Here is a 57,265-nt window from a genome sequence, read left to right as displayed (position 1 = left end):
TTCGCTGGCTTTAGCGGCCGCCGCGGCGGCTGAAAAACTCCCGGCACACGTCGTGAGTATTGATCACGGTTTGCAGGACGGCTCCCGCGCGGTCAGCGAAGGCGCCATTGGCCAGGTTGGTCAGTGGGGTCTGAGCGGGCAAGTGGTTTCTGTGCGCGTGGTCGGCGAACCGTTGGAAGCCGCCGCACGTCATGCTCGCTATCAGGCTTTGGGCGATCTCGCAGGCGACCGCCCAATTTTGCTGGCGCATACTGGCGATGACCAAGCAGAAACATTGCTGCTCGGCTTGCTGCGTGGCAAGGCTAGCGCAATGGGGGAGGTGTCTGATTATCAAGGGCACACGTTGCTGCGCCCGCTGCTGGGGATCCGCCGTGTCCACACGGTTGGTGCGTGCCGGGAACTCGGGGTTGCTGCGTGGAATGATCCGCACAACACTGACGAGGCTTTTCGTCGCGTCGCTATTCGTCGGCAAGTGCTTCCGTTGTTGGATCAGATTATCGGCGGCGATGCCACGGCTCCGTTGGTGCGCGCAGCCGAGTTGTTGCGGGAAGATGACGACTACTTGCACACACTTACGCCGAAGCTCGAACGTGCAACGGCTGCCACAGAGCAATGCACTGAGCCAGCTACGCAACCAGCTGAGCCCTCCACGCAGCCGGCCACTAAGCCCTCCACGGAGCCAGCCACGCAGCAACCGCCGGCTCTGGAAATCGCCGAGCTAGGCCCTCCACCACTGGCGCGCCGGGCTATCGCGAAGTTTTTGCAGCGGCATGGGGCGCGAGTCAGCGCGAGCACATTAGAGGCTAGTATTGCGTTCATCCATGACTGGCATGGGCAAGGTGCTGTTTCTGTTGGCAACGGGTTGGAACTGGCACGCCAAGCTGGCAAACTGGTGCTATTACACAGCTCGCTTGGCGACGACAGCCAGCCGTCGACAAGCAGTACGTGATACAACAACTTCATGAAAGCCGCAGCGCTTCCCGCGCTAGGCGCTTAACACGCTCAACCGCACAGCCTCACCGAAAGGCCAACCATGGCAGATCACACTCACACCACGGTGGAAAAATCCGTCGACGATAAATTCTACGACGTCCCGGAAAATCGCTACGGCCGCGATGTTGAATCGGTGCTGATCAGCGAAGAAGAAATCAAACAACGCATCAAGGCACTGGCGGACAAGGTGTCCAAAGACTACGCGGGCAACGATTTGCTGCTGGTGTGCGTGTTGAAGGGTGCAGCGGTGTTTTTGACCGATTTCGCCCGTGAGCTTTCCATCCCGAGTGAGATGGAATTTATGGCAGTGTCCTCCTACGGCAACTCGACGACGTCGTCTGGCGTGGTGCGGATCTTGAAAGATCTGGATCGCGACATTGAAGGCAAGGACGTGTTGATCGTCGAGGACATCATCGATTCTGGCTTGACGCTGTCCTGGCTGGTGCGCAACCTGCGTAACCGGAACCCGAAGTCGCTGAACGTGATCACTCTGTTGCGCAAGCCGGAGGTCGTCACCGCGAAGTTGGATCTGTACGACGTGGGTTTCGACATCCCGAACGAATTTGTCATCGGTTACGGACTGGATTACGCGGAAAGCTACCGCGACTTGCCTTATGTTGGCACGCTGCACCCGGACGTTTATTCGTCGTAATCGCACCTGGCACACCATTGTCATTGTGTACTGCTCGTAAATAGGATTCATGAAAAACAAACGCATTATTCAAATCGGAGCCGGCGCGGCCGTGCTTTTGATGCTGTTGTTCACCGTTACTCGGCTGAGCGACGATACCCGTCACTTCCTCGATGTGGAGACTTCGCTTGCGCTGGAGCAGCTGCAGGACGAAAACGTCGAGAAGGCACAGATCGACGACCGTGAGCAAACGCTGCGCCTGGAGCTGCGCGAGCCGATCACTGTGGACGAGCAAGAAGGTGTCGATTCCGTCATTGCCCAGTACCCAGCACGTTCGGCCCCTGAGGTTTTTGGCGCGGTGCAAGACGGCAAAGTCGACGAATACGACACGAACGTCACCAGCGACAGCTTCTTGATGAGCATGCTTTCGTTCATGCTGCCGATGCTGCTGCTGTTTGGTCTGCTGTTTTTCTTCCTCACACGCATGCAAAAAGGCAGCATGTTGGGCATTGGCGGCAACAAGGCCAAAGAGCTCACCAAAGATATGCCCACCAACACTTTCCAGGATGTGGCGGGTGCCGACGAAGCCGTCGACGAGTTGCACGAGATCAAGGATTTCTTGGAAGACCCCACCCGCTACCACGAACTGGGGGCGAAGATCCCGCGCGGCGTGCTGCTGTATGGCCCGCCGGGCACCGGTAAAACCTTGCTGGCACGGGCTGTTGCCGGTGAGGCCGGGGTGCCGTTTTATACGATTTCGGGTTCGGATTTCGTGGAAATGTTCGTCGGCGTGGGTGCTTCCCGCGTGCGCGATTTGTTCAAAACTGCGAAAGAAAATTCGCCGTGCATCATCTTTATTGACGAGATTGACGCAGTGGGACGCCAGCGTGGTTCTGGCACCGGCGGCGGGCACGATGAGCGTGAGCAAACGTTGAACCAGATGTTGGTGGAGATGGATGGTTTCGGCGACCGCGAAGGCGTGATTTTGATCGCTGCGACTAACCGTCCGGATATTCTGGACCCGGCCTTGTTGCGCCCGGGCCGTTTCGACCGGCAGATTCCGGTAACCCCGCCGGATTTGAAGGGACGCGAGGCGATCCTGCGTGTGCACTCTGAAGGCAAACCGTTGGCTAAGCACGTCGACGTGACGCAGTTGGCCAAGCGTACCGCGGGCATGTCTGGTGCAGATTTGGCGAACGTGCTTAACGAGGCAGCGCTGCTGACCGCGCGTATCGGCGGCAACGTGATTACTGCCGATGCTTTGGAAGAAGCCACCGATCGCGTGGTGGGTGGGCCGCGTCGTTCCTCCAAGGTTATTTCCGAACATGAAAAGAAGGTCACTGCTTACCACGAAGGTGGTCATACCTTGGCTGCTTGGGCGTTGCGCGATATTGAGCGCGTGTACAAGGTGACCATCTTGGCACGTGGGCGCACTGGTGGGCACGCGATGACCGCGCAAGAAGACGACAAGGGCATGTACAACCGCGAAGAAATGTTCGCGCGCTTGGTTTTCGCCATGGGCGGACGCGCAGCGGAAGAGCTGGTGTTCGGCACCCCGACGACGGGCGCATCCAGCGATATTGAACAAGCAACCAAGATCGCCCGCGCCATGATCACCGAATATGGTTTCTCGCCGGCGCTGGGCACAGTGAAATATGGCGAAGAACAAGGCGATCCGTTTTCGGGGCGTGGTGGCGGTGGCACCTCGGGCTATTCCGAGCAGGTCGCGCAGACCATCGACCAGGAGCTGCAATTCCTGCTGGATAACGCGCACCGTAAGGCTTATTCGATTTTGTCTGAGCACCGCGGCTACCTGGATAAGCTCGCGTTGCAACTGCTGGAAAAAGAAACTTTGCGTCGGCCGGACCTGGAAGCCATTTTCGACGGCATCGACCCGCAGCGGGTCGACATCTTCGATACCGACGTGCGCTTCCCGCAGCAGGCTGGTTTCGAGCCGGTGAAAACCCCAGCGGAATTAGCAAAAGAGCGTGGCGAGGAACCGCCGAAGCGCTTGTCTTTGTTGGAGGCTTCGCTGCTGGCTCGTCAGCGTCGACAGCAAGCACAAGCGCAAGCGCAAAAAGGTGGCAACGCCACCGGTGCAGGCGCGGGGGCTGGTGAGCATTCTGTTGAAGAAGGCGAAATCGGTTTGATCTTTGGCGAAAACAACGCCGTGGGTGTGACCGGCTTGCCGAAGCTGGAAGAACTCCAGGCGCTCGAGGAGCTAGAAGCTGCAGCGGATAAGCAAACCGAAAAGCAGGCGGAAGCGCCGGAGCAGAAGGCAGAGTCCAACACGGAGTCAGAGGATTCCGAGCAGAGCGGAAAGCACCGGAAAGCCGAACAGAGCGAGACCTCACGCGGCACCGAGGCGCGTAAGGAAAATCAACACAACGGGGACCACTACGATGACTAACGCTGAAACCACCGGCGCCTCCGGCAATTTTGATCAAGAACGCGCAGAAGCCGCCGTGCGCGAGTTGTTAATTGCAGTTGGTGAAGATCCCGACCGCGAAGGCTTGCGCGATACTCCGGCTCGTGTCGCCCGCGCTTATAAGGAATCCTTCGCTGGCCTGCACGAAGACCCAACTTCTGTGTTGGAACGGACGTTCTCGGAGGATCACCAAGAACTAGTGTTGGTGCGCGATATTCCGATCTATTCCACCTGCGAACACCATCTTGTGCCGTTTTTCGGCACCGTGCACATTGGCTATATCCCTGGGCGTAACGGTGATGTCACCGGCTTGTCCAAGCTTGCGCGCCTGGCGGATTTATATGCGAAGCGCCCGCAGGTACAAGAACGCTTGACCAGCCAAATCGCTGATGCGTTGATGGAAAAACTGCAGGCGCAATCTGTCATTGTCGTCATTGAATGTGAACACCTCTGCATGGCGATGCGCGGGATTCGTAAGCCCGGTGCAGTGACCACAACTTCGGCGGTACGCGGCGGCTTCCGTGTGAACGCATCGTCGCGCGCAGAAGTGATGAGTCTTATTAGGAGTTAAACGGCGAATATGAATACCCCGGAGACCCCGCAACATCTGGCCCAGCCTTCGCCGATCCGCCCGCCGGCGTTGGTGCTGCCGAATAATCAAGAAGTTGGTCGCCGGGCTCGCTGCCAAATCATGGGCATTGTGAATGTCACTGATGATTCCTTTTCTGATGGCGGGCAGTACAACACTGTCGACCGCGCCGTCGAACATGCTCACCGGCTGATTCACCAGGGCGCTGACATTATTGATGTGGGGGGAGAATCCACGCGCCCAGGGGCCACGCGGGTAGATCCGGAGCAAGAAAGACAACGCATTACCCCGGTGATTCGGGAACTGGCTGCCGCGGGTATTGTGACCTCGATCGATACCATGCGCGCAGTCACCGCAGAAGCGGCCGTGGAGGCAGGCGTATCCATGATCAACGATGTTTCCGGTGGCATGGCGGACCCGCACATGTACCGCGTTATGGCGGAATCTGGGTTGCCGGTGTGCCTGATGCATTGGCAAACACTGCAATTTGGTGATGCCAGTGGCGAGCACGACGGTGACGTGGTCGCGGACGTGCACTCGAGCCTGGATCAGCTTGTCGACAATGCCCTGGAAGCCGGGGTAGCGGAGCACAATATTGCGCTGGACCCAGGGTTGGGGTTCGCGAAATCCGCCGAAGACAACTGGGCGCTGCTGCACTCGCTGCGCAGTTTTACCGACGGGCGGTTCCCCATTCTGGTGGGGGCTTCGCGTAAGCGCTTCCTCGCTGCTATTCGTGGGGCGCGCGGGCTGGAATCTGGTCCGCAGCTGGCGGATCCAGCCACAGCCGCTGTGACTGCACTTTCGGCGCAGGCCGGGGCATGGGCTGTGCGTGTGCACGAGGTTGCGGTATCGCGGGATTCCGTCGACGTGGCCTATGCCTGGCAGACTGGTGGCCAGAAAAACCTAGATAAGCAGAACTGCCAAAAGTAAAAACCGCCAAAGAGCAAAACACCGAAAAGTAAAACCGCCAGAAAAGTAAACGACCAGCGAGCAGCAAAACGGGAAGGTAGCACTGGGATGGACCGGATCGAACTGAAAGGCGTGGAATGCTACGGCTACCACGGCGTGCTGGAAGAAGAGCGTCGGCACGGGCAAACTTTTTTTGTGGATTTGACGTGCTGGTTGGATTTTTCCCAGGCCACGCAGCTGGACGATACCGTCAATTACGCAGACTTGGCGCAGCTGGCACACGATATTGTTACCGGGGAGCCGGAAGACTTGATCGAAACAGTTGCTTATCGCATCGCGAACCAGGCATTAGCTGATTATGAACAGCTCGCAGCCATCGAGGTTACCGTGCACAAGCCGGATGCCCCGATTCCGCTGCCGTTCCGGGATGTTGCCGTAGTAGCAAGGAAGCGCCGATGAGCATTACCGCAGTATTATCTATTGGTTCCAACATGGCGGATTCTCGCGAGCTGTTGGATTCTGTCTACCGTGACTTCGCTGAGCAAGGGCAGTTACTCGCGGCCTCGTCGATTTATCGCACCCCGGCTTGGGGAGTAACAGACCAGCCGGATTTCCTGAATGCCATTTTGTTGGTCCAGGTCGACCAAACGCCGCTGGAGTTATTGCACTGCGGCCAGAAATTGGAAAATGCGGGCGGTCGAGTGCGGGTGCAAAAGTGGGGGCCGCGCACCCTGGACGTCGATATTATTGCCGCGTGGGAAGGTGCTGCGTCGGCTGCCACAGAAACCACGCACATCACCAGCGATACCGAGGAATTGCGCTTGCCGCACCCGTACGCTCATCAGCGTGCCTTTGTGCTGCAACCCTGGCTCGAGATTGATCCGGACGCTGTGCTGGGAGGTCGTCGGGTAGCGGAACTGGTGGAGCAGCTTGCCGACGAAGACAAAGCCGGCATTACCCGTGGCGAGGCATTCCGGTGATCGGGCTATGAAAACCACCTCGATTCCATGGCTAGTAGCGAGCGGGGGATTCGCGGCTGCCTGTACCGCGATTGTCGCCTGGCAACTGTATGGTCGCCTGCCCGCGGTGCCACTGTTAGTTGCGGTGTCGTTGTGGGCGATGGTTTTGGTGTGCGTGATGCTGGGCCGTCGGGTGTCGAAATCCCGGGACGACCACGGCATTGGCCTGGACCGCAGCCAACTTGATCCGCTCACTGCCGCGCGTTACTTAGTTTTCGGGCAGGCTTCGGCCTGGACCGGCGCGATTCTGGGTGGGGGCTATGCCGGAATTGCGAGTTATGTGATCCCAAAATCTGGGGAATTGCTCGCCGCAAGTGAGGATTTACCGGTGGTGGTTGCCGCGGCCTTGGGCGGTCTGGCGTTAGCTGCAGCCGGGGCCTATCTGGAGCGTGCCTGCCAAACCCCGATGCCACCGAAAGCAAGTTTTTAGCTAAAGTGAACCCCATGGAGCAGGAGAACTCGTCGAACACCGCTCATAGTGGACCTAGTCAGGTTGATCGTGGCCAAGCGGGCGTGATCGTGCTGATTGTGCTGGCGGTCATCGCGACCGTCGTTATGCTGCTGTCGAATTCCGAGGTGGCGCTGCGTCTGGCGCTGTTGGCGTCGTTGTGGTCTGCAGTCATTGGGTTTTTCCTGGTTACGCGTTACCGTCGGCAGGCGCAATCTGCTGAGCAGCGCGTGGCAGATCATGAGCGCTTTATGCGCCAACAGCAGGAATCGGCAGAAGGCGCAGTTTCTGGTCTTCCGGCGCAGCAAACGCGTGCCGACGGCAGCACCGGGGTTGATGCTGAGCGTTTTGAGGAAATGTGGGCGTCTATCCGCGCCGAGCTGACGGTGATTCGCACGCACCTGGAAGAGCTGCAGGAGCGCGAGTTCGGTTATGAGCCCGCTGCACTGCAGGCAGAGGCGCGCCGGATCCGGGAGTTGGAACAGCAGACTGACCGGGCTGGCTCTGAATTTGCTGGTTCTGAGTTTGCTAGTTCTGCGTTTTCCTACCAGCAGCCTGGTGGCCAATACAACGGTGGGGTTGGCTTCGCATCTGGTTCTGGTGTTCCGAGCCAGGACGCTATTGCCGGAAAGCTGGGGAGCCAGCCGAGCCAGCCGCAGCCGAACCCGTTGTCTGCTCTGATTAGTGAGCGGGAGCAGGAAAAACGCCAGCAGCAGGCCCGCCAGAAGACTGCGAAGCAAGCATCTAAACCGGCACATAATCCGGCGGACCAGCAGACAGAAAAACACAAGCCAGCTGCGAAGCCGCAAGCAAGTGCAGGGAAAGCTGCGAGTGTAGCGGCGGAGCCGAAGCGCAGTGCAGCCAAGCAGCACGACGCTGCGCGTACCTCAGATCCGGTTTTCGATACCTCTCGCTTCCACGCGGTGCGCTGGGATTCGGTCGGGGAAGAACGCAAGGAGAGCGCAAGTCAGAGCACCAGTCAGAGAACGTCGGCAGCGAAATCCGAGCGGGAGCAGTCCGCGGCTACTAGCGCGCGTACTACCACTGCATTGACTAACACCGCGCGAACTACCACTGTGCGGGACGATTCCAACAAACAAGGCGCCGGTTCACACGCCGCACCACAGCAGCCCCAGGTGGCGGCTAACGAGCAGCGCAACGATGACGAATCGCGCACGCGCCGTCGCCGCCGGGACGAAAACACCGGAGGTATTTCTGTGGCTGAATTGCTCAAGCGCTCTACGAAATAGGCCGGATAAGAAATAGCCTGGGCAAGAAGAGGCCGGGTAAGAACTAGCCTTGGCGAAAAATTAATCTCGGCAAGGAACAAACGACAGGTAGATCAGTTATGAGTTTTGCTTTCGGGCAAGCTACGCACTTTCACCTCGCGGATATCGCGAGGTTTTCGCGTGTCATGCAGAAAACTGGGAAATCTCTCCACCTGGTGGTGTTGGGCCAAGACATTCACGCGGGACACCGGATGTTGTTGCGTACCGCGCAGCAACTGGGTGTTGTGGTGGCGGCAGTTGAGCTGCCTCATGGTGCCGCTGGCGACACTGCCGAGACGGTTGACGTTGCCCCTGGTGCTGTTGAAACGACCACTGGTGCTGTTGACGCTGCCCCCGACGCGCAGGCGCACGCAACAAACCAAGGAGCGCCATCCCAGCAGCTGAACCCTGAGCTCATGGATGTTTTGCGCGAAGCTGGCGTTGACGCCGTCGTCCCGTACACCCGGGAGCCTGGTGAAAAAAATAGTCTTTGGCCGCAGGGGCTGCGCACACAGATCACTCCGCCGGAAGGGCTCGAAGATAGCGCCGCATTGGCCGAGGCCTTGACTGTGCATTTGAGCTTGCTGCATGCCGTAGCCCCAGACAGCATCATTGCGGGGGAAAAAGATTATGAATTTTTGTTGCGTCTGCAGCAGGCAATAACTGACCTGCACCTGGCAGTAAAAGTGCAGGGTGTGCCGACGGTGCGCATGCCGGACGGCTTGGCGATGAGCTTGCGTAATACCGAAATTCCTGTGGAGCACAGAGAAAAAGCTGTGGCGCTATCGGCGGCGCTGACTGCCGGGGCGCATGTGGCGGAACGGGGAGCACAAGTCGTGCTCGAAACCGCGCAGGATGTGTTGGATGCCGCTGGGGTGCAGCCGGATTATCTGGAACTGCGTGCCCGCGATTTTGGCCCGGCACCACAGGAAGGCGATGCGCGCTTGCTGGTGGCAGCAACTTTTGGTGGGGTGCGGCTGATCGACAACGTTGGCGTGCCTGTCGGGATTGGCTTCCGTAACTTGGATGGGGATAATTAGCCAACTAGCTGCGTCCCAGGTGCGCAGCAATTTCTGCCAAGGCAGCCGGGGTACCGACCTCTGAATCTAGCAGTGGCACTTCCGTCACACTCACCTGCGGCAACCGGCGGTGCAGATCGTCTAGTGCGGCATCTTCCAGGCGACGTCGGTTCGCCAAAAATTCGCCTTGATCCGCCGGTGAGCGCCGGTTTACCACCGCGCCACCAACGCGAATCCCAGTTTTCGCCAGCTCTGCATACAGTTCCGCGGTTTCCAAAACCGGCACCTTCTCTGCTGTGAGCACCAAATAAAACACTGATTGTTGCTGCAGAGAATCCCGCAGACGGGCAAACCTTTGCTGGCGTTTGTGCAAGATGGAGCGCAGCTCCTGGTTGCGGCGGTCCACTGCGTCGGTGGCAGTGTGTTTTGGGTCCATCCCACGGATCAGCTCCGAAAACCGTTCTGATTTCTCCCGCCGGTTCATCAGCCCCTGTGTCCAGGCGTTCATCAATTCCGGCACCGCTAATAGCCGTGAAGTGTGCCCAGACGGTGCGGTATCGAAAATCAGGAAATCATGGTCGGAATCTTCCACTACCTGCGCGATCGCCTCCACCATTGCGGCTTCGTGCGTGCCCGGCGAATTACGCGCCAGGTCCAAGTGTTTGGCCACTTCGCCGTGTAGGCGCTCTGGCATCATCCGTCGCATGGTGGCTTCCACCTGCGCGATGTGCGCTTTGGTGGTGGCTGTTGGATCCAGTTCCAGCAGGTGCAGGTTTGCACTTGCTTGTGCAGTTACACCGCGCGCGCCGACGGCTTGCTCCCACATATGCCCCAGGTTGTGCGCTGGGTCGGTGGAGACCAATTGCACGGAATAGCCATCTTCTGCCAACCCGAGGGCTACTGCGGAAGCAATCGTGGACTTGCCGACGCCACCTTTGCCGCCGAAAAACACGATCAGGGGCGCATCTGGGTTAGCGTCCGCCGGGCTGTCGTCAGCAAGCGCTTTGATTTGCTCTAACAACACTGGATCTCCTCCAAAGGCGAGCGCAGCATCCCCATCCGGCGGTGCCAGGCATGGAAATCTTCGTAGATGATGGGCAATAATTCCAGCGTATAAAAGCTGGCCGGGTTGGGAATGCCCAGGGCTTCGGACATCACCAGCAGCTGGAACAGGTCATCTTCTTCCTGCCGTGCGCGCGCAAACGTGGCCCGGTACGGCGCGGAATAATATTCGTTTAATCCCTGCCCGAAGGCTTTTAGCTTGTCGACGATAGACATGACGCGTAGCTTCCGGCCCGTGTTATTTCCCGCGTTTGATGGCTTGCACTTGAGGTAGTGGAGCATCGGTGTCTTCGTCGGTCCAGACCACCTTCGGGGTGTTTTGCGCGCGCCGGTAGGCGGCGGTGGCTTCGATGACCACCCAGATTGCGCATACCAGGATGACGACGTCGATCAACACGAGCAGCCAGTTGCCATCGGAAATGAATGTGCCCAGTTGCGAGATAGCAGCCCACAGGGAAGCGACCATGACGAAGATAGCCGGCACAACCACCAGCCAGGACGGGCGGCGAAGGTGCGCCAGGATGATGGCGATGATCGACAGCGACAACGCCGCCATGATCTGGTTGGTGGTGCCGAACAGCGGCCACAGTGTCATTCCGCCGGAGCCGTCGGCACCTGCGGAGAAGGTCAGGACTAGTGCGATGCCCACGGCAATGATCGTCGCGGAGAACGCTTTCAGGCGAATGCCCGCAACCTCAGCGATTTCCTGCACCACCAGGCGCTGCAGGCGCACGCCGGTGTCCATGGTGGTTGCGGCAAACAGCACGGCCATCGTCGCCAAGATCGTCGTGGAGATGCCTACCGGGATGCCTAAGCCAGCGTTAACGATGTTGGTGCCGCCGTCGACGAAAGCGCTGATGCCGCCTTCGTTGAACGCGTTGTAGATTTCTTCCCATTCAGCCAGGCTCTGGAAACCAGCAGAAACTGCGATGATGGTGCCCAACGCCAACAGGCCTTCGCCGGCGGCTCCGAAGTAGCCCACGAAGCGGGAATCGGTTTCTTTTTCCAGCTGCTTGGACGAGGTGCCGGAGGAGACCATGCCGTGGAATCCGGAAATGGCGCCACAGGCGATGGTCACAAACAGCAGTGGCCACATCGATGGGGTGCCTTCCGGCACGTTGCTGTTCAGCTGCGGTGCGACGATGGACGGTGCGGAGAGCAGCATGGAGCCGTAGAGAATACCCAGGGCGATAAACAGTTGCAGGCCGTTGATGTAGTCGCGTGGTTGTAGCAAGATCCACACCGGCAGCAGTGAGGCGATGGCGGCGTAGATGAACAACAGGATGATCCACACGCCGTTGGCTGGGATGCCCCAGACGGTTTCTGGGAGCGCGATAGGGAAGCGCTCACCGAGCAGCACCAGCGCGTAGAGCGCGATGACACCGAGGATGGATACCACCGGCAGGTTCCATTGCATGCGGTAGACGGCTTGGCCGATGAGCAGGGCGACGACGATGGCGCCCCAGGTTGGGATCACTGCAGAGGGGTTTGCGATGAGCAGGTTGGAGATCACCACGGCGAAGGCGGCCACGACCATCAGCAACAGCAGGAAGATGACGACGAGGAACAGGTTGCGCCCGCGTTTGCCGATATAACGGCCGGACAGCGTGCCGATGGATTGGCCGCGGTGGCGCTGGGAAGCCCACAAAATGCCCATATCGTGCATGCCTGCTATGAAAATCGTGCCCAGGGTGACCCAGAAGAATGCCGGTAGCCACCCCCAAATGATCGCCACGGCCGGGCCGACAATGGGGGCAGCGCCAGCGACGGAGGTGAAGTGGTGGCCCCACAGCACGAATTTGTTCGTTGGCACGTAGTCCACGCCGTCGTTCATGGCATGTGCGGGGGTTTTATAGCGATCGGAAAGTTGGAAGATTTTCTTCCCGAGGAATTTTGCATAGATGAGGTATCCACCGATGATCATCGCGAGGCCGATGACAACTAAGTACAGTGAGTTCATCGTTGTAGTCTCCGTAGTCTCCTACTGGGCAGTCTCCTGCTTGGCTGAAAGTGTGGCGTATCACAGTAATTTTTGCATGAGAACACAGAAACGTTGTCATTGGGCTGCCTGGCTTATCGTTTGTGGTGTTTTTCGACTACCCTGGGCCGGGTGAGTCAGCAGAAAAATTCCCCCGATGCCCCTGATAGCCTGCCGGAACAGTTGCGTATCCGGCGGGAAAAGCGCCAACGCTTACTCGACCGTGGTGACCAGGCCTACCCGGTTGCGGTTAAGCGCACTATGAGCCTTGCCGAATTGCGCAGGGCTTATGTTGTGGTGAAACCGGAGGACACCGATACCGACGCTGCACCGGCTGCGCCAGAACAGCTAGTCACCCGCGAGAATGGCGTGACCTATATTCAGCCGGGTGGCGATTCTGGCGATGAAGTTGCCATCGCTGGTCGCCTGCTGTTCAAGCGCGATACTGGCAAGTTGTGCTTCGCCACCCTGCAAGATGGTGATGGCACCCAGGTGCAGGCGATGTTGTCTTTGGCAGAAGTTGGCAAGGAAGCGCTGGATCAGTGGAAAGCCGACGTCGATATGGGCGATTTCGTCGCGGTGCAGGGCAAGGTCATTTCTTCCCGGCGTGGCGAGCTGTCCGTGTTTGTAAATTCCTGGCAGATGGCGTCGAAGTCGATTCGTCCGCTGCCGGTGTCGTTTGCAGAGATGGCGGAAGATACTCGGGTGCGTCAGCGCTATAACGACCTGATTGTGCGCAAGGAAGCCCGCGAGAATGCGATGACCCGCATCAAGGTGATTCGTGCGCTGCGCAATTACTTGGAAGGCGAAGATTTCGTTGAGATCGAAACCCCAATGCTGCAGACCATCCATGGTGGTGCTGCTGCGCGTCCGTTCGTGACGCACTCTAATGCGTTGGATTTGGACTTGTACCTGCGTATCGCGCCGGAGTTGTTCTTGAAGCGCGCCGTCGTTGGCGGCATCGATCGCGTTTTTGAGATCAACCGTAACTTCCGCAATGAGGGCATTGACCGCTCGCACTCACCGGAATTCGCGATGTTGGAGACCTACCAAGCTTGGGGCGACTACAACACTGGTGCGACGATGATTCGCGAGGCTGTCCAGCACATTGCCCAGGAAGTTTTCGGTTCGCAGGTAGTTACGCTTGCCGACGGCACCGAGTACGATCTGTCCGGCGAGTGGCCAGAAATCGAAATGTACCCGTCTTTGAACGAGGCCTTGGCCCGCAAATTCCCGGGCCAGCCAGAGGTCACGGTGGATTCCACCGTCGACGAGCTGCTGGCAATTGCCGACGTCATTGGCTTGAAGGTTCCGAAGGATGGCGGTTGGCAGCACGGCAAACTGGTGGAAGAAATCTGGGAGTTGTTGTGTGAGGATCAGCTGCATGGGCCGATCTTTGTCAAGGACTTCCCGGTAGAAACCTCGCCGTTGACTCGTGATCACCGTTCGAAGCCGAAGGTCACGGAAAAGTGGGACCTGTATGTGCGTGGATTCGAGCTGGCAACTGGCTATTCTGAGTTGATTGACCCGGTGATCCAGCGCGAGCGTTTCGAAGACCAAGCGCGTTTGGCTGCCGGTGGTGATGAGGAAGCCATGGTGCTGGATGAGGAATTCCTGGCGGCCATGGAACAAGGTATGCCGCCGACAGCTGGTACCGGCATGGGTATCGACCGTTTGTTGATGGCGCTGACTGGCTTGGGCATTCGTGAAACCGTCCTGTTCCCGATTGTGAAACCGGAACAAAGCTAAGCGAAAAATAATACTGGTTCGGAGGGATCGAGGTCCGCAACGATATGAGTGAAAACCGAGTTAATGCACAACCGGAAAAGATCCCGCCGGACGTCGTCGCCGTGTTGGCGGTGCTAGTGGCCGCAGCAACCGTCATGATCTTGAATGAGACCTCGTTGTCGGTTGCACTGCCTGCGGTTATGCAAGATTTTGCTATTAATGCCGCCAGCGCACAGTGGTTGATCACGGTGTTCATGCTAACCATGGCCGTGGTCATTCCGACCACTGGTTTTTTGATTCAGCGGTTTAGCACCCGGCAAGTTTTCTTTGCCTCGGTGGGGCTGTTTATTCTGGGCACGATCATGGGCGCGGTAGCGCCGGTATTTGCGGTGTTGTTGCTGGCCCGCATTGTGCAAGCCGCCGGTACCGCTTTGATTGTGCCACTGTTGATGACGGTGATGCTGCAGCTGGTGCCGCTAGAGCGTCGGGGCACCGTTATGGGTTTTATTGGTGTGGTGATTGCGGTGGCACCGGCGACTGGCCCGACCGTCGGCGGCGTGATCTTAGAGGCTTTTACCTGGCACGCTATTTTTCTGTGCATGCTGCCGCTGCTGGTAGGCGTGCTGTTGCTGGGGGCGAAGCTGTTGACGAACGTCGGGGAGAACACCGGGCAACCGATTGATCTGCTTTCTGTTGCGTTATCGGTGGTGGCGTTCGGGGGCATTGTCTATTCGCTGTCTTCTTTAGAAACTGCGCTGGATACCGGCGAAAACGTTGGTCTGCTCGTCGGGCTATTGGTGGTCGCGGTTATTGCACTGCTGGTTTTCGGCGTGCGGCAGGTGCGTTTGGGCGCGAAGGGCCGGGCTTTGTTGGATCTGCGGCCGTTTCGGATCCGTAATTTCACTCTGTCAGTGTTTATCGCGTTGTTTTCTTTTGCGGTGCTGATCGGCACCGTCACCATGCTGCCGATTTTCGTGCAAAACGGTTTGGGCGATGGTGCGCGTACTGCCGGTTTGATCGTGTTGCCGGGCGGGGTGTTGCAGGCAGTGATGTCGCCGATTATTGGGCGTATTTATGATTCGGTGGGACCAAAGCCGATCATGATTCCCGGAGCTTTCTTGATGGCAGCCGGTACGTGGTTGTTCAGCACCATCGGCACTGATTCTCAGAGCTGGCAGTTGGTCATTTTCCATGTGGTTTTCGCTTTTGGTTTTGGCCTGTTGATGACGCCGATGATGACCACCGCGCTGAGTTCATTGACGGGGGAGCTTTACAGCCACGGTTCGGCCATCTTGACGACACTGCAGCAATTGGCTGCTGCCGCCGGTACCGCGTTGTTGATGGTGGTGTTGACTCGGGGTACCGAGTCTGGCTTGGGTGCTGGGCTGGCGGAAGCGGCTGCGACGGCCGAGGGTGTGCGGGCAGCATTTGTGGTGGCTGCGGTGATGGTCACGGCGATGGTTCCGATGACATTTTTTATCCGCAGCCCACGCACAGCGGTTGCGTAATGTGAGCTAAACTGCACAACCCCGCGTAGAGTGTGAGTATGAGCTTCGATTACGCACCGTATACTGAATTGATCAATAACTTGCCTACCAAAATTTGGTTGGGCAGCGAGCAAGTTGCCGGGGTCGGCGGCGCTTATTCTGAGGTGGAAGATCCGGCCACGGGCCAGGTGTTAGCGCAGGTCTCTGATGCTGATTCCACGCAGTGGATGAAGGCTTTAGATCTTGCCGACGCCGTCCAGGACACCTGGGCGAAGGATTTCACTGCTCGTCAGCGTGCGGACGTGCTGATGGATATTTATGCCGCTGTGCAGGACCGTGCCGAGGATTTTGCCACGGTGATGACCTTGGAAATGGGCAAGACTTTCGCCGAAGCGAAAGGTGAGGTCGGTTATGGTTCGGAGTACTTGCGTTGGTTTGCGGAAGAAGCCGTGCGTATCGACGGCCACTATGGCAAGTCCCCGTCTGGTGCTGGCACTATCCGCGTTACCCATACACCGGTAGGCCCTTGCTTGGCGGTGACCCCGTGGAATTTCCCATTCGCTATGGCCACGCGCAAGATTGCTCCGGCACTGGCTGCGGGCTGCACCATGATCGTGAAACCGGCCAAGGAAACCCCGTTGACGATGCTGTTGCTCGGTGAGGTCATCGCCGAGGTTTTCGCTAAGCACAACGTTCCGAGCGGTGTGCTCTCTATTGTGCCGACGACGAAGTCTTCCGCTATGTCGCGTGAGTTGATGGCGGATGCTCGTCTGCGCAAGGTCACCTTCACTGGTTCCACTGGCGTCGGCAAGATTTTGGTGGAGCAATCGGCGAAGAACCTGCAGCGCACTTCGATGGAGCTGGGCGGTAACGCGCCGTTTGTTATCCACAAGGATGCGGATTTGGACAGCGTGCTGGAATGCGCGTATGCAGCGAAGATGCGTAACGGTGGGCAGGCGTGCGTGTCGGCCAACCGTTTTATTGTGCACGAGGATGTGGCTGCGGAATTCACTCGTCGTATCACGCAGAAGCTGGCGCAAGTAAGCACTGGCCATGGCTTGGATGAGGGCGTCGGTCTGGGCCCAATGATTACTGCGGCGCAGCGCGATGGCATCGCTAAGCTGGTCGACGATGCCCGCAAGGCTGGTGCCACCGTGCACACTGGTGGGGAAGTGCCGGAAGGCGAGGGCTACTTCTACCCGGCAACCGTGTTGTCAGATATTCCTACGGACGCGGATATTTTGCGCGAGGAGATCTTTGGCCCGGTGGTGGCGATTACTACTTATTCCGATCTGGACGACGCCATCACTGCTGCTAATGACACTTCTGTGGGCTTGGCTGCGTACGGCTATAGCGAGAATGTGCATACGGCGGAGCGTTTGGCGCATGAGTTGAATGCGGGCATGGTGGCTATCAACCGCGGGGGTGTTTCTGATGTTGCCGCGCCGTTTGGTGGCATCAAGGAGTCTGGTTTTGGTCGCGAGGGCGGTGCTGAAGGCATCAACGAGTATTTGGATACTCGTTATATCGCGACTCCCTAAATTCTCCGATACTATAGTGTTGCACATCACAGAATAGGAAAATTTACGTGGTGTGCTATAAGATGCTAACGCATTTGCTAGGGAAAATAAACTAATTGTGGATTTTAAAACTTCGCTCTTGTAAGCAATTATGTTTTGTTTTCCAAGCAAGTGTGAAGCTGGTGCATAACGCAGCACGTGGATGCCACGAGCGGCGACACAGCGCCGGCAGGACCTATTAACTCTCACAGACAGATAGTGGAGGTGTCTTCTTGTGAGTACTGCTGATCACGTTGCAGGGGAGAAAAACCTGTGGCACAGGATGCTCGACTGGCGTCCGAAATCAACCATCACGCGCATCCTGGTGGTGCTCACGCTCGTCCTGCCACTGGTTGGTGCAGCGACTTTCATGTGGGCGATGTGGGACCCATCAAAGTACCTGCGGAATGTTTCGCTCGCGGTTGTGAATGAAGACGCAGGTGTCGACCGCGACGGCAAATACATCAACTACGGTGACCAGGTCGTAGAAGGCCTGCTGGAAACGGACTATCTGAATTTCGCAGAAGTTGATAGAGAGCAAGGCGAAAAAGGCCTGACCCGCGGCGATTACCTTTTTGTGGTCACGATTCCGAAAGAATTCTCAGATGATGCCGTGACCATCATTAGCGACAACCCGCGCCAGCCTAATATCCACTTCGCTGAAAATGACTTTTATGGCACCAACGGTGCGGTGATTACCAATAGTTTGATCCCGCAGGTGCAAAACAAGGTCGCCGATGCGATCTCCAAAAAATACGCCACGCAGGTTATTGATGGCCTGGGGCGCATGAGCGAGGGAATAACCAAGGCTGCCGACGGCGCCGGGCGTTTGGATGCCGGCGCTACCCAGCTGAAAGACGGTGGTGCGCGGGCGGTTGACGGTATCTCGCGTTTGGACAAAGGAGCTTCTGACCTGCAGGATGGTGCCGGGCGTTTGCATCAGGGAACCACGGATTTGAAAGCTGGCACCACGCGACTGACTACCGGAGTGGGCGAACTGAGTAATGGTGCTGCCCGCCTGCAGGATGGCTCTTCCCAGTTGGCCAACGGCATGGATCAGTTGCTGGCTGGCACTGATCAGCTTGCCGACGGCGCAGGACAGATTGATGCCGGTGTGAACCAGTTGACCGGTATGTTGTTGCCGCTACTGGAGCAGGTGCAAGGTGCGCTGCCGGATATGCAGCCAATTATTGATGTGCTGCATACCTTCGGTGCTCACGCGGAAGCTGAGAAACTGGCGGGGATTGTCAGCCGCTTGGATCCTGCTAATCAACAGAACATGGTTAACCAGCTCAACCGCCTGCGGGAGGGCACCGGCCAGCTGCACTACAACCTGGCGGACCCGAATGCGCGCTACCGGGCTGGTGTGTTGCGCCTGCACGATGGTGCCCACCGTTTGGACGATGGCATCACGCAGCTCAACGGGGGTGTGGGCCGCTTGGCCGACGGTGCTAGTCAATTGGATAACGGGGCAACCCGCCTGAACGAGGGCACGGGTTCGCTGACCGACGGAGTCGGTCGCCTGAAAGACGGCACCACCAAACTAAACGATGGTGGCGGCCAGTTGCTGGACGGCATGACTCGTTTGCAAGACGGTACGAATGAACTGTCCACCAAGCTGGCGGAAGGTGCTGCGAAGGCACCGAAGATCAGCAAGCCAGAAGCTTCGGCTGCCAATATTGCGGTGCCGATCAACTTCACCGCGTCGAATGTGCACCCAGTGCAAACCGTGGCTGATGAGTCCGACCCAACCGTCAAGAACATCACTGCTGGTGCCGCGATCTTGGTCATCGTCGTCTTTGGTTACCTAGCCATGGCGTTGTTGTCGACGCTTCTGCCACATGTCGTCGGCAAGCGGGCAAACAGCTACACCGTGCTGGGGCCTGTGTTGCGGGCGCTGGGGTTGATTTCGCTGGTCAACTTCGCGGTGATCGGCTTTTTCGCTGGCTTCTCCATTGTTCTGGGCTGGTCGCCGGATAATTGGGTAGCCGCTATCGGGGTGCTGGCGCTCACGGCCGTTACTGGTTCGGCGGTGTTCCAGTTCCTGCGCATCTTGTTCGGCCGTATGTACGGCGGGGTGTTCTCGTTGGGTCTCTTTGCGCTGGGGTTGTTCGTGTTCGGTGGTATCTGGCCGCTGGATACCACGCCGGCTCCGCTGCGGTTGCTGCACAACTTCCACCCAATGAGCTACACGCGCGATGCCTTTATGCGCGTGACGGATGGCCTGTACGACGCTACCTTCTGGGGCGGTCTCGGTGGTCTGCTGGTCTTCGCGCTCTTGTCGACGGGATTGTCGCTGGTAATTTACGCTTCTCGCCGTCGGGGTGCGGCTAATGAGCTGGATGAAGAGATCGAGTACGTAAAGAAGGCGCGTTTGGGCGAAGAGCCCGCTGCTTTGGCGAACTAAAACCTGTTCCTGTTTGCCGCCTGGAACACGAGCGACGCCCGGATTACCTCCACTCCGGGCGTCGCTTTTTGCTGTGCAAAACCTCCGTAAACAGGGTGTTCGCTACAGGCGAACAGGCCCTTAGCCTGCGGATATACCGAAATTCGGTGAATCGATTCGCAAAACGGGAAGGGTCGGTGATAGTTGCGCGTTATGGTGGGTGGAACATATCGCAAATCGGTTAGGGAGAACTCAGAGCACATGTTTGAACGGTTTACGGACCGAGCTCGACGCGTCATTGTTTTGGCGCAAGAAGAAGCTCGCATGCTTAACCACAATTACATCGGTACCGAGCACATTCTGCTTGGTCTGATCCACGAAGGTGAAGGGGTCGCTGCTAAGGCCCTGGAATCGATGGATATCTCCTTAGACGATGTCCGCAATGAGGTCGAAGAGATCATCGGACAGGGATCCCAACCGCACAGCGGACATATCCCATTTACTCCACGAGCAAAGAAGGTCTTGGAGCTTTCCTTGCGTGAAGGCCTGCAAATGGGCCACAAATATATCGGCACTGAATTCCTGCTGCTTGGCCTGATCCGTGAGGGCGAAGGCGTTGCCGCGCAGGTATTAACCAAGTTGGGCGCTGATCTGCCGCGCGTTCGTCAGCAGGTTATTCAGTTGCTGTCCGGTTATGAAGGCGGTAACCAGGATGGTTCCGGTAGCGGTTCTTCTTCCGCACCTGGCGGTGGTGGCCTGGCAGGTGCCGGTGCTGGCCCGTCCATGAGTGGCGGTTCCAGTAGCGGTGGTAAGGGCGACCGCTCTAATTCGCTGGTGCTGGATCAGTTCGGCCGTAACCTTACGCAGGCTGCGAAGGAAGGCAAACTGGACCCGGTTGTGGGCCGTGATTCTGAGGTCGAGCGCATCATGCAGGTGCTTTCGCGCCGTACCAAGAACAACCCGGTGCTGATTGGTGAGCCTGGTGTTGGTAAGACTGCCGTCGTAGAGGGCCTGGCCCTGGATATCGTTAACGGCAAGGTGCCAGAAACCCTGAAGGATAAGCAGCTGTACTCGCTGGATCTGGGTTCGCTGATTGCTGGTTCGCGTTACCGTGGTGACTTCGAAGAGCGCCTGAAGAAGGTGCTGAAGGAAATCAACCAGCGTGGCGACATCATCTTGTTCATCGACGAGATCCACAACCTGGTTGGTGCCGGTGCTGCCGAAGGCGCCATCGATGCTGCGTCACTGCTGAAGCCGAAACTGGCGCGCGGTGAGCTACAAACCATTGGTGCCACCACCTTGGAGGAATACCGCAAGCACATTGAAAAAGACGCTGCTCTGGAGCGTCGCTTCCAGCCGGTGAAGGTTGAAGAGCCATCACTGGAAGACACTGTGCTGATTCTCAAGGGGCTGCGCGACAAATACGAGGCACACCACCGTGTCTCCTATACCGATGATGCCCTGGAGGCTGCGGCGAAGCTCGCACACCGTTATATCAATGACCGCTTCTTGCCAGACAAAGCCGTCGACTTGCTCGACGAGGCCGGTGCGCGCATGCGCATCAAGCGGCTGATCGCTCCAGAAAGCCTGCGTGAGGTTGATGAGCGCATCGCAGAGGTTCGTCGTAACAAGGAAGCCGCTATCGACGGCCAAGACTTTGAAAAGGCGGCGCGCCTGCGCGATAGCGAACGTAAGTTGAACGAAGAGCGCGCGGAGAAGGAAAAGGCGTGGCGTGAAAACGACCTGGAAGACATCGCCGAGGTAGGCGAGGACCAGATCGCAGAAGTGCTTGCGCACTGGACCGGCATTCCGGCGCTGCGCATGACCGAAACAGAGTCCAGCCGTTTGCTTAACATGGAGCAAGAACTACACAAGCGCATCATCGGCCAGGACGAAGCCGTCAAGGCTGTTTCCCGTGCGATTCGCCGCACCCGCGCAGGGCTGAAGGATCCAAACCGTCCATCCGGTTCCTTCATCTTCGCCGGTCCATCCGGTGTCGGTAAAACAGAGTTGTCGAAGTCGCTGGCGAACTACCTGTTCGGTAACGACGACGATCTGATCCAGATCGACATGTCGGAGTTCCACGACCGCTTCACGGCCTCCCGTTTGTTCGGTGCCCCTCCGGGATACGTGGGCCACGAAGAAGGCGGCCAGTTGACCGAGAAGGTTCGTCGTAAGCCGTTCTCCGTGGTGCTTTTCGACGAGATCGAAAAGGCGCACAAGGAGATCTACAACACCTTGCTGCAGGTATTGGAAGAAGGTCGCTTGACCGATGGCCAGGGCCGTGAGGTGGACTTCAAGAACACCGTGCTGATCTTCACTTCTAACCTGGGTACCTCCGATATTTCCAAGGCTGTTGGCCTCGGCTTTTCTTCGGAGTCGGAATTCGACCCGGATTCCCAGTACGACCGGATGAAGAACAAGGTTGACGAAGAGCTGAAGAAGCACTTCCGCCCAGAGTTCTTGAACCGTATCGACGAGACCGTCGTCTTCCACCAGTTGAACCAAAAACAGATCGTCGAAATGGTGGACCTGCTCATCGGCCGCGTCGCCAAGCAGTTGCATGACCGCGACATGGACATCGAGCTGTCCGAGAACGCGAAGAAGCTGCTGGCTCGCCGTGGCTTCGATCCCGTACTGGGTGCTCGTCCGCTGCGTCGTACCATCCAGCGGGAGATCGAAGACCCAATGTCGGAGAAGATTTTGTTCGGCGAGTTGGGTGCCGGCGAAATCATCTCTGTCGACGTGGAAGGCTTCGACGAAGACAACAAGAAGAAGGGCGAGTTCACCTTCAGTCCGCGTCCAAAGCCACTGCCGGAAGAAGAATTCGGTGAGTTGGACGAGGATGACGTTCGTGAAGTAGAGAACCCAACCGAGTCGGACGATGCTGCTGTTTCCGACGACCAGGACGGTAACGACGGCAAGGGTGGTTCTGGTTCCGATGGGGATGACCCAGATGATCAGCCGGGCACCGTTGGTGATCCGAATGGTCAGCCAGATACGTTGAGCCCAGATACGCCAAACAACGGTGGTTCCGGCGCTTTGCTGGAACGTCCAGAAGACGAGCGTGGTTCGGACGACTCTGATGATTCGGATGGTCCGGCTGGTCCACAGCCGCAGCGCGACTAAAAGCATGGCAGCACGGCGTTGGCCCGCCAGCTTGGGTTTTTTACTCGGCACACGGCGTTTGCTCCTGCTAGCACGGCGTTTGCTCGCCGTAGCCCGAACAGCTCCCTAACGACGTCCTAACGGCGAAACAGCTGGCCTGCCCCTCGAGAAGAGGTGGTAGGCCAGCTGTTTTGTTTTGGCAAAACTTGAACTTGCCGCAATAAGCCCGCAATAACGCCGTAATAACTAAAACGTGCCGCAATCATTGCGCGGTGCGATGCCATGAAAACGATCAATCAAATACTGCAAACCTTGGGGCATATCCGTGAATAACGGCAGGGCGTGGTTAATGCCTGCCTTGAGCTCCGGCAACACAGGCGGGACATCTGTATGCAAAAACTGCACTTGGCCACCTTGTGCACAATATTGGCGTGCCATTGTGGTGGCTTGGACCAAGGGGATCAGATCATCGTCGCCAGAATTAGAAACCATGATGGGCCCGGATACCGGCTGGGTGCCCAGCCTTTGCGCTTCCACTAAATTGCTGAGTTCCGGGTGGCGGTTGATCACCTCTGAGAAGGAGTCGCCGCTTTTGGTCAGCGTGCGGGTATCCGTAAAACCCCAGTTGATGGTGGCATCGCCAATGCAGCTGATTTCTGCATCGTGCAAAAAGCGTTTGCCTTCCTCGTTGAATTCTTCGTCGATGATCCGTTGCAGCGCGGGGTGGCGGTCTACAAATCCATTGAGCGTGTAACCCAAGGCGGCCACGATGGACGAATTGTCGACGGCTTCCAACACGTGGCGCAGATCCGCGGGCGGGGCGCCTGCGAAAGTGCCCACAAGGTTGAGCTCTGGCGCGTAGCTGGCTTTGTGTTCTGCGGCTGCTGCAGCCGCGCCTCCGCCTTGGGAATAACCGGCGAAGCCGACCGGAGAATCCGCTGGGGCCCCGGCTGCTTGCAATCCAGCCCGGGCCGCATCCAGGACGGCGTGGGCTTCTTCGACTGAGTTCACGTAAGTGTGGTGGTCTGGAGTTCCCATGCCCATGTAATCGGTGCTGATAATGCGAATCCCCGCGAGATTGGCTAGATACTGCAAGGGCAATTCATAGTTTGCATTCACGCTGAGATAAGGCAGCCCGTCGGCATTAGTGTGGATCTCGAGCGCCGATATCAGGTCGGGTGCAGCGGATGGTGCGCATAGATCACCCGCTCCACGGGTTCCGGGTGCCATGACGATAGTGGGGGTGGGGCCGTTACCTTGCCAGGGGGTAATGGGGTCGATGATGTAGCCGGTGACCTCTACGGGCTCGCCGTTGGAATTGATTGAGGCGTAGCGGATACGCTGCGCGGAACCGGGAAGATGTTCGCCACCGGGATTCAGCAGGTGCGGAGCCGCGGTTGCTTCTAGCAGCGCACCGGCTGCTGCGCCAGGTGGCGGTGGTGCGGGAATGTAGGCGGAGGGACTAGGAGCACCTGCTTCATTGGCGTGTGCCGTGGAAGTGCTCACGCTGGCTAAAAGACCAGTAGTCAGGAAACTGGCGGCCATCAGGCACAGCTCTTTGCGGATGCTGCTGCTAAAACCCGTGTGAGTGGGGGTGGTGGGGCTGTCAGAAATACTACTCTTTTGCTTAGAAAACTGTGACGTGAAATACATGCAAGACAGCTTAGAGCATGAACGTCACTGAGTCACGTATCACATTTACTTCTGGGTCTATTAACTGCTCAAGGCCTAAGAATTCCTATGATCAATAGGATGCTTGACCAGCAAGAAGGGTATTTCATCAGCGGTGTATTCCAGCTGCCCTTTTACTTCAAATACCGTGCTTAACATTTCAGTAGTCAGCACTTCTTCGGGGGGACCATCCGCCCGGAGCTTCTGATTGTGTAGCAGTAGGAGCCGGTCGCAATATCGTGCTGCTAGCGCTAGATCGTGGATTGCTAGAACAACGGCAATGTCGTGTTCCTTCGCAAGATGGAATAGAAGATCCATTAATTTGTGCTGGTGGTACAGGTCAAGGTGATTGGTCGGTTCATCGAGAAGCATTATGTTTGCTTGCTGTGCCATTGCCCGTGCAACCATGACGCGTTGAATCTGCCCGCCAGAAAGCTCATGCAGCCGCAGATCAGAAATGTCTTCCAAGCTGCAATGAAATAACGCACGATCTACAATTTCTGCGTCGTCAGGCTGTGGCGCTGAAAAAGGCATGCGGCCTGCATCGCGGCCTAGCTGCACGACCTCGCGGACGGTGAGTGTAACCCGTTGGCCTGATTTCTGGGCCACATAGGACAAGGCATGAACACGTTGGGACAGCGGATAGGATTTTAACGGTTTTCCTGCGAAGTGAATGGTTCCGTCAAAGGGCTGCACCCCAGCAATGGACTTGAGAAGCGTCGACTTGCCACACCCATTGGGGCCGATGAGGCCTACCAGGCCAGGTTTTTTGATCTCGAAAGACACGTCGTCGATTACGGGTTTATTCGGAAAGCCCGTTTTGAGGTTCTCTACCTTGAGCATTAGTGCTTTCTCCGCAAGATTAGGAAAAACATCGGTACGCCAATGAGGGCAGTAATTACGCCCACTGGCAGTTCTTGGGGTGCAAAAATGGATCGCGCAAAGGCATCCGCGATAACTAGGGTGACAGCGCCAATGAGTGCGGACAGCGGTATGAGGCTGGCATGTTTTGGTACGTTCAGCATTCTTACGGCGTGGGGGATAATTAGCCCCACGAAACCTATCGCGCCGACGGAAGCCACAGTCGTGGCGGTCATCAGCGAAACACAAATCAGAACAATGTAGCGCAGTGCGACTACAGGAACGCCCATTGTTGAGGCGGTATCCCCACCCAAAGAGAGCGCATCTAGGTGGCGGGAAAGCGCCCAAAGCATCAGCATTCCTATGGAGCCAACAATTATCACCGCAAATAGCGTAGGCCAGCGTGCTGCCCCTAGAACTCCGAGTAGCCAGAACATGATGCTGCGAGTAGATTCCGCGTCGCCCGAGGCTGTCACGACTAGAGAAGTCAGAGATTGGAAAAGAAAGCCAATGAGGACGCCGGTGAGCACTACCTTTGTTGCGTCCCCTCCGGTATTGCGGAGTAAAAGCATCAGCAGAGCAAAAGAGGCGAGAGAACCAACGGTTGCGCCGAAAATGATTCCGTATTGCCAAGTAGAAAACAGGATCGCAATGACGGCGCCTGTCGACGCTCCAGAGGATACACCGAGTAAGTATGGCTCTGCGAGATCATTATGTGTAACAGCCTGCATTGCAACACCGCATACTGCCAAGATTGCTCCGACGAAGGCTGCCATAAGGATCCGCGGGATACGAAGCTCCGTCAGGATCGATGTGCGCAGTGCGGAAGGGCTTGGTTGCGAAGGAACAACCAGCCCAATGAGTTCGCTGAAGGACATGGAGCTTGAGCCCACGGTGAGCGAGCCAACTAATGCTACGAGGAGGGTCGCAGCACTAATTCCAGCGATAGTCCAGGTTTTACGCAATATTACTCGCTCTTATTTGCAAATAGGTCGTCCTTGATAGCTTTGGAAACTTCTTCGACGAGTTCATAGGAGCGTCCCGATGCGGATGTGGCAACGCCTGGGACAACGACATAGGTGCCGTTCTTTACAGCTTTCATTTCTTTGGTGCCTGGGGTGGACTCAAGGTCGCTGACCTTTTCTTCCCACTTATCGCCTGGTTTTCCACGTCCGGGAAGATTCGCGAGCAAAATGACGTCTGGGTCTGCCTCGGCAACGGCTTCCCAGGAGATTTGTGGCCATTCCTCATCGAGATCACCGAAGACATTTTTCATTCCGGTTGCTTTTCCTACTTCGGTGACGATGGAAGGGCCGCCTGCTACGTAGGGGGCACCGCCGATGGAAGAATAAAGCAGCATGAAAGTGGTTCCCTCTGGGGCCTGGGCGGCATTTTCGAGGGTTTGGTTTTGTTTTTCAATTAGAGACTTGGCCTCTTCTTCGCGGTCGAAGAGGGTACCGAGCTCCGTGATGTCTTTGGCTACGAGGTCGAAGGTTGATTTTTCGGCGTTGTCAGCATGGTCCGGACATTGGACATTTGATTGGTAGGTTGCCACGCCGAGGTTTTCCCATTCTTCGCGAGTTCCGGCATTGTCTGCGGTCCAGTTGAGTGCGAACGGAGAGTAGATGAAGTCCGTGTCTGCATCTCGTAGCTGCTCAGAGTTTGGAGCACTAGGGCTAATTTCTTTTATGCCCTCGAGATCGTAACCTTCAGGAGGCGCGTCTTTTTGGTGACCGTAGCCCACCATTTGGTCTTTGGCACCGAGCAGAAGGAGAGTGTCAGTGGCGCCTTGTTCAAGGGTGGTGGCCCGTTCCACTGGGGTATGAGCGGTTAGCTCGAAGCCACAGTTATCGAGGGTGATAGCGGAGCTATCATTCTCCGAGTTGGCAGCGGTGTCTTCAGCGTCCCCAGTGCTGCAGGAGGACAGGATGAGTCCAGTGGTGAGGATGAGGGCGGGTGGAAGTAAACGGCGCATGATAAACCCCTATTCAAATAATCAATTAGATATTTGAAGATTATCAGTTTGGGGCTGGTTTTGATAATCAAAAAGAGGTGGTCTGGGGCACTTTAGGTGCTCCGAGCAACCCGCCGGCTGACCAGCCGGCTAAGGCAGTGGCGAAGTTATTTTGCCGTGAGGCTATTTTGTTACGAAGTTATTTTGCTGGGTCATTCCGGCAGCGTGAATTCGCCACCACGGGCAACCTCACGCACCAAACCGTCGGCAAGCAAAGAACGCAGGGCTCGCTCGCGCTGATCATCTTTCGGCCACACGAGATCAATTTCCGGCTTCGGCACCGGCGCAGAAGCCTCCCGCAACACGGCCATAATCTTACCGCGCACCTGCCGGTCAGTGCCAGCGAACTTCTGCACCCGCTTTTTCTGCGCCGCCATCTCTGATTCACTCGGCGCCGGCGAGCCAGCACGCACCCACGCACAACCGGCACGAAGCGGGCATACCGAACACTGCGGCGAGCGCGCCGTGCACACCAAAGCGCCCAACTCCATCAAAGCCACCGACGTTTGTGGGCCGCGGCCGTCGGCAAGCAACTCACCCACCTGAGCCAACTGTCTTTTCGCTGGCTGCGGTGCCAAGAACTGTCCAGACCACGCACGCGCATACACCCGGCGCACGTTCGTATCCACCACCGGAACGTTCACACCAAAAGCAAAACACGCCACCGCCCGCGCGGTGTAATCGCCAATGCTGGGAAGCGCCAACAGCTCATCCACATCGCGCGGAACCACACCGTTATGTCGCTCGACAATTGCCTGCGCACATTCCCACAGCCGCAACGCCCGCCGCGGATACCCCAACCGGCCCCACGCGCGCAGCACATCTGCCTGGCTGGCCGCGGCAAAATCCTGCGGGGTAGGCCACCGCTCTAGCCACTCCAACCACTGCGGTGCAACGCGTGCCACGGGGGTTTGTTGGCTCATGACCTCGGAAACCAAAACACCCCATGCGGTGGTTTCTGGTGCACGCCAGGGCAAATCACGGCCGTGCTCGGCGAACCAGTTGCGCAGTTCGGGCAACAAGGTAGTTGCGTCTGGGGCGGCAGCACAAGCATGTGTGGCAAAGATCGGTTCCGAATGATTCGTCATCGCGCATAGTTTAGGACAAAATAGAAGCTGTGAGTATGCAGAATGTGGCCAAGACTCCGCAGGCAGTGTGGGAGGCCCTTCGGGAGGGCAATGAGCGGTTTATCGCCAATCGCTCTGAGCGGCCAAATCAGGACCCGGAATACCGTTCGTTGTTGAGTGTTGGCCAGTCGCCGCGCGTGGTCATCTTCTCGTGCTCTGACTCGCGAGTTCCCGTCGAAATGGTTTTTGACCTGGGGCTTGGCGACGCCTTTGTGATCCGAACCGCCGGGCAAATCATTGATAGCTCGATCATTGCTTCGGTGGAATACGCCATCGAGAAATTCGACGTCAACCTGCTGGTAGTCATGGGGCACGAATCCTGCGGTGCGGTGCGCGCGACCATGGAATTTGCCGAAGGAGGTTCCGCGCCGAACGGCTTCCAGCGCACCATCGTCGAACGCGTACTGATGTCCGTGACGGAAGCCAACAAGCGCGGGATGGTTACCCGCGAAGACGTGGAGCGCCAGCACATCACCGAAACCGTGTACCAGTTGATGGCGCGCGCTCCGGGGCTGGGCCAAGGGTTGATTCGCCAGTCTATGGGCATCGTTGGTCTGCGCTACAACCTGAGCGAGGGCCGGGTGGAGCCGGTCGTGCTCAACGGCGTGCACTAACAGGGGGGGCGTGCACTAGCAGGCGCTTGTCGACGTTTGGCTAGCTGCATGTCGCGGCAGCTGTAGGTACCCGCCGGATGACGTAGGACACGCGCGGTAGTTGCCCCAGCCCAGGGGTGTTTCGTTATAAATTAGGAACTGTGACTTCCCCAAGACAACCCCGCCTCCCAGAAGAAATTTACCGACGCCGCCGCATGGCAGGCCTGGCGGTTCTTCTCTTGCTTGTGCTTTTGTTGGTCTGGATCTTCAGCGCCATTTTCGGTGGTGGCAGCGAAGAGAACCCGCAATCTGCTGCGGATTCGGCGGCTAACCAAACCGCCACGGCCACCGCAGCGCGGGAGGAAAAAGACGGCAAAGCCGATAAGGCCGCAGACAAGGACGCCGACGAGGCAGCCAACGACAGTGCGGCGAAAGAAGCCGATGACATCGATGCTGCTGACGATTCGCAGGAATCGGACCGCCCGAAGAAGGGCAGGGAAGGCGCGAAGTCTGCCGACGAGCGCCCATCGCCGTACCCAGAAGCTGACGAGGCCACGTCGGCTGCTGGCGCCTGCGACCTACACAATTTGCGGGTCACCGCGCACAGCGATAAAGCCTATTACGCCGGTGGTGACCAACCGACGTTCTACATGTCTATCGAAAACCCCACCGACCACGACTGCGCGGTCAATCTTGACGAGAACCCGCTGCGCTTCGAGGTTTATGATCTCAACACGAACCACCGCATGTGGGCAGATACCGACTGCTACCCAGCCGTGATTACTGGTAATCAGGAATTCAAGGCTGGCCAGACCCGCCACTTCGAGGCTGTATGGTCGAAGACGAACTCCGCGCCGGGCGAGTGCAACCACCGCCCAGCTACCCCGGAAGGCAATTACTTCCTGCACGCAGTGGTGGGCGATAACGCCTCCGACGCACTGACCTTCGCGCTGCGGGCGTAATTTAACTGCGGGGCCCGGGGGGGGGGGGGATAGCGGCACACCTATTGAGGTGTATAGATGCGTATGTTTTTCCAATTCTCTTCCTTATAAAACGAAGACGTAATTATAATGGAAGCGAAAGAGAAAAGCCCCTGACCTTGGAAGGCAGGAATCTATGTCAAAGAAAAACCTTTTTTCTGATGTCGTTATGGCAACGGCGCCGATTTCAGCAAGGGAGGTTAAGGCTAATCCGAATGACAGTGGTCTTGCCTTTAGGGGATGTACTTCTAATAAGTGGGTGCAGTGGGGGCTTCGAGCGGCATGTCATGGAATTGGCTCTGGTCTAGTTACTGCTGCGAGGTGCTAGATGGAAAAGAATCATGATCGAGAGCTGTATGCCCGTAAGGGAATGGGGTGGGCACTTGCTCTAGTCATCGCTGGCATCTTCACTATTGACTTTTCCTTATTTAGTGAAGATCACGTTCCTTACTGGGCTTACGTGCTTAAGTTTTTCGCCCTTTTCTTTACTTTGTTCACGGTAAGCCGTTTTTTCTCTGGTTCTACCAATGCAAAAAAGATGATTTCACTATCTGTTGTCTCGGCAATTTTTATAGCAGCATGTGTTGCCGTGTTCATTTTGATGTGAAATAAACATTTCATTTATCTATATTGGTCTACCGGCTCCTGGTTCTTCTTCCAGGCGTACCGGTGGCATGTTCAGCATCACCGTGTTGACCGCCTAACTTATCTGCGTGACGAAGTGAGGACCATGGCCGGCCCGCCTTCCCGGGGCGGTTAACCGCGCAGTTCACGAACCACGGCTAGTGCCTGGCGCAGGGTGCTGACGCTGCGCAAATCCAGCCCATCGGCGGCGAGTTCTTTCGCGAGCGCGCGGTCTTCTGCGTCGTTGCGGCTTGGGGCAACCGCGCAGCGATAACCGATACGCGCGGCTTCTTGTAAACGCCGCCGCAAATTCGGCACCGTGCGCATCTCGCCGGCCAGACCAATTTCTCCAATGAAGACGGTTTTGGCCGGCAGTGGTGTTTCATGCAGCGACGACCACGTCGCCAAGGCCACCGCCAGATCCGTGGCGGTTTCGGTGATGCGCACCCCGCCGACCGTCGCCACGTAGGCGTCTTTTTCATTGGTGCGCTCACCGGCGCGTGCTTGTAACACGGCGAGCACCAGTGGGATGCGGTTTTGATCCAATCCGGTGACCACCCGGCGGGGATTCTTGGCGACGGGATCGACCGTCAAAGACTGCACCTCGGCCACGATTGGGCGCACCCCGTCCATGGCGACGGTGACCGCGGAACCGTTGGGTGTGGCGCCGTGGTGGGACAGGAACAGCCCGGATGGGTCGGCGACTTCCCGGATGCCGTCGGCAGTTTGCTCAAAACAGCCGACCTCGTCGGTAGCACCAAAACGGTTTTTAATTCCGCGCAGCATCCGCAAACTGGATTGCCGCTCGCCCTCAAAATTCAGCACCACATCAACCAGGTGCTCCAGCACGCGTGGACCGGCAACGTTGCCGTCTTTGGTGACGTGGCCGACCAGCAGAATCGGAATACCGGTGGTTTTCGCCAGCGTGGTCAACGCGGCCGTAACCGCGCGGGATTGCGCTACGCCACCCGCAACCCCCTCCACGCCGGTGGCCTGCATGGTTTGCACAGAATCGACGATGATTAGCGATGGGCGTAGCGCCTCGACTTGCTGGAATACGACATCCAGGTCTGATTCCGCCGCCAGGTATAGCGTGGGGGACAACCCGCCGGTACGCTTCGCCCGGGAGTAGACCTGTGCTGCGGATTCTTCTGCCGTCACATACAACGCCGTGCGGGTGGCAGGTTGTGATTGCTGGTCTGCAGCGCTTTCGGTAGCGGCAGCGGAGCTTTCTCCGCTATCTGCCTGGGGTTCCGGGACCTGACTCCAGCGTGCGGCTACCTCTAACAGCAGGGTGGACTTGCCGACGCCCGGCTCGCCAGCCATTAACACCACGGAACCGGCGACGATGCCGTCGCCCAGCACACGATCCAATTCCCCGATACCCGTGTGCATGCTTTGCGCAGATTGCGCGGAGATCTGGGTAATCGGCACCGCGGCACTGCTGGGCGCCAGCCCTCCGCGACGCCCACTGCTAGAAGCCCGCGTACCCGCACCCAAACCACCGGCACCCCCGCGCGTAGCAGAAGCTTTCGCGCCGGAACCCAAACCGGCTGCGAGGCCAGCGGAAAAGATCGGGGCAGCTTCTTCCAGGGTGCCCCACGAGCCACACTCCGGGCAGCGCCCCAACCACTTTGGGGAGGAGTAGCCGCATTCGGAACAGGTGTGGATCGCCCGCTGTTTTTTCGCCATGGCACTCATCCTAAGGCAGGTGCCGCACACCCCGCCCAATCCAAAAACAAAATTCGACAATATATTCGATCCAGCGAGCACAAAAAATCCACCCCGCCGGTAGCAGAGCGATCAGCTAACGTGTGCTGTGCAGTGCTGCCGTGCAGGGTGGTGGATCAGCGGGGGAGCTGCAGGAGGCTGCTGCCTTTAGTGGTGGCCGCCCTCGCTGTGGCCGCCGCCGTGGCTGTGATCATGTCCGTGTCCGTGATCGCCACTGATGGAACCGTCACCGCGTGGTGCGTAGCCTTCTTCCCAGTCGCGGTCGTGCTCGCCGGTAGTCAACGGTGCAGCTGCAATAGCGGCGTCGACGGTGATGGTGACCGAATCGAAGACGAATTCCACTGGACGGTGGCCGCCCGGTGCGTAGTCGTCATTGTCTAGGGTGGTTTCGACGTACTGGATGCAGGCTTTTTCTGCCTGTGGGGTGTCCTTCAATTCCAATGCGCTGTCGCCAAAGACTGAGCATCCTGGCTCGATGGGGTCCAGGGTGCCCAAGGAAACCTGGTTGCCGTCGACTGAAATGGATTCCAGGGTGTGGGCCTTCATCGAAGGATCCTGGTTGGTGGCGGTGAATTTCAACGCCGCGGCGTTATCTTCCACGGTGATGGTGACATCGCGGACCGAAAGCTCGCCGTTTTCGCTGTTCGCGCTCTGCCCATCGACGGTCGCGACCTGCGAAGAAGTCTGGGTAATGTGTCCTGCCGAGCAGGCAGCCAGGGTAAGGCTGGCCAGGGCAGCAGCGGAAATGGTGCCGCCGCGACGAACAAACGATTTCAGGGACGTCACTGTGGGGTCCTCCAACAACTCATCGAGCACAAAGATTTTTCAGACTTTACCTTAGCTGTTTACCCCCGGCGGTACACAGTTTCCGGTTTGTACCATCGCTCATGCGGGGCATTCGGGGGCAAACTTTTTATGGGTGTGGTGCGGTAGGTGCCGTGGAGTGCTTGCCGACGCCCACCTGAGCCGCTCCCGGGCGTCGGCAAGCACTTGCTGCGTGTTAAACTGGTGGCTTGAAGTCTGCCTGTTAAGCCTGTTAAGCGAGGAGTGGGAATGGAAATCAAGGTCGGCGAGGTTGTTGTCTACCCGCACCACGGCGCGGCGAAGGTCGAGGCCATTGAAACGCGCGAAATGGGCGGGGAAACGCTCGAGTATGTCGTGCTTTCCATCAACCAATCTGACCTGGTGGTTCGCGTCCCATCCAAGAACGTGGAGCGCGTCGGCGTGCGCGATGTCGTCGGTAAGGAAGGCCTGGAGAAGGTCTTTTCCGTATTGCGCGAGACTGACGTAGAGGAAGCCGGCAACTGGTCTCGTCGTTATAAGGCGAACCAAGAACGTCTGGCTTCTGGTGATATCAACCAGGTTGCTGAAGTTGTGCGGGACCTGTGGCGCCGCGATCAAGATCGGGGCCTTTCCGCAGGTGAAAAGCGCATGCTGGTGAAGGCGCGCCAGATTTTGGTCGGCGAGCTCGCGTTGGCAGGCCCAGTAGATGAGGCCAAAGCCGATAAGATGCTGGCCGAAGTCGATGCCACCATCGAGCGCCACCGGGCTGCTGGCTTGATCGGCAACACTGGCCCAGAGGTGGATACCAAGGTTGATGTGGACTTGGATGATCTCAGCTTTGACGACGAAGACTAGATAGCTGAAGACGAGATTACTGAAAATTAACCGCTGAAAACTAGTTGTTGATGAATATTTCGAGCTCTCGCCCTGCCCCAGTAATTGCGATTATCGCCGCTGCCGGGCAGGGCACTCGTTTACGCGCGGATAAACCGAAGGCGTTTGTTGAACTCGCAGGAAGATCCCTGCTGGAACGCAGCATTAGTGCCATGCACGCAACCGAGCTTGTCGACGAGATCATTGTTGTTGCTGCGCCGGATATGTTGGATGAGGCTGCCGACGTGATTTCCCGGTGCGAGTCCGCTGACGCCACCCGCGGCGCTGGCGCCGATGCTAGCGATGGGCGCACGATCCGCCTGGTTCCTGGCCGTGGGGAACGCGCGGATTCCGTCATGGCTGGGCTGGAAGCGATTTCGGTGGAGCCAGGCGTCGATCCGATCGTGCTGGTTCATGATGCTGCGCGGGCTCTGACCCCCGCGAGCATGATTGACCGGGTAGCGCGTGCAGTGGCAGATGGCGCTTCGGGGGTGGTTCCCGTGGTGCCGGTCGTGGACACGATCAAAGCTGTGACGGAAACTGCTGGTCACGGCGAAGCGCGCAGCCAGGCGCAGATCACCAAAACCGTGGATCGCAGCAATGTGCGTGCCGCGCAGACGCCACAGGGTTTTCGCTACAGCGCGCTGTTTTCTGCCAACGAGATGTATTACGCCAGCGTGCAAGCGGATGCTGAAGCCGGGACCCGCAGTTTTGTGCCCACCGATGATGCTTCGCTGCTTGAGTGGCAGGGCGTGCCCGTCGTGTGCGTCGACGGCGACGAGCTGGCTTTTAAAATCACCACGCGCAAGGATTTGCTGCTGGCCCGGGCCTATCTTGCCGACGGCGTCATTGAAGGGTCTGAAGGTGCTGAAAGAGTGAATTCCTCGTCCCAGACCATCCCAGTGCAAGGTAATTCCGCACAGTCCCACTTGATGCAGCCACAACCCGCGCAGTCAAAAACCACGCAGCCACCGGCCATGCCCATCCCGCGCGTTGGTATCGCTAGCGACGCGCACCAGATTGAGGCAGGCAAGCCGTGCTGGATCGCCGGGTTGCTTTTCGACGGCGTCGACGGCTGCGAAGGCCACTCGGATGGCGACGTTGTCTCGCACGCCATGGTGGATGCGTTGTTGTCGGCCTCTGGTTTGGGTGATCTGGGCTCGTTCGTCGGTGTCGGCCGACCAGAATACGACAATGTTTCCGGTGCGCAGCTTCTGCGCGAGGTCCGTGCGCTTCTCGACGACAATGACTTCCGCATCGGCAACGTTGCGGTGCAGCTGATCGGGCAAACCCCGAAGTTCAGCCCGCGTAGGGAAGAAGCCCAACAGGTTTTAAGTGAGCTGCTGGGGGCCCCGGTGTCGGTCTCGGCAACCACCACTGATCACCTGGGATTTACTGGCCGCGAGGAAGGCCGCGCGGCAATCGCCAACGCAGTGGTATGGCGCGCGAACTAGTGCGGGCAGGAGTGCGTAAACTAGTACCCTGTGAGCTTACGGATTTTTGATACCGCGACGCGCCAGACCCACGACTTTCAACCCCTGCGCGAAGGCCAGGTTTCGATCTACCTGTGTGGGGCCACCCCGCAGGCGAAACCGCACATCGGCCACCTGCGTTCCGGGGTGGCTTTTGATATTGTGCGCCGTTGGTTTCTGGCCAAAGGCTACGATGTCGCATTCGTGCGCAATGTGACGGATATCGACGATAAGATCCTCACCAAAGCCGAAGCGCATTCCCGCCCGTGGTGGGAGTGGGTTTCCACTCATGAGCGGGAATTCACCCGCGCCTATCAAGCACTCGGCGTCATGGCCCCGAGCGTGGAGCCGCGCGCAACCGGGCATGTTACCCAGATGGTGGAGTATATGCAGCGGTTGATGGACCGCGGTTTTGCTTACGCCGTGGACGGCTCGGTGTATTTCGACGTTCTGGCTTGGCAGCAGGCAGAAGGCTCGGATTATGGCCACCTTTCGGGCAACCGCCCAGAAGAAATGGAGCAAGGTGAGACCGACAACGCGGGCAAGAAGAACCCGCTGGATTTTGCTTTGTGGAAGGCCGCGAAACCGGGTGAGCCTGCCTGGCCCACACCTTGGGGTGATGGTCGTCCGGGCTGGCACTTGGAGTGCTCGGCGATGGCTACCTATTACTTGGGTGCGGAGTTTGATGTGCACTGCGGCGGGTTGGATTTGCAGTTCCCGCACCATGAGAACGAGATTGCGCAGTCGCACGCTGCCGGTGATGGTTTTGCTCGTTACTGGATGCACAACCATTGGGTGACCATGGCTGGCGAGAAGATGTCCAAATCGCTGGGCAATGTCCTGGATATTGACGCTTTGCTGGAAAAGGTCCGTCCGGTGGAGCTGCGTTACTACCTGGGTAGCGCGCATTACCGCAGCGTGTTGGAGTATTCCGAGGCTGCGGTGCATGAGGCCGCCGCTGGTTTCCGCCGTATTGAGGATTTCGTTAATCGTGCGTCGAAACTGGCGGGCGCGCCCGTCGATAAGCTGGCGGTGGAACAGGGCATGCTTGCCGACGCCGGTGTGGCCGGTGGTGCTGGGCTTGCCGACGTTAACGCTCAGGACAGTATTGCCCAGGAAGTTTCCGAGCACTGGCAGAAGTTTGCTGCTGCGTTGGACGATGACTTTGCGGTGCCTCGTGCGTTGGCCGTCATTCACACCACGGTGAAGGCAGGCAATAATGCACTGGCTGGCAAGAATTCCGGCGAGAATTCTGGCACGGATGCTGCCAAGGCCAAAGCCGTAGCGTTGGCGTCGTTGGTGCGTGCGATGACTGCCATTTTGGGCATTGACCCGTTGGATACGCAGTGGGCTGGTGGTACGCAGCAGTCCGCAGAGGGTGGTGTGCAGCAAGCGCTTGCTAGTTTGGTAGAACACGAACTTGAGCTCCGGGCCGCGGCGCGCAGGGAGAAAGACTTCGCTACTGCCGACGGCGTGCGGGATCGTTTGGCTGCGGCTGGCATTGAGGTCATTGATACCCCGGGTGGCGCGGAATGGAAACTGCGCTAGGCGGATATTCGCAGCAACATCGCTGGGCACAGAGCTAGCAGAGCACAGAGTTAGTAAATTCGCTCGGCGTAGTGTTAGCAAACTCGCGCGGCGTACCACCAGAAAATCGCGTGGTGCAGCGCCGACAAAGTACAGTAAATTCGAAATACTCGAAAATGAAATTTTTACAGCAAGGATAGTGAATTTTTATGGCACGTACCCACGGTAGGGGCGGAGCGGGCATCCGCAAGACCAACAAAAAAGGAGCCACAAAGGGGTCTGGCGCTGTGCGTCGTCGTGGCCTGAAAGGCAAAGGGCCGACGCCGAAGGCAGAAGATCGGGTTTATCACCAGAAGCATAAGGCGAAACAGCAACGTGAGCGTTCTAATTCTGGGCGCCACGAGGCGACGACGGAGCTGGTCGTCGGCAGGAACCCGGTGGTGGAATGCCTGAACGCAAAGGTTCCGGCGAGCATGTTGTTCGTGGTGGCTGGCACCGGTTCGGATGAGCGGCTGACGCAAGCTGTGCAGATGGCGAACAGCCGTGGTATTCCGATCACCGAGTTGCCGCGTCACGAGATGGACGTGAAAACCGGCAACGGCATGCATCAGGGTATTGGTTTGCAGATTCCGCCGTTTAAATACGCGGAAGTAGAGGATTTGCTTGCTGATGTGCAGCAGCGCAATGAGACCGGCATGTTTGTCATTCTGGATAACATCACAGACCCGCGAAATTTGGGTGCGGTGATTCGTTCGGCGGCTGCTTTTGGTGGTCACGGTGTGATTATTCCGGAGCGTCGTTCGGCTTCGGTCACGGCTGTTGCTTGGCGTACTTCTGCTGGTACGGCCGCGCAGTTGCCGGTGGCGCGGGCGACGAACCTGACGCGCACGGTAAAAGAATTTCAGAAGAACGGCTACCAGGTTGTTGGGCTGGAAGCTGGCGGAGAGCACACGCTGGATACCTACGACGGCGGCACAGATCCTGTGGTTATTGTTGTTGGCTCGGAAGGCAAAGGTATTTCGCGTTTGGTGCGCGAAAACTGTGATGTGTTGATGTCGATTCCGACCGTGGGGTGGGTGGAATCGCTGAACGCGTCGGTGGCAGCCGGTGCCGTCTTGAGTGAGTTCGCGCGCCAGCGCCGCGTCGGCTAGTTCATTTGTTTTGGTTGGGGCGGCAGGCTTGTTGCCGCCTCGTCGTGTCTGGCCATTTGCCGGTTCATTGTTTCCATCTTCTGTCATTTGGAGACCAGGTCATTGGGTGGACCGGTAATTGGTCAGACAGTTGGCTTTCTACTGGGTATGACAATATTTGGAAGGTCTGTGGCGCGAATGGGATGTTGAGGTTATCAGATCTCTTCACGGTTGTGGTCGAGGTGACCGCAGGAACTTGTAGGTCGCCGGAAACATCAATCCAGAATTCCAAAAATTTCCTCGTGCCGATTCAGGTGGTGATTCTTAGAGGAACATTTCTCGAAAGAATCTGTTGTAGACATGGTTCGGATTTTTACCTTCGTCTTTGGCCAGCTGACGTAAACCTGCGGTGATTTGGGTATGGGTATTTCGAAGCTTTGAATTACTCATTTCCATTAGGCTCCGATGCGCTGAGGGTTCGCGGGGAAGTCGAATACTGAAGGTTTTTCCTTATATCAGGAGAAAACTCGAGGGGTTTTAGCTTGTTGAGCGCAGCGGCTATTGCTGAATCCGAAATTTTTTCCAGTGTGTCTACAACTGCTTGCACAACAGGATCTTCTCCAGCAGGGAGGGGAATAAGTTCATTGAGACGGGCTCGTAGTGCCACGGCGGTGTTTTCTCTAGCCCCAAGTGAAGTTGCAATCTCGGCAAGCTGAGTGCTGAGCTCTTCCCTGCTGACTAGTCCATCTTGTAGAGCAGCAGCGATGATGTCAGTGACATGACCTGGTTCATGGCCAGATGCCAGCAAATCACGAACTGTTCTTGGGATTGTGGTGATTGGGAGGCCATCAAGGTACGTGATGTCTGTATCGGCTAATGCAGCAATATGGAAGATGACCTCTGGTTGCTTGGTCTGCCGCCGCTTTTTCGTTGTAAAGTTGATTTTTTCGTTTTGTAGGTCGCCAATTCCATAAAGGCTTGCCGCGGTTTCATGGGAGACTACTGCGGTATTGTCACTGCTATCGATTCTGTCAATAGCCATAGTCGCAGGGTCGAGCGCTAACCATTGAACTCGAACATCAAGTTCTGGTGTCCATAGCGTAGCGGCAAAAGCGTAAATCCCATGTCGAATCCTGGTGAGTAAAGATTTGTTGACCAACCGGCTGAGGGTGACCGCATCGATTCCCTTCGCACGAGCTTGAGCTGAAGTGAACAGGCCCCATTGTTGGGTTGCTAAATCTGCTGTCAATTCAATCGCCTCGGCCGTCCTCATGCTGCGAATATTACCATATAGGTAATTATCGAAGTGTCTGAATTTTATTAAAGTGTAGAAAGTTGCATATATCGTAAGTATCGAAGAAGGGTATCGTGAACTAGAATCGCATTCATGTTCGAGTAGTGTGCTACCTGGCTGCTACGCTCGTGAGCATGACACATAAGCCAATAGAACTTGCCCCACGGGTTTTATCGTGGGCCAGCATTATTGATCAGAACACCGCAGACCAAGCTGCTGGGTTGGGGCAGCTGGATTTTGTTTCTCCGCATATCGCGTTGATGCCCGACGCGCATAGCGGCAAGGGCACAGCCATCGGCACGGTTATCCCTACTAAGGGGGCTGTGATTCCGGCTGCTGTCGGGGTGGATATTGGTTGTGGAATGGCTGCAGTGCGCACCATTTTTACTGCCGACGACATCGCGCAGATTTCCCTGGAGCAGTTGCGGGACGAGATTGAGCGTTCCATTCCGCTTTCGCCGGGAAATTACAATAAGAAGATCCACCGCGAGCACACCAAGGCCCGCATTCAGGAACTCGAAGAATTAGCCGAGCGTGACGACGTCGACCTGTCGCATTCCTCGAAGTGGCGCGAGCAGCTAGGCAGCTTGGGTGGTGGCAACCACTTCATCGAGTTGTGCCTGGATGGTGACGATAATGTCTGGTGTTTCCTGCACTCGGGTTCGCGCGGGGTGGGGAACAAGATCGCGCAAAAGCACATTAAGATCGCGACGCGAGAAATCAGGGAAGCGGGCGTCGAGCTTGCAGAAAAGGATCACGCGTACCTGCGTGAGGGTACCGAGTCCTTCGATACTTACCTGCGGGAACTCGCGTGGGCGCAACGTTTTGCACGGCTGAATCGCGATGAGATGATGGATCGCTTCGTTGATCAGCTGGCCCGCATGATGCGCCAGGCCCGTGACGACGGGCGTATTTCCATGGAGGTGCCCGCAGATAGTGCGGATACCGAGGTGGAACGGGTGAACTGCCACCATAACTACACCGAAAAGGTGACCATCAATGGTGAGTCCGTGTGGCTTACCCGCAAGGGCGCGATTGATGCCAGCGTCGGCAAGTTCGGGTTGATTCCCGGTTCGATGGGCGCGCGATCATATGTGGTGCGTGGTCGCGGTAACGCTGCGGGCCTGAATTCTGCGCCGCACGGGGCGGGGCGAGTGATGTCGCGTCGGCAAGCAAAGAAGCAGTACACCGCGGAAGATTTGGCGAGTCGCATGGGCGATATCGTGTACCGGCCAGGTGAGCAATGGGTGGATGAAATCCCGGATGCGTATAAGCCGATTGACCAGGTGATGGCTGATGCCGCGGATCTCGTAGAAGTGGTCACGGAACTGCGGCAGGTGCTGAACGTTAAGGGTACGTAGCGGTCTGGCGCTTTATCCGGGAAGAAACGCCGCGGAGTCAATAGGTGACGTGGCCACAAACAGGTTAGACTGGTGCTATGACTGTCATCAGAGATATTTTCCTGCTTATCGCCCGCATCATTCTGGGTGGCGTGCTCATCGCGCACGGCTGGCAGAAGTTTAATGAATGGACCATCGACGGCACCGCAAGCTCCTTCCAGGAAATGGGTGTGCCTTCCCCAGAGATTTCCGCACAGGTTGCTACCTGGTTTGAAATTGGTGGTGGCGCAGCCATCATCCTCGGCCTGCTGGTGCGCCTGGTTGGCCCGGTACTGTTCGTGCAGATGGCCGGTGCTGCGTGGTTTGCGCACCGCGATTCCGGCATCTTTGTTTCCGACGGCGGCTGGGAGTTTGTTGCCGTAATCGGAGCTGCTGGTTTGGCACTGTCTGCTGCCGGTGCTGGTCGGGCCTCGCTGGATCACTTGTTTGTCGCGCCGTTCCGTAAGCGCAAGGAAGAAAAAGAAACTGCTGATAACCAGCAGGCTGTCGGCGCTGGCGTTGCTGGTTCTGGCGTTGCTGGCTCCGGTATCGCCGGTGCTGAGCAGAACTTCGGCGGCGAGAACTTCTCCAGCCAGAACTCCACCCAGAATTACGGCCAGAGCTCCGGGCAGGAATACTCTGACGACCAAGACTTTTCTACCCCGAACTTCGATAACGCAGCTGGCAACAACTCCACCGCTGATGGTGTAGATGCCAACGCAGAAACCACCCAGTGGAGCACCGATAACCAGTGGGACAACGGGAAGAAGTAAACACTTGCCCTAAGCGATAACCACTACGCCCTAGGCACCGCCACGCTCTAGGCGAAAACTTATCGCGAATAACAACCGGGGCTTGCAGCCACCACCAGCACTAGCTGGCAGGCTGCAAGCCCCGGTTTTGTGTTGTTTTATTGCCCGCTACCCGCGCCGGGCCGAGACCTGAGCCTGTACCCGCGCCGGGCCGAGACCCGAGCCCGCTACCCGCGCCGTTCCGAGCCCGCGCCGTTAGCTCAGCCCCGGTCATCTTTTCCATCGCCGCCAGTATCCAGAGCGCCGCCAGCATCCTGCGCGACGTGGTGCGGTTGCACAGTGGCATCGTTTCCTACACCCAATGCTTTCACGCGGCGTGCATAAGCGACCTCATCACGGGAAGTCTTGCGACTGCGCAAATTCCCGATAATCCGGCACAGTAAATAAATCACAAAGGAAATCGTCGTCACGAACACCGAAACCGGCAGGCCTGGCGCCAGGGAAGCAACCAAACCACCGACGGCGGCGATTTCAGCGAATACCACCGAGAGCACCACGGATTTCACCGGCGAGGACGTCACCTGTACCGCGGCTGCACCTGGGGTAATCAGTAGTGCCATCACCAGCAACGCACCGACGATCTGCACGGATTGCGCGGCGGTCAAACCCACCATCACCGCGAACAACACGGCCAGCCCGCGCACGGGAACTCCGGCGGCTTGTGCCATCAGCGGATCTACCGAGGCAAACAGCAGGGGGCGCCACAGCACGATGATCAACGCCGTGATCACCACCGTGGTTGCCGCTAACATCCACGTCGATGCGCCGGAGACACCGACGATCTGCCCGGTCAGCAACGACATCGCCGTCGTCGTGTTGCCTGGGTACAGGTGGATGAACAGCACGGATAGGCCCAAGCCGAAGCTCATGACCACACCAATCGCAGAATCTTGGTTACCCCGCAGCCCGAGTACCGCCAGGATCACCGCCGCGGTAATCGAGCCGATGATTGCGCCGAAGCCGATATTGATGCCGAACAATAACGCGGCCGCAGCACCCATCAGTGCCAGCTCCGAGGTTGCGTGCACGGAAAACGACATGTGCCGCAGCACAATCAAACTGGTGATCACACCGGATAAAACCCCCAGCAGGGCAGAGGCAATCAGCGCCTGCTGCACAAAGCCCACCGAGAGCAAATAGGCGGTATCTTCCCAATAACTCACTAGACCACCACCAGCTTCCCGTTGACGGTTGCTACTTCTACGTGCGTGCCGTACAGCTCGCTGAGCACCTGGGTTTGCATAACTTCGTCGATTGTTCCCAGCATGTGCCCGCGGGGTGCCAGGTACAGCACGCGGTCGACGACATCCAGGATTGGGTTGATGCCGTGGGTGACAAACAGGACCGCCGCTCGGTGTTCGTGTAGCCGGGCGACGGTATCGTGCTCGCGGGCCATGTCTAGCGAGAGCAGGGGTTCGTCGGCAAGCACCACGTCCGGGTCCGTGCCAAAGGCTTGGGCTTGGCGGATCAGCTGCTGTTGGCCACCGGAAAGCGTGCCGACGGATCGGTCCGCGATGCCTTCTGCGCCGACGTAGGCTAGTGCCTCGTCGACGGCGTGTTTGCTCGGCCGACGCCCCGAAAACACCCCGTGGCCGAGGGATAGCGACACCAAGTCCCGTGCTCGCACCGGCAGATGTTTATCAAACATGTGCTGTTGCGGGATATAGCCGATGCGCCCGTCGACGCGCACGGAGCCAGTAGTCAGCGTGCGGGTGCCCAGGACTGTGTTCAGCAGCGTCGATTTGCCGGAGCCGTTCGGCCCCAAAATGGCGATGAATTCGCCGGGTTGTACGTTCAAGTCCAGACCGCTCCATAGCGGGTCTACACCGGCGTTGGAAAACTGAATCGGCATTGTGGTTTATGCGCTCGCCTTTGCGGCGGCTGCTTCCAGGTCATCGACGACGGAGTGGAAGTATTCCAGGAAGTTTTCGCCGTTGAGCGGGGTTTCACCGACTGGGACCATCGGGATGTCTTTGGCTTCGGCGGCTTCGCGGATGCGTTTGGTCAGGTCGGTTTCGGTTTGCGGGTTGTAGATGAGTACGTCGAGTTCGTCGTTTTCGATGAGTTCGAGGAATGAGGCCAGGTCGGCGGCGGCGGCATCGCTGTGGTTCAGCGTGGCGTGCCGGTATGACTCTGGGGTGACTTCGTCCATCTTTGTGTGGGTGAGGATGTAGTCGGCGATCGGGTGCGTTTGCGCGATGTTGATGGCTGGCAGGGCCTTGATTTGTGCGGCGATCTCATCTAGTTCGGCGTTGAGTTCGTCGATTTTCAGTGGCGCATCTGGGTGGGTTTCTTTGATGCGGTCGGCAACGCCGTTGGCCACGGTGGATAGTGCTTTGGTGTCGAACCAGACGTGTTCGTTGTTGGCGACGTCGAAGGTGTCGTTGTCGCCGTAGTACTGGGCGTGTGCCTCGGTGCCTTCTGGTTTTTCGTTGCCGGAGTTGTGTTCGTGCGGGGTTAGTGGCAGGGCGTGGATGACGATGTCTTCGTCGAGCGGTTCGTAGAGCCAGGCGTCGTATCCGCCGCCACCAGCAACCACGACGTCGGCTTCGTTGGCGCGTGCCAGGTCAGCTGCGGTGGGTTCGAAGTGGTGGGGGTCGGTGTTGGTGTCGCTGATGATGGTGCGGATATTCGCGATGGATTCGTCGTCGATGACGGCTTTGGTGAGATCGCCCCACACGCTAGTCGAGGCTACGATTTCGATGGTGCCTTCGCCGCCCGCGGCGGTATCGCCGTTGCTTGCCGACGTGGCGGTGTTTTCTGTTTCTCCCGATGAGCAGGCTGCCAGGAACATCATGGCGGCGGTGGCGGTTGCGGTCAAGACTCCTCGACGTTGTGTGATCATAGTTAACACTATGGTTGTGGTGAAAACAGTTGTCAATTGAAAATCTAGTGAAAATAAGCAGCTTGACGGCGTCTTCCTGGACTGTAGCGGGCCGCAAAACTCGGAGGGCTCGTTCGTCGTCAAGGCGGTGAAGAATGGCCTGGCCGAAGCCCGGTAGAATCACCCGCATGGCACCGCGATCACGGTCTGGGCTCAGCAAAGGAACTTTGGCATCGATTGCCGCCGATCTGGGCGTATCCCGTACGACGGTTTCTAATGCCTATAACCGCCCGGATCAGTTGTCCGCGGCCACCCGTGAGCGCATCATGGCGGCTGCGAAAGCCCGCGGTTACCCGGGGCCGGACCCTACGGCGCGTTCGCTGCGCACCAAACATGCTGGTTCCTGGGGTGTGGTGCTAACCGAACATCTGTCTTATGCCTTCGAGGACATGGCTTCGGTGGATTTTTTGGCCGGAATTGCCGAGTCCACCCACGGCACCGATTTTTCGTTGACGTTGATTCCCGCGGGCCCGGACACGCTTGCCGACGCCACCACTACCGCAGCCACCACTGCAGTGAACCAGGCTGGGGTGGATGGTTTCATTATTTATTCGGTGGCTGCAAACGATCCCTATTTGCGGGCTGCCCGCGCGCGTGGGTTGCCGGTGGTGGTGTGTGACCAGCCGACGGATTCCGGCGCGCCGTTTGTGGGTATTGATGACGACGCCGCGATCCGCCCGGCCGCCCGCGCCGTGCTGGAGGCGGGCCACCGGCGCATAGGCGTGCTTGCGATTCGTTTATTCCAGCAGCGCGTTGATGGGGCAGTGGCTGCAGCCGATATTCCTGGCGCAGACATGCACGTGCAGCGCGGGCGTGTTTCCGGGGTGTTGGATGAGTGCCAGCGCGCCGGGCTGGATCCCGTGCAGATTCCGGTGATTTCACGGCATATTAACGACGCCAATAATGCGCGCAGTGCCGCCCGCGAGATGCTGGATAAGCATCCAGAACTGACCGCGATTGTCTGCACTACTGATTCCATGGCTTTGGCGGTGTTGAACGAGGCCCGTGAGCGCGGGATTTCGGTTCCGGAACAGCTTTCGGTGACTGGGTTCGATGGTATTTCTGAGGCTCGGCATGCTGGTTTGACGACGATCATCCAGCCGAACAAAGCCAAGGGGGCTGCGGCCGGGCGTGTGCTGCGTGGGTTGATTGACGAGCCGGATAGTACGCCTGTGCGCAGGATTTTGGGGACTTCGTTATATTCCGGTTCTACGGTAGCCCCACCACATAATTAGAACTCGCGTTCTATGGAAATTGCGCAGAATCTGTAGTTATGTGAGCGGTAGAAGGCAGAATATCGACGTGATGGAAAGGAGGAAATGATGGCCGTTCGCCATATCCATCTGACAGAAGAAGAAGCCGCCCGGCAATTACAGGATTTAGAGGCAAGCGTGGAAGGTGGAATCGAAGAATTTGAAGCACGCGCTTACACGTATAGCCTTTCCCCGAAAGAAGCGGGTGTGTGGGACCGGATTGAAACTTTAAGGTGGTTGCTTGGCATTGAGTAGTGCTGATGAAAAATTGTTAGAGGCTAAAGCTGATGAGCTGGCTTGGACATTGACGGATGCGCTGGAATATTTTGCTGACAATGACTTTGTTCTTGAAACCGTGATTGCGCAATCCGCACGCGGTAATTCCATTGTTATTCAGTTCGCGCAGAAAGAAGACTTACCCAAAGTGGTGAAGTTGAAGTCTCGGGGATGGCCGGTTTTAGGCCTGGGGATGAAGATTAATTGCACTTGGGATTCTCAAGGGAAGCATCTAGCGGTTGAGAAGTCCTCGATTCGTGTGATGCCTTATGGCAGTGATACCGAAGCACCGTTGTTTCGTGTGGAGTACGTCAAGGAGCAGGATTTTCACCGCCCGAGTTCGCACATTCATGTCCATGCGCATCGTGATGAATTCACGCATCTCATGGGCTTTGCTTCCAAATTTGATGTTGAGCGGACAAAGAAAGTGCGTAATTATTTTCGGCGGGGCACGCGGCTATCAGAATTGCATTTCCCTACTGGTGGGCATCGCTTTCGGCCATGCTTGGAAGACGTCTTGGAAATGCTGCGCGTGGAGTTCAAGCTTGATGTTGATAACAGTAAATGGCAGCAACACCTACGTACAGCGCGTGAAAACTGGCGCAGAACACAGCTGGCTGCAGCGGTAAGGGATTGCCCGGATGAGGCGCTCCGTGTACTTGTCGACGAATACGGGATGCCGGAGCCAATTGGTTGGACATTGCCGGAATTCGACACGGCTTGGCAGAAAAAGTTTGCCCGCAGCTAAGCGGCTGCGCGTAGCAGATTGCATAAAGTTGCCGTGTCAACTGCATTTTCCTGGCTTGTCATTCCTTATTGAAAATTGCACCCAGCCCCAGTGTGTTGCGCTTCTTAGAATCGGGATTCTGCACAAAAGCAGAAATCCAATCATGACAAGGAGAGTGCACATACATGCGCGCTGTGACCATCCATGCTGCCGGTGATATTCGTGTTGAAAATGTCGCTGATGCACGACTAGAAAAACCTACCGACGCCGTTATCAAAGTTGCGGCGGCTTGCGTGTGCGGCTCTGACCTTTGGCCGTACCGCAGTGACGAAGAGGTAGACCCAGGTGCTCGTATGGGCCACGAGTATGTCGGCCAAGTCACCGAAATCGGTTCTGAGGTTCAGGATATTCAGGTTGGCGACTGGGTTGTTGGTTCTTTCGTCGCTAGCTGCGGTAAATGTGAAATCTGCCAGGCGGGTTACCCCTCTGGCTGCTTAAACCGCGAGTTTATGGGTGGTGTGGGCACCCAGGCGGAATATGCTCGTGTCCCGCTTGCCGACGGCACCCTGGTGAAGTTGCCTGCCGAACCAAATGAGGACCAGTTGCGTCACGTGCTGGCTGCCTCTGATGTGTTGGGTACTGGCTGGTATGGCGCAGATGTTGCAGGTGCTGGTGCAGGCAAGATTATCGGCGTAGTTGGCGATGGTGCCGTGGGCTTGTCTGCGGTTCTGGCTGCCAAGCAGATGGGCGCGGAGCGCATTGTGGTCTCGTCCCGCCATGAAACCCGCCAGGAGCTAGCGAAGAAATTCGGTGCTACGGACATTATCGCCGAGCGTGGTGAGGAATTTATTGAAAAAGTAAAAGAACTGACCGACGGTGTGGGCTTGCATGGTTGTGTCGAGGCCGTGGGCACGGACGGTTCAATGAAACAAGCCATTGGTGCTACCCGCCGCGGCGGCAATGTGGGCTTCGTTGGTGTTAGCCATGGGGTGCAACTGGATGGCAAGGATTTATTCGCTTCGATGGTTTCGTTGGAAGGTGGCCCGGCTCCAGTGCGCAAATACCTGCCAGAATTGGTTGATTTAATCTTTGCGGGCAAGATCACACCGGGTGATGTTTTCGATAAAACTCTGTCGCTGGATGATGCTGCCGCAGGTTATGCGGCTATGGACCGTCGTGAAGCCATCAAGGTCATGCTTAAGCCGTAAACGGTGTCATTTTCATTAACGTCCGCTTGTTGAAAATCCATCGACAATGATGTTTAATGAAAATGTACTGAAAACGAGGCGGAAGGGATGTCAGAAAATGACTCACGCAATCCACGAAGAGCACACCCACCAGCACGGCCCAAACTGCGGTCACGTTGCTATCCCACACGATGATCACGTCGACTACGTGCACGACGGCCACCTGCACCGCGAGCACGAAGGCCACTGGGACGAGTGCGAAAACGAGCAGCACCAGCCACACGAAACCCACGAGCACGAGCATGGCCCAAATTGCGGACACGTCGCTGTGCCACACGATGACCATGTGGACTACGTGCACGATGGCCACCGTCACGCATTCCACGATGGCCACTGGGACGAGCACTAAAATCCTCGCTGCCGCCTTCGCCCCCGGCCGTTTAAGCCCTAGCGAGGTACCTGCCGCGCCGGGCCGCCAGGTCCTGCAATACATTCGCCACCTCGTCAATATCTGCGACCCGGTGGCCCGCGCAGGTAGCACCGGCCCCGACCTTGATGCTCACATCATTGGGGCCGAGCACGGCGAAGGCATTTTCATCGGTGGTATCGTCGCCGATGAACACCACGGCATCTGCCTGTAAGCGTTGTTTTTCGCGCTGCAGCCAGGTGCCTTTTGTGATTTCTAGGGCAGAAAACTCCACCAAATTCTTTCCGGGGGTGACGGGGAACCCGCGCGCATCGACCTGGCGGGCACGCTCTAGGATCTCTTGTGCAGCCGCTGGGTCCTCCACTGCCAGGGGAGCAACATGAAACACCCGCTGGAACGGCTTGTTCTCCACGTAGGTGCCCGGGTGTTGTGTGGCTAAAGCTTCCAGCTCGGCGCCGACGTCGTCTAAGAAGTTCTGTTGCTTCGCAGTCAGTGGCACCGTGGCCCCGTCGCGGTCTTCTGCTCCGTGCGAGCCAACCAGCAATATGGGCGGTTCCAGTGGGCATACTTTTTCTAAACCAGCTACGTGTCGGCCGGATAGCACCCCGACGGTGGTGTTGAGCAGCTCGGATAGTTCCCGCAGCGCTTGTAGCGAACCGGGGTGGGCGTGCACGGCATAGGGGTCAGGATCAAAACCCGCCAACGTGCCATCGAAATCGGAGACGACTAGCAGGCGTGGGCTTTCTGCGGCTGCCACAAAAGCTGGGTGTGTGGCCAGAGAGTGCGGGGTGTTCATGCCCCACATGATAGTGGCTCGGCGGGTGGGCTACTACAGCACGAACATGCGCAGTGCAGGTGAATTGATCGGCTGCCCGTCGTCAAGCTGCATGACTAGCTCGCCGCGGCTGTCAAAGTGCAAGGCGAAGCGGTTGCCGGACTGCAACAAGCCGGCAATGTGGCTGTGTACCCAAGCGGCGGTTCCGGTGCATTCGGTGTCGATCTCGTCGCTGATGACTTCATTGAGCAGCACAAAGCTGGCATCACTAGCGGCGACGGACGCGCCGGAGTCATCGCTGAAACTCACCTGGGCCTGCAGTGGTGCGCAGCCGGTGTATCCCGCCATGCTGTTCTGGCTAAAGCCTAGGCGTGGTACCCCGGCGATATCGGTTGGTACTTCGGTGGGGTCTTCTGGCGCGGAATAGATGTGGGTGATCTGCCATGTGGAATCTAATAGGGCGCCGGTTTCTTCGTGCCCGCAGGCAGCTAAGCCCACACTGGCGCTGAGCAGCACCCCGGCCAGCACTTGTCGACGCCTTCGGTTCGGGCCGTGGTTGCGGCTGCAACTGGTGTTGCAGCTGGCGCTGTAACTGCCGCTGTGGCCGGTGTTGTAGCTGTGCCTGCGGCTAAAGCTCAGCCTCATGGGCGCTCACCACTTCCGGCAGCGAATTTGCTCGGGTTGAGTTCTTCCGAGCCGAACCTATCCAAGTTGGACAGGAAAGACTGCGCCCACCGGGCTACGTCGTATTCCAACACGTGGGCGTGCATGTGCTGCATACGGTCCCGCATGCGCTCCGGGTGCTCGCGCAACCCGGCCACGGCGGTGACCATCGCGGCTTTGATCGATTCCATATCGAAAGGATTGCACAGCACGGCTTGCGGTAATTCGTTGGCTGCGCCCGCAAATTCGGAAAGCACCAACGCGCCGGTGCCGTCGTTGTGGCAGGCGACGTATTCCTTCGCCACCAGGTTCATGCCGTCTTTAAACGGGGTGACCACCATGACATCGGCCAGGCGGTAGTAGCGGCGCAGTGTTTGTTTGGGCACGCTGGTGTGCTGGTAGTGCACCACGGGGTGGCCGAAGGTGGAAAAACGTCCGTTGATGCGCCCGACGGTTTCTTCCACCACCGAGCGGGTTTTGCGGTAGTGCTCGATGCGCTCGCGGGAGGGGGTGGCCAGTTGCACGAAGGATACTTCGCGCGGATGCAGCACCCCGGCTTCTAGCAATTCTTCAAAAGCTTGTAGTCGTTCGACGATGCCTTTGGTGTAATCCAGCCGGTCCACACCTAAAAACACCACCTGTGGGTTGCCAAGCGCTGCCCGTAGGCTCGCGATTTCTGCAGCATCAGCGTCTGTGAATTCCAGCTGCGCTGCAGAATCCAAAGAGATAGGGAATGCAGCAACCCCAACCTCGCGGGAATCCGGGGTGGTAATGCGCGCAGTAATTTCCCGCAAACTCGCAGTACCTAGTGCAGAAAAACCCTGCCCCCGCGGCGCCGATTCCAGGCTATCGCGGGCATCATGGTTGGAAACCCCATATCCTGCTGCCACCAGCTGTAAGAAGTGGTTGGCATCGGTGGTGAGCTGAAATCCCACCACATCGGCGCCCAGTAGCCCACGGATGATTTCGTGGCGCCAGGGCAGTTGTCGGAAGATATCTGGGTGTGGGAAAGGGATGTGCGCAAAAAAACCGATGCGCACGTCTGGGCGTAGTTGGCGCAGAATGCCGGGGACTAATTGCAGTTGGTAGTCCTGCACCCACACGGTGGCCCCGGGTGCGGCCACGGCGGCGGCGTGTTCGGCGAAGCGTGTATTGACTTCGCGGTAGGCCGTCCACCATTCGCGGTGGTAGGTCGGGGGAACAATCAGGTCGTGGTAGAGCGGCCACAGGGTGGCGTTGGAAAATCCTTCGTAAAACGCCTCGTAGTCGTATTCTGAAAGCGTGACCGGGTGCAGCAGTGCCCCGGCGTCGTTGTAAAACGGTTCGGGGCTGGCATCAGCCACACCGGGCCAGCCAACCCAGCAGCCTTGCCGGGATTCTAAAATGGGGGAAAGCGCAGAGACCAGCCCGCCGGGCGAGGCTTTCCATTCTGTGGTGCCGTCGGCGTTGTTGAGCAGGTCCACGGGCAGGCGGTTCGCGACCACCACGAAATCATGCGCGCCGACGCCGTGCCCGTTGTGCCCAACACTCACCGTGGTACCTCAATCACCATTTCGTTTATTCACCGTGCCACCGTTCCGGCAGGCTTAGTCAGCAGATTTCTTGGCTGTGGATTTCTTGGTGGCCTTCTTAGAGGTCTTTTTCGCAGACTTCTTTGCGGTCTTCTTCGTCGACTTCTTGGAGGCCTTTTTAGCAGTCTTCTTCGTCGACTTTTTGCTGGACTTCTTGGTGGCTTTCTTCGATGCCTTCTTGGAAGTCTTTTTGGTGGTCTTTTTGGCCGTGCCGGAGCCCTCTGCAGAATCGTCTGCCGGCTGCGGGTTTTGCTCGGCCAAAACCTTGGAGTGCACGAGCCCTTCTGGTTCTACACCGAGCATGCACATCAGGGTCACGCCATCCATGAAGTCTTCGGCGTAGGTGGCAACGATGCGCCGGGCGGCAGAAGCGGTTTGTTCTTCGACTGCCTGTTCTTGTTCTACTTCGGGATGCTTGTCAGTGACCTTTGGTGGCATGGAGTGCTTCCTCCTGGAACGGTATCGTTTTTGGGTCTGCTGTGCGTTTTACCTACAACGCTGTGCGTCTTACCTACAACTAAGCCATTCTACGCTATGTGTGGTCAGTTTTGCGCTGTGAGGTCTGGGTTTCTGAGGGCCGTGTTTGCGCGGCGTGCGCGTCGCTGTTGACGTTGGTGCTTGCCGACGCCTGCTTGCCCGCGTTGGTTCCGCTGTTGCCGCGGGGGATGCGCCGCGCTGCGGAGCTGCCTTTGGCGGCGGCTTTGGCGGCCTGGCGGTAAGAGAACCGTCCGGCGCGTTGCACGGCGGCGTAGGCGCGGTAGGAGCGGGGGCGGCGTAGGTTGCGGGCTACTTTTTCGCCGAAGACCACACCGGCTGCCAGGGCTGCGGAGATGGCGATGGCGCCACCGGCATTGGAAAAGCCGACGATGGCTTGCTCGTTGATCATCGCGTACATGCCGCGGTAGAGCATCAAACCGGGAAGCATGGGGGTATAGCCGCACACGGCGACGATTAGTGGTGGGATTTCATAACGGCGAGCCAGCAAACCACCGGCCAGGCCGATGATTCCCGCGGTTACGCCCGAGGCCAGCACCACGCCGGCGCCAAGGGGCACCATGATGCCGTAGTAGAAGATCATGCCTGCTCCAGCGGTGGCGCCGGCCACCGCCACTGCGGCACGGCGCGCCTGGCACGCGAAGGCGAAACCAGCAGAAGAAAGCGCGCCGAGCACAATGCGCAGCGGGATCTCGTGTGCGTTTGGTGGGCTGGTGTGCTCTAGCGGTGGTAGCTGCCAGCCGACCAGGATGGCGAATTGAATGCCTAGTGCCACGCCACCTACGATGGCGCCGGTCATCAGAATGGCTTCGAATAAGCGCGCTGCGGAGGAGACCGGGGCGCCGGTGATGCCATCGACAAAGCACTGCACCAGCGTCAAACCTGCCACCAGCACGATGATGCCGGAAGCAATCAGGTATGACGGCGAGAAGGTCCAGCCGATATTGCCCGCGAAGGTATAAAACCCAGCTGCGGGCACCGTGGCGATGAATCCGCCCACCACGTTTTGGTAAAACGCGGGCAGCCGGAATTTCGACAGCCAGGAGTTGGTGGCCATGATCGCAAACGAGATGATGAACGCCAGGATTCCCACTGCGGCGTCGCCACCGAGCATCACGGATACACCGCCGCCCAGCATGCCCCAGCCGACGTTGACCATCTTCGGCGAGTGTGGCGGTACTTCGGCCATGATGTTGTCGAGGATCTGCTCGGCGCGCTCTGGTGGGGTGGCACCGGACTGGATGGAGCGGATTAGCCGGTCCACGGCGGTGAGTTTGGAGAAGTCCACCGTCAGGTCTGGTGCCACGCGGAAGACGTTGACGGGGATGCGCTCGTTGATGGTGCCGATATTGGCGTGGATGGTGATTGTTTTTGTGGTGATATCCACGTGTGCCTGGTACAGGCCGTAGGCGCTAAGCACGGAGTGGATTTGTGCGCGCACGTCCGAGTTGGAGTTGCCGGATGAGATCAGGATTTCGCCGATGCGGGCGGCGATTTCCATGACTCCGGTCAGGTGTGCGGGGTTGGTGAGGTCCACCGGCGCCAGTGGCGATGGTGGTGGAGCGGCTTTGGCGGCGTCGACGGTGGATATTTTGGAGCCGGTGCCCCGCAGGTTTGTTTTCAGGTTGTTCAACCAAGACACAGTGGCTATACCTCATATCGCGCGGTTGCTGGGGGTGGTCTGTACAGTCTGTGGGGATTTTACATGTTTTGGCGGTGTGGCTTTTTGCCAGGAAGAGTGCCCTGGCTGGCGGGGTAATTTTTCTCTTGCCGACGCCTGGGCTAAAGTGTTTTCCCGTGCCCCCGCGCATACCGCAATGCTGTGTAGATGCAGCAGTGGTTGCGAGGAACGGTTGCACGGTGCTGGAGTGGCGCAATTGGTAGCGCAACGCACTTGTAATGCGTCGGTTGCGAGTTCGAGTCTCGTCTCCAGCTCATTTTCCCCTGGCGGGGTTTATTACCGCCAGGGGAATTACTGTTATTTTCCCTTGTCAGGTAATTCGGCTCGGGATATGCGACAAAAAGTGTGTCTGGGGTTGCTACCCCGTGTCGGGGTTGGGTTAAGTAGCAAAAATGTGTCTGATCGGCGTGTCGCCAATTCCCTAGATCTGGCCTTTCCGGATACCGATTGAGTGTGTGTATTCAACATCGATACCCTGGTCGTAGAGGGCTGGTCGTCCTGTTTGGTGGTCGGCTTCGTTCTCGTTGTGGGGCGTGGCGTTGACTTTGGCGAGTGCATCGCGCCCCCAGTTTTGTTGTTTGGCTATTTCGATAGGTGGTCTGGGGGCTTTCAGTGTGCAGGTAGAGCCACCATTCGAGCATTCGTCGTTGTCGCTCGCCTGATCTGCCGCGGTGGAGCCTCTGGTCAGTAGTTTCAGTTGCGCGTTGACTCCGCCTTCTAGGCTGTTGGTAGTTGATGCCCACTGGTAGTCGTTGGTTGTTGGTGTTTGTGGTGGCTGGAGAAATCTAAATAGCCATTGTTGCTGGTAGAGATGTTTCAGGCTGTTATAGGCCCTGCGCACGGATAGATGTGTGTATTCGCGCTTGCCGGTTGTGATGCTGAGTGTTTTTTCATCCATCCATGTGCGGTAGACGGTGTCGAATTCTTGCAGGTGGGTGGTCCATTGTGCGGCTTGGTCAATTGTGGTTATGCGTGTGAGGTCGAGGGCTAGTTTGTAGAGTGTTTTGCCGGCATCGGTGCGTGGTCGGGAGGTGAGATGTCTGCGCACGACGCGTTGGGCATGGACTAGGCATCGTTGGATGCGGGTTGTTGGCCAGGTTTGTTTGATGGCGTAATAGGCACCGCGGCCACCATCGAGGACCACCATGACAGGTGCTTGTAGGGGTTCGAGAAGTTGCTGGTAGGCCGCGGTTGTTTCGTGGTGTGCCCATACCCAATTGACAACGTGGTTACGTGTGGCAGCGATAAGAAGGCACCCGGCGCCGGTGTAGGTTCCGTCGATAAAGATTTGGTCGTAGATGCGGGCTGTGTCGATGTGGTGGTCGATATCGATGAACCAGAAGGTGTTGAAGCGTCGTTCCTGGCTGCGTCGGCTTATGGTGTGGTCAGCAGCGGTTTCGGTTATTGAGGCATTGTCGCAGATGCAGCTAATGAAGGTGTTGAAGTCTGCGGATAGTTGGCGGTCTGGACGTGTTTTTGTTGTGGATGCCCCGCAGGTTGGTGAGGTGCAACGCCATCGGGTTGTGCCTTTGGTTGTTGTGCCGTTTTTCTTCATTGTCCCAGTGCATACGGGGCATCGTGGTCTGTTTTTCTTCATGCGTTAAGGCAACACGCATGCTTAGCACAGATTCTGCATTGGATCGTGGATTGAGCGTATTCGGGGCGTTTATATCGTTGTGGGGGTTATAAATGCGTTGTTTTTATGTCTTTATCTGCGTCAATCCCGCCGATACGGACACGCTTTTTGTCGTATAACCCTTCGGCTCCGCGCCTTGTGCGTGCCGATTTGTGGCTTTCTTGATTCTCTAGCGTTACAAGAATGTAATTTTTATCAATAAGCATAAAGATTTTTTGTTCTATTGTTGTTCAACATTTTTGGGAAACGCACAGCTAAGAGCTCTCTATTGTTCGAAAGAGTGCGGAAATGTAACGCGAAAACCCAGGTATGCTGCTAGGTTTCAGCCGAATGGGGCTTGCCGATCCCTGAAAAACGCCTGTATTCTGTCGCTAGCAAGCTTGTTGTTCAGCTTGAAATTCCCTGACCCCAAATATGGGGCGACGTCTGATTCCCGGAAGGAATTATTTTGAATCACCAAATTCCCAAGAACAAGGCAGTGCGCCGTAAAGGCGTTACCATCGCGGCCGCTGCTCTTTCGGTGGCGCTGGTTGCACCATTCGCGCAATCTGTTGCCTACCCTGAGATTTCGGCTGCGGCGCAGGCGCAGGAGGCAACTCCAAAACGGATCGTGCAGACATTAGAACAAAATCCACCGACCTTTTATGCAAATGCAGAGGCTGTAGACATTGAGGTTGGAAAGCGAACCCGAGAGGTAGGTCCGCGGACTGTTAGGACAACCGGCGTGTTGTCTCTTCCGAAAGGTGAAAATCCGAAGACTGAAGGACAGCAGCTGAACCTTTTCTTTCCTCGGGGGACGACTTTCCGAGTTCGAGACTTGAATTATGGCTTCACTGCGTCGGGTTGGTACGGGGTCGCTCGCTCAAACGCTGGGGATCCTGAATCTTTGAAGGGCAAGACTAGCGAGATGCAGGCTCAGCTCTCTGGCACGCAAACAGCCTACCCGTATGTTGTGCCTAATACCGGTCAAATTCTTTTTGGTTTGCAAAAACGTGCAGAAGGCACAAGTGAAACAGTGCCAATGCAGGCGCGCTGGAAGGACGCGTCCGGAAACGAATTTATATGGAATTATGACCAGCAGATCGTAGTCGGGGTGGGAAGGACACAGAGTGCAGCTGAATGTGGTCCGGGTCAGAAACATGTTTCGCCACTTTCTATGGAATCTGTCCGTCAAACAGGTAGCTTCGTGCTGGGTAATGGCAAAACGAGTGTTGGATCAAACTTTGGCTGGTATCAGCAACCAATGGGATCCATTGGCGCATGTATGGATGTTAATGATCTGCCATCCTCCAAGAGCAAGCAGGTTGACTTTAAGTATGTGAACCCGGCACCTGGAGATACGGCGTCAGGTGTTCCAACTTTTCACCAAGACGGGAAACCTGAGAACGAGGTAAAAAACCAGGTAAGGTAACCTTCGAGCTCGGTGAAAATGCCCCATCTGGTGCAAGTATTGATCCTGAAACTGGTGTAGTTTCTTTTGAAAACCCTGTAGACCAGGAAACAACCGTTCCGGTTAAAGCCACGTATGATGATGGCTCATTTGATACGGCGAAGGTGGAATTCAAGCCCTCAGATAAGCGGACTGCTGATGAATTGACCCCTTCGTACAAGCCACTGACCCTGGATCAAGGTCAAGAATCTGCGGTCGATGCTCCAAGCTTCGATAAGGTTGAAACTCCTGATGTAGAAACTGACGCTGCCCCTGGAGGTACGACGTATAAGCTCAAGGGGCAGCCGAACTTCCCTGACGGCGTGAATGTACAGGTCAACAATGATGGCTCTGTTAGCGTGTCGGCAACTGACAATGCTAAAACCGGTGGCTTCAGCATCCCTGTTGAAGTGACGTATCCTGACAAGTCGACAGATACTGTAGAAGTTCAAGCCACGGTAAATGAAAAGCAGGTTCCTGCGCCTTCGATTTCTGGTGATGCTACTGCTGGTGGCAATGAGGTTCCTGAGGGTAAGCCGACCAAGATTGGTCAGAAGGTTGCTAATCCGACTGAGGGTATGGGCGGTACCGTCACTATTGATGACAAGCCTGTTGATGGTGCGACGGTAGCTGTTGATCCGCAGTCTGGTGAGATCACTGTTACGGTTCCTGAGGGAACTTTGGGTGATGGTGTTACTGAGAAGCCTGCGAAGGTTCAGATCACTGATGCTGATGGCAAGAATGTTGGGAATCCGATTGATGCGAAGGTGACTAAGGA

At 57.4% G+C, this 57,265-nt stretch carries 52 protein-coding genes, 1 tRNA gene and 2 pseudogenes (1 of these 55 cut by a window edge); 34 read left to right on the top strand and 21 right to left on the bottom strand.

Annotated features, from left to right (window positions below):
- From tilS to O146_RS0108525, 10 genes are all read left to right on the top strand, one after another.
- Positions 1–949, top strand: partial view of a tRNA lysidine(34) synthetase TilS gene (gene tilS, locus O146_RS11705; protein WP_244266828.1) — the 3' portion only. 149 nt of this gene lie to the left of the window's left edge; the window shows 949 of its 1,098 coding nt (coding positions 150–1,098); the start codon falls outside the window, past its left edge; the stop codon is at positions 947–949.
- A gap of 84 nt (positions 950–1,033) precedes the next feature.
- Positions 1,034–1,645, top strand: coding sequence for a hypoxanthine phosphoribosyltransferase (gene hpt, locus O146_RS0108565; protein ID WP_021352027.1), 612 nt, complete (start codon positions 1,034–1,036; stop codon positions 1,643–1,645).
- 49 nt (positions 1,646–1,694) lie between these two features.
- The gene (gene ftsH / locus O146_RS11700; protein WP_035000727.1) at positions 1,695–4,034 is read left to right on the top strand and encodes an ATP-dependent zinc metalloprotease FtsH; all 2,340 of its coding nucleotides are present in this window, start codon (positions 1,695–1,697) and stop codon (positions 4,032–4,034) included.
- Positions 4,027–4,623 (top strand): GTP cyclohydrolase I FolE, encoded by a 597-nt coding sequence (folE, locus tag O146_RS0108555; RefSeq protein WP_023018416.1) that lies wholly within the window; start codon positions 4,027–4,029, stop codon positions 4,621–4,623. The genes ftsH and folE overlap by 8 nt, the downstream gene beginning before the upstream one ends.
- A 120-nt stretch (positions 4,624–4,743) precedes the next feature.
- Entirely contained in the window at positions 4,744–5,571 is an 828-nt protein-coding gene (gene folP / locus O146_RS0108550) for a dihydropteroate synthase (protein ID WP_051619373.1), read from the top strand.
- Between the two features lie 87 nt (positions 5,572–5,658).
- A complete protein-coding gene (folB, locus tag O146_RS0108545) occupies positions 5,659–6,009 on the top strand; it encodes a dihydroneopterin aldolase (protein ID WP_027018206.1) in 351 nt (116 codons plus the stop codon).
- Between the two features lie 2 nt (positions 6,010–6,011).
- Positions 6,012–6,530, top strand: a complete 519-nt coding sequence (folK, locus tag O146_RS0108540; RefSeq protein WP_027018205.1) for a 2-amino-4-hydroxy-6-hydroxymethyldihydropteridine diphosphokinase — start codon at positions 6,012–6,014, stop codon at positions 6,528–6,530.
- A 7-nt stretch (positions 6,531–6,537) separates the two neighbouring features.
- Positions 6,538–6,999, top strand: coding sequence for a DUF3180 domain-containing protein (locus tag O146_RS0108535; protein WP_027018204.1), 462 nt, complete (start codon positions 6,538–6,540; stop codon positions 6,997–6,999).
- 14 nt (positions 7,000–7,013) lie between these two features.
- A complete protein-coding gene (locus O146_RS12235; protein ID WP_051619360.1) occupies positions 7,014–8,267 on the top strand; it encodes a DUF6779 domain-containing protein in 1,254 nt (417 codons plus the stop codon).
- Between the two features lie 98 nt (positions 8,268–8,365).
- Positions 8,366–9,325: a pantoate--beta-alanine ligase gene (locus O146_RS0108525; protein WP_027018203.1), complete on the top strand. Its 960-nt coding sequence runs from the start codon at positions 8,366–8,368 to the stop codon at positions 9,323–9,325.
- Positions 9,326–9,329: 4 nt separating this feature from the next.
- On the opposite strand, the gene O146_RS0108520 is transcribed toward O146_RS0108525, so the two are convergent.
- From O146_RS0108520 to O146_RS0108510, 3 genes are read right to left on the bottom strand one after another with little or no spacing between them, the layout of a single operon-like run.
- Positions 9,330–10,328 (bottom strand): ArsA family ATPase, encoded by a 999-nt coding sequence (locus O146_RS0108520; RefSeq protein WP_081820621.1) that lies wholly within the window; start codon positions 10,326–10,328, stop codon positions 9,330–9,332.
- Complete coding sequence (locus O146_RS0108515; RefSeq protein WP_027018201.1) at positions 10,319–10,582, bottom strand: cory-CC-star protein; 264 nt, start codon at positions 10,580–10,582, stop codon at positions 10,319–10,321. Before O146_RS0108515 ends, O146_RS0108520 begins: the two co-directional genes overlap by 10 nt.
- A gap of 22 nt (positions 10,583–10,604) precedes the next feature.
- Positions 10,605–12,326: a carbon starvation CstA family protein gene (locus O146_RS0108510; RefSeq protein WP_027018200.1), complete on the bottom strand. Its 1,722-nt coding sequence runs from the start codon at positions 12,324–12,326 to the stop codon at positions 10,605–10,607.
- A 150-nt stretch (positions 12,327–12,476) separates the two neighbouring features.
- On the opposite strand from O146_RS0108510, the gene lysS reads away from it, so the two are divergent.
- The 5 genes from lysS (at position 12,477) to O146_RS0108485 (ending at position 22,633) form a co-directional block, all read left to right on the top strand.
- Complete coding sequence (gene lysS / locus O146_RS0108505) at positions 12,477–14,093, top strand: lysine--tRNA ligase (RefSeq protein WP_027018199.1); 1,617 nt, start codon at positions 12,477–12,479, stop codon at positions 14,091–14,093.
- 44 nt (positions 14,094–14,137) lie between these two features.
- Positions 14,138–15,580, top strand: a complete 1,443-nt coding sequence (locus O146_RS0108500) for an MDR family MFS transporter (RefSeq protein ID WP_027018198.1) — start codon at positions 14,138–14,140, stop codon at positions 15,578–15,580.
- 38 nt (positions 15,581–15,618) lie between these two features.
- A complete protein-coding gene (locus tag O146_RS0108495) occupies positions 15,619–17,100 on the top strand; it encodes an NAD-dependent succinate-semialdehyde dehydrogenase (RefSeq protein ID WP_035000726.1) in 1,482 nt (493 codons plus the stop codon).
- Between the two features lie 253 nt (positions 17,101–17,353).
- The gene (locus O146_RS0108490; protein WP_244266827.1) at positions 17,354–19,525 is read left to right on the top strand and encodes a YhgE/Pip domain-containing protein; all 2,172 of its coding nucleotides are present in this window, start codon (positions 17,354–17,356) and stop codon (positions 19,523–19,525) included.
- A gap of 240 nt (positions 19,526–19,765) precedes the next feature.
- The gene (locus O146_RS0108485; protein ID WP_027018195.1) at positions 19,766–22,633 is read left to right on the top strand and encodes an ATP-dependent Clp protease ATP-binding subunit; all 2,868 of its coding nucleotides are present in this window, start codon (positions 19,766–19,768) and stop codon (positions 22,631–22,633) included.
- Positions 22,634–22,858: 225 nt separating this feature from the next.
- On the opposite strand, the gene O146_RS0108480 is transcribed toward O146_RS0108485, so the two are convergent.
- From O146_RS0108480 to O146_RS0108460, 5 genes are all read right to left on the bottom strand, one after another.
- Positions 22,859–24,118: a lipase family protein gene (locus O146_RS0108480; RefSeq protein WP_244266826.1), complete on the bottom strand. Its 1,260-nt coding sequence runs from the start codon at positions 24,116–24,118 to the stop codon at positions 22,859–22,861.
- Positions 24,119–24,340: 222 nt separating this feature from the next.
- The gene (locus O146_RS0108475; RefSeq protein WP_027018193.1) at positions 24,341–25,126 is read right to left on the bottom strand and encodes an ABC transporter ATP-binding protein; all 786 of its coding nucleotides are present in this window, start codon (positions 25,124–25,126) and stop codon (positions 24,341–24,343) included.
- Positions 25,126–26,109 (bottom strand): FecCD family ABC transporter permease, encoded by a 984-nt coding sequence (locus O146_RS0108470; RefSeq protein ID WP_023018401.1) that lies wholly within the window; start codon positions 26,107–26,109, stop codon positions 25,126–25,128. The genes O146_RS0108475 and O146_RS0108470 overlap by 1 nt, the downstream gene beginning before the upstream one ends.
- Before the next feature lie 2 nt (positions 26,110–26,111).
- Positions 26,112–27,119 (bottom strand): ABC transporter substrate-binding protein, encoded by a 1,008-nt coding sequence (locus O146_RS0108465; protein WP_027018191.1) that lies wholly within the window; start codon positions 27,117–27,119, stop codon positions 26,112–26,114.
- A gap of 191 nt (positions 27,120–27,310) precedes the next feature.
- Complete coding sequence (locus O146_RS0108460) at positions 27,311–28,246, bottom strand: HhH-GPD family protein (RefSeq protein WP_244266825.1); 936 nt, start codon at positions 28,244–28,246, stop codon at positions 27,311–27,313.
- Between the two features lie 35 nt (positions 28,247–28,281).
- Here O146_RS0108460 and O146_RS0108455 point away from each other — a divergent pair, with 35 nt between their 5' ends.
- The 3 genes from O146_RS0108455 to O146_RS11690 all read left to right on the top strand — a co-directional run bounded on the left by O146_RS0108455 (position 28,282) and on the right by O146_RS11690 (position 30,465).
- Positions 28,282–28,899 (top strand): carbonic anhydrase, encoded by a 618-nt coding sequence (locus O146_RS0108455; RefSeq protein ID WP_021352446.1) that lies wholly within the window; start codon positions 28,282–28,284, stop codon positions 28,897–28,899.
- 140 nt (positions 28,900–29,039) lie between these two features.
- Complete coding sequence (locus tag O146_RS0108450; protein WP_027018189.1) at positions 29,040–29,840, top strand: hypothetical protein; 801 nt, start codon at positions 29,040–29,042, stop codon at positions 29,838–29,840.
- A 346-nt stretch (positions 29,841–30,186) separates the two neighbouring features.
- On the top strand, positions 30,187–30,465 hold the full coding sequence (locus O146_RS11690) for a hypothetical protein (protein WP_023018397.1): 279 nt from the start codon (positions 30,187–30,189) through the stop codon (positions 30,463–30,465).
- Between the two features lie 149 nt (positions 30,466–30,614).
- Here O146_RS11690 and O146_RS0108440 read toward each other — a convergent pair whose 3' ends face one another.
- Both O146_RS0108440 and O146_RS11685 read right to left on the bottom strand, forming a co-directional pair.
- Positions 30,615–32,174, bottom strand: coding sequence for a DNA repair protein RadA (locus O146_RS0108440; protein WP_027018188.1), 1,560 nt, complete (start codon positions 32,172–32,174; stop codon positions 30,615–30,617).
- A gap of 186 nt (positions 32,175–32,360) precedes the next feature.
- Entirely contained in the window at positions 32,361–32,999 is a 639-nt protein-coding gene (locus O146_RS11685; protein ID WP_238632436.1) for a hypothetical protein, read from the bottom strand.
- Positions 33,000–33,266: 267 nt separating this feature from the next.
- Between O146_RS11685 and O146_RS0108430 the strand changes: the two genes are divergently transcribed.
- The 5 genes and pseudogenes from O146_RS0108430 to rlmB all read left to right on the top strand — a co-directional run bounded on the left by O146_RS0108430 (position 33,267) and on the right by rlmB (position 38,019).
- The gene (locus O146_RS0108430) at positions 33,267–33,851 is read left to right on the top strand and encodes a CarD family transcriptional regulator (RefSeq protein WP_023018394.1); all 585 of its coding nucleotides are present in this window, start codon (positions 33,267–33,269) and stop codon (positions 33,849–33,851) included.
- A gap of 50 nt (positions 33,852–33,901) precedes the next feature.
- Positions 33,902–34,696 (top strand): annotated as a pseudogene (gene ispD, locus O146_RS12880) (2-C-methyl-D-erythritol 4-phosphate cytidylyltransferase); the annotation flags it as partial.
- A 150-nt stretch (positions 34,697–34,846) separates the two neighbouring features.
- A complete protein-coding gene (gene ispF / locus O146_RS12875) occupies positions 34,847–35,323 on the top strand; it encodes a 2-C-methyl-D-erythritol 2,4-cyclodiphosphate synthase (RefSeq protein WP_027018187.1) in 477 nt (158 codons plus the stop codon).
- A 30-nt stretch (positions 35,324–35,353) separates the two neighbouring features.
- Entirely contained in the window at positions 35,354–36,889 is a 1,536-nt protein-coding gene (cysS, locus tag O146_RS0108415; RefSeq protein WP_027018186.1) for a cysteine--tRNA ligase, read from the top strand.
- A 188-nt stretch (positions 36,890–37,077) separates the two neighbouring features.
- Positions 37,078–38,019 carry a 23S rRNA (guanosine(2251)-2'-O)-methyltransferase RlmB gene (rlmB, locus tag O146_RS0108410; RefSeq protein WP_021352436.1) on the top strand — a complete coding sequence of 314 codons (942 nt, stop codon included), beginning with the start codon at positions 37,078–37,080 and terminating at the stop codon, positions 38,017–38,019.
- Positions 38,020–38,440: 421 nt separating this feature from the next.
- On the opposite strand, the gene O146_RS11680 is transcribed toward rlmB, so the two are convergent.
- A complete protein-coding gene (locus O146_RS11680; protein WP_051619357.1) occupies positions 38,441–39,271 on the bottom strand; it encodes a type IV toxin-antitoxin system AbiEi family antitoxin domain-containing protein in 831 nt (276 codons plus the stop codon).
- Positions 39,272–39,426: 155 nt separating this feature from the next.
- Here O146_RS11680 and O146_RS0108400 point away from each other — a divergent pair, with 155 nt between their 5' ends.
- Complete coding sequence (locus tag O146_RS0108400) at positions 39,427–40,653, top strand: RtcB family protein (protein ID WP_027018185.1); 1,227 nt, start codon at positions 39,427–39,429, stop codon at positions 40,651–40,653.
- A gap of 77 nt (positions 40,654–40,730) precedes the next feature.
- Positions 40,731–41,444 carry a DoxX family protein gene (locus O146_RS13175; RefSeq protein ID WP_081820620.1) on the top strand — a complete coding sequence of 238 codons (714 nt, stop codon included), beginning with the start codon at positions 40,731–40,733 and terminating at the stop codon, positions 41,442–41,444.
- A gap of 239 nt (positions 41,445–41,683) precedes the next feature.
- Here O146_RS13175 and O146_RS11670 read toward each other — a convergent pair whose 3' ends face one another.
- The 3 genes from O146_RS11670 to O146_RS0108380 are packed head-to-tail and all read right to left on the bottom strand — an operon-like array spanning position 41,684 to position 44,328.
- Positions 41,684–42,646, bottom strand: coding sequence for a metal ABC transporter permease (locus tag O146_RS11670; protein ID WP_035000725.1), 963 nt, complete (start codon positions 42,644–42,646; stop codon positions 41,684–41,686).
- Entirely contained in the window at positions 42,646–43,335 is a 690-nt protein-coding gene (locus O146_RS0108385; RefSeq protein WP_027018184.1) for a metal ABC transporter ATP-binding protein, read from the bottom strand. The genes O146_RS11670 and O146_RS0108385 overlap by 1 nt, the downstream gene beginning before the upstream one ends.
- Before the next feature lie 6 nt (positions 43,336–43,341).
- A complete protein-coding gene (locus O146_RS0108380) occupies positions 43,342–44,328 on the bottom strand; it encodes a metal ABC transporter solute-binding protein, Zn/Mn family (protein WP_081820619.1) in 987 nt (328 codons plus the stop codon).
- A 167-nt stretch (positions 44,329–44,495) separates the two neighbouring features.
- On the opposite strand from O146_RS0108380, the gene O146_RS0108375 reads away from it, so the two are divergent.
- From O146_RS0108375 to O146_RS0108355, 5 genes are all read left to right on the top strand, one after another.
- Positions 44,496–45,602, top strand: a complete 1,107-nt coding sequence (locus O146_RS0108375; RefSeq protein WP_027018182.1) for a LacI family DNA-binding transcriptional regulator — start codon at positions 44,496–44,498, stop codon at positions 45,600–45,602.
- 84 nt (positions 45,603–45,686) lie between these two features.
- On the top strand, positions 45,687–45,875 hold the full coding sequence (locus O146_RS0108370) for a hypothetical protein (protein ID WP_027018181.1): 189 nt from the start codon (positions 45,687–45,689) through the stop codon (positions 45,873–45,875).
- Positions 45,862–46,644: a hypothetical protein gene (locus tag O146_RS12230; protein WP_155896256.1), complete on the top strand. Its 783-nt coding sequence runs from the start codon at positions 45,862–45,864 to the stop codon at positions 46,642–46,644. Before O146_RS0108370 ends, O146_RS12230 begins: the two co-directional genes overlap by 14 nt.
- 164 nt (positions 46,645–46,808) lie before the next feature.
- Positions 46,809–47,831, top strand: a complete 1,023-nt coding sequence (locus O146_RS0108360) for a zinc-binding dehydrogenase (RefSeq protein WP_027018180.1) — start codon at positions 46,809–46,811, stop codon at positions 47,829–47,831.
- A 97-nt stretch (positions 47,832–47,928) separates the two neighbouring features.
- Entirely contained in the window at positions 47,929–48,219 is a 291-nt protein-coding gene (locus tag O146_RS0108355; RefSeq protein ID WP_027018179.1) for a hypothetical protein, read from the top strand.
- A gap of 31 nt (positions 48,220–48,250) precedes the next feature.
- On the opposite strand, the gene otsB is transcribed toward O146_RS0108355, so the two are convergent.
- The 5 genes from otsB to thrE form a co-directional block, all read right to left on the bottom strand.
- The gene (gene otsB, locus O146_RS0108350; RefSeq protein ID WP_051619371.1) at positions 48,251–49,033 is read right to left on the bottom strand and encodes a trehalose-phosphatase; all 783 of its coding nucleotides are present in this window, start codon (positions 49,031–49,033) and stop codon (positions 48,251–48,253) included.
- Positions 49,034–49,066: 33 nt separating this feature from the next.
- Entirely contained in the window at positions 49,067–49,657 is a 591-nt protein-coding gene (locus O146_RS0108345) for a hypothetical protein (protein ID WP_155896255.1), read from the bottom strand.
- Positions 49,654–51,207, bottom strand: coding sequence for an alpha,alpha-trehalose-phosphate synthase (UDP-forming) (locus O146_RS11660; protein WP_051619355.1), 1,554 nt, complete (start codon positions 51,205–51,207; stop codon positions 49,654–49,656). The genes O146_RS0108345 and O146_RS11660 overlap by 4 nt, the downstream gene beginning before the upstream one ends.
- Positions 51,208–51,261: 54 nt before the next feature.
- Complete coding sequence (locus O146_RS11655) at positions 51,262–51,684, bottom strand: hypothetical protein (RefSeq protein ID WP_021352422.1); 423 nt, start codon at positions 51,682–51,684, stop codon at positions 51,262–51,264.
- Positions 51,685–51,778: 94 nt separating this feature from the next.
- Positions 51,779–53,383, bottom strand: a complete 1,605-nt coding sequence (gene thrE, locus O146_RS11650) for a threonine/serine exporter ThrE (RefSeq protein ID WP_023018379.1) — start codon at positions 53,381–53,383, stop codon at positions 51,779–51,781.
- 220 nt (positions 53,384–53,603) lie between these two features.
- On the opposite strand from thrE, the gene O146_RS0108325 reads away from it, so the two are divergent.
- A tRNA-Thr gene (locus O146_RS0108325) sits at positions 53,604–53,676 on the top strand.
- A 167-nt stretch (positions 53,677–53,843) separates the two neighbouring features.
- On the opposite strand, the gene O146_RS11645 is transcribed toward O146_RS0108325, so the two are convergent.
- Both O146_RS11645 and O146_RS12665 read right to left on the bottom strand, forming a co-directional pair.
- The gene (locus tag O146_RS11645; RefSeq protein ID WP_279625088.1) at positions 53,844–55,019 is read right to left on the bottom strand and encodes an IS1249 family transposase; all 1,176 of its coding nucleotides are present in this window, start codon (positions 55,017–55,019) and stop codon (positions 53,844–53,846) included.
- Positions 55,020–55,105: 86 nt separating this feature from the next.
- The gene (locus tag O146_RS12665) at positions 55,106–55,264 is read right to left on the bottom strand and encodes a hypothetical protein (protein WP_155896254.1); all 159 of its coding nucleotides are present in this window, start codon (positions 55,262–55,264) and stop codon (positions 55,106–55,108) included.
- A 242-nt stretch (positions 55,265–55,506) separates the two neighbouring features.
- Here O146_RS12665 and O146_RS0108315 point away from each other — a divergent pair, with 242 nt between their 5' ends.
- The 3 genes and pseudogenes from O146_RS0108315 to O146_RS11640 all read left to right on the top strand — a co-directional run.
- Positions 55,507–56,469: a hypothetical protein gene (locus O146_RS0108315; RefSeq protein WP_027018176.1), complete on the top strand. Its 963-nt coding sequence runs from the start codon at positions 55,507–55,509 to the stop codon at positions 56,467–56,469.
- A 38-nt stretch (positions 56,470–56,507) separates the two neighbouring features.
- A pseudogene (locus O146_RS13245) lies at positions 56,508–56,561 on the top strand (hypothetical protein); the annotation flags it as partial.
- 51 nt (positions 56,562–56,612) lie between these two features.
- Positions 56,613–57,265: YPDG domain-containing protein (locus tag O146_RS11640; protein ID WP_035000723.1), on the top strand; the 653-nt coding region annotated here is incomplete at its 3' end.

This window comes from Corynebacterium pseudodiphtheriticum DSM 44287 (assembly GCF_000688415.1).
In the GTDB taxonomy this organism is placed as follows: Bacteria; Actinomycetota; Actinomycetes; order Mycobacteriales; family Mycobacteriaceae; genus Corynebacterium; species Corynebacterium pseudodiphtheriticum.
Note: the sequence above shows the minus strand (reverse complement) of the source record. Positions and strands in the feature narration are given on the sequence as shown.

Bases quoted from the DNA above. Each gene is read 5' to 3' on its own strand.
- O146_RS0108475 (WP_027018193.1), bottom strand. From the start codon at position 25,126: ATGCTCAAGGTAGAGAACCTCAAAACGGGCTTTCCGAATAAACCCGTA.
- O146_RS13175 (WP_081820620.1), top strand. From the start codon at position 40,731: ATGACTGTCATCAGAGATATTTTCCTGCTTATCGCCCGCATCATTCTG.
- O146_RS0108485 (WP_027018195.1), top strand. From the start codon at position 19,766: ATGTTTGAACGGTTTACGGACCGAGCTCGACGCGTCATTGTTTTGGCG.
- O146_RS0108355 (WP_027018179.1), top strand. From the start codon at position 47,929: ATGACTCACGCAATCCACGAAGAGCACACCCACCAGCACGGCCCAAAC.
- O146_RS12235 (WP_051619360.1), top strand. From the start codon at position 7,014: ATGGAGCAGGAGAACTCGTCGAACACCGCTCATAGTGGACCTAGTCAG.
- O146_RS0108380 (WP_081820619.1), bottom strand. From the start codon at position 44,328: ATGATCACACAACGTCGAGGAGTCTTGACCGCAACCGCCACCGCCGCC.
- O146_RS0108385 (WP_027018184.1), bottom strand. From the start codon at position 43,335: ATGCCGATTCAGTTTTCCAACGCCGGTGTAGACCCGCTATGGAGCGGT.
- O146_RS0108375 (WP_027018182.1), top strand. From the start codon at position 44,496: ATGGCACCGCGATCACGGTCTGGGCTCAGCAAAGGAACTTTGGCATCG.
- hpt (WP_021352027.1), top strand. From the start codon at position 1,034: ATGGCAGATCACACTCACACCACGGTGGAAAAATCCGTCGACGATAAA.
- O146_RS0108345 (WP_155896255.1), bottom strand. From the start codon at position 49,657: ATGAGGCTGAGCTTTAGCCGCAGGCACAGCTACAACACCGGCCACAGC.
- O146_RS0108515 (WP_027018201.1), bottom strand. From the start codon at position 10,582: ATGTCTATCGTCGACAAGCTAAAAGCCTTCGGGCAGGGATTAAACGAA.
- folP (WP_051619373.1), top strand. From the start codon at position 4,744: ATGGGCATTGTGAATGTCACTGATGATTCCTTTTCTGATGGCGGGCAG.
- O146_RS12665 (WP_155896254.1), bottom strand. From the start codon at position 55,264: ATGCTTATTGATAAAAATTACATTCTTGTAACGCTAGAGAATCAAGAA.
- O146_RS11690 (WP_023018397.1), top strand. From the start codon at position 30,187: ATGGAAAAGAATCATGATCGAGAGCTGTATGCCCGTAAGGGAATGGGG.
- folB (WP_027018206.1), top strand. From the start codon at position 5,659: ATGGACCGGATCGAACTGAAAGGCGTGGAATGCTACGGCTACCACGGC.
- O146_RS0108535 (WP_027018204.1), top strand. From the start codon at position 6,538: ATGAAAACCACCTCGATTCCATGGCTAGTAGCGAGCGGGGGATTCGCG.
- O146_RS0108525 (WP_027018203.1), top strand. From the start codon at position 8,366: ATGAGTTTTGCTTTCGGGCAAGCTACGCACTTTCACCTCGCGGATATC.
- O146_RS11680 (WP_051619357.1), bottom strand. From the start codon at position 39,271: ATGAGGACGGCCGAGGCGATTGAATTGACAGCAGATTTAGCAACCCAA.
- O146_RS0108460 (WP_244266825.1), bottom strand. From the start codon at position 28,246: ATGACGAATCATTCGGAACCGATCTTTGCCACACATGCTTGTGCTGCC.
- O146_RS0108495 (WP_035000726.1), top strand. From the start codon at position 15,619: ATGAGCTTCGATTACGCACCGTATACTGAATTGATCAATAACTTGCCT.
- O146_RS0108455 (WP_021352446.1), top strand. From the start codon at position 28,282: ATGCAGAATGTGGCCAAGACTCCGCAGGCAGTGTGGGAGGCCCTTCGG.
- O146_RS0108400 (WP_027018185.1), top strand. From the start codon at position 39,427: ATGACACATAAGCCAATAGAACTTGCCCCACGGGTTTTATCGTGGGCC.
- O146_RS11655 (WP_021352422.1), bottom strand. From the start codon at position 51,684: ATGCCACCAAAGGTCACTGACAAGCATCCCGAAGTAGAACAAGAACAG.
- folE (WP_023018416.1), top strand. From the start codon at position 4,027: ATGACTAACGCTGAAACCACCGGCGCCTCCGGCAATTTTGATCAAGAA.
- O146_RS0108370 (WP_027018181.1), top strand. From the start codon at position 45,687: ATGATGGCCGTTCGCCATATCCATCTGACAGAAGAAGAAGCCGCCCGG.
- O146_RS0108430 (WP_023018394.1), top strand. From the start codon at position 33,267: ATGGAAATCAAGGTCGGCGAGGTTGTTGTCTACCCGCACCACGGCGCG.
- rlmB (WP_021352436.1), top strand. From the start codon at position 37,078: ATGGCACGTACCCACGGTAGGGGCGGAGCGGGCATCCGCAAGACCAAC.
- O146_RS0108510 (WP_027018200.1), bottom strand. From the start codon at position 12,326: ATGAACTCACTGTACTTAGTTGTCATCGGCCTCGCGATGATCATCGGT.
- otsB (WP_051619371.1), bottom strand. From the start codon at position 49,033: ATGAACACCCCGCACTCTCTGGCCACACACCCAGCTTTTGTGGCAGCC.
- O146_RS11645 (WP_279625088.1), bottom strand. From the start codon at position 55,019: ATGAAGAAAAACAGACCACGATGCCCCGTATGCACTGGGACAATGAAG.
- O146_RS0108360 (WP_027018180.1), top strand. From the start codon at position 46,809: ATGCGCGCTGTGACCATCCATGCTGCCGGTGATATTCGTGTTGAAAAT.
- O146_RS0108465 (WP_027018191.1), bottom strand. From the start codon at position 27,119: ATGCGCCGTTTACTTCCACCCGCCCTCATCCTCACCACTGGACTCATC.
- ftsH (WP_035000727.1), top strand. From the start codon at position 1,695: ATGAAAAACAAACGCATTATTCAAATCGGAGCCGGCGCGGCCGTGCTT.
- ispF (WP_027018187.1), top strand. From the start codon at position 34,847: ATGCCCATCCCGCGCGTTGGTATCGCTAGCGACGCGCACCAGATTGAG.
- O146_RS0108500 (WP_027018198.1), top strand. From the start codon at position 14,138: ATGAGTGAAAACCGAGTTAATGCACAACCGGAAAAGATCCCGCCGGAC.
- O146_RS0108440 (WP_027018188.1), bottom strand. From the start codon at position 32,174: ATGGCGAAAAAACAGCGGGCGATCCACACCTGTTCCGAATGCGGCTAC.